Source organism: Flavobacterium sp. GW821-FHT12A05 (assembly GCF_058807735.1).
The window spans coordinates 173,015-230,685 of record NZ_JBXAQY010000003.1 but is presented as its reverse complement, the minus strand read 5'-3'; the positions used below and the strand labels follow the sequence as shown (position 1 = coordinate 230,685).

Sequence of the window (57,671 nt, the reverse complement as noted above, 5' to 3'; positions counted from 1 at the left end):
ACAAAAGAGCCTATTATTGGTGCTTCGATTAACATTAAAGGAACTACGCACGGCGTTATTACAGATTTTGATGGAAAGTTCTTTTTCCAAACCGGACAAAAATTTCCTTATACACTTGTAGTAAGCTTTTTAGGATATAAAAGAACAGAAGTTGTAGCCAATGGAAATTCGGTTGTAATTAGTCTTACCCAGGAACAAAATGCATTATCAGAAGTAGTAGTTACTGCACTTGGTATTACAAAAGAAAAGAAATCTTTAGGATATACCACGCAGTCACTTAAAAACAAGGATATTGCCGATACTAAAGAAACGAACTTTTTAAACAGTCTTTCGGGTAAATTAGCCGGAGTTCGTATTACAAATTCTCAGGGAGATATGGGATCTTCTCGTATTATTATTCGTGGAGAAACTTCGATCGCAGGAAATAACCAGCCGTTATTTGTGGTAGATGGAGTTCCGGTAGATAACTCGCAGTTAGGAAGCGTAGGAGGTGCAACCCGTGATTTTAAAAATGCAATTGCCGATTTAAATCCACAGGATATTGAAACGCTAACCGTATTGAAAGGACCTAATGCGGCCGCTCTTTATGGATCTCGTGCTGCGCATGGTGTTGTTCTTATCACAACTAAATCTGGTAAAAATCAAAAAGGATTAGGAATAACTTTTAATACCGGTATTACTATCTCTCAAGTTGCTACTTTACCTAGATTTCAAAATTCATACGGACAAGGTTCAAACGGAAAGTTCAGCTTTGTAGATGGTAAAGGAGGCGGTGTTAACGATGGTGTTGACGAAAGCTGGGGCCCAAGATTAGACGGTCGTCTTATTCCTCAATTTTATTCTAATGGTCAGGCGGTTCCTTTTGTGGCTCATCCTAATAATGTAAAAGACTTCTTTAATACAGGTCTTACTTATGATAATAGTATTTCTGTAGCTAAATCAGATGAAAAATCAGATTTTCGTTTAGGAGTGAACAATCAAAAACAACAAGGAACAGTTCCTAATAGTGAAGTAAACAAAACAAACTTTACGATTAACACGAACTACCAAATCTCTAAAAACATTAAAGTTGGTGTAAATGCTAACTATATCGTGACTGATGCTCCTGCTTTGCCAGGTGGTCCGTCTGGTAACCGTGCTGCGGGTGTAATGCTTCAGTTTCTTTGGTTCGGACGTCAGGTAGACATCAACGAACTTAGAAATAACAGAAATGTTAACTGGAACAACAGTTACTACAGCAACCCGTATTGGAATGCTTATTACAATACTACAAGCCAGCAGCGTAATCGTATCATTGGTGATATTCACTTAGATGCAAAACTTGCTGAAGGTCTTAACTTTAAATTCCGTACAGGAGTTGATTATTATAACGATCGTAGAAAATACGAAATTAAGTATGGTACCAACGGAACGCCTTTTGGATCTTATGCTGAAGATGCTTACACGGTAAACGAACAAAATACAGAGGGTATTTTTACTTATACTAAAAAATTAAATGATGATTTTAGTGTAGATGCTCTTGCCGGATTCAACATCCGTAACCACAACGATGCAAACAATTATCAAAAAGCGCCTCGTCTTGCTGTACCAGATTTGTATACTTTAACAAATTCACGTGATCCATTAACGTCATCGAATATATTATCTCGATTAAGAGTATATAGTGCTTATGCTTCGGCACAATTTGGATATAAAAACTATGCTTACATCAATGTAACGGCACGTAATGACTGGTCGTCTACATTACCAAGCAACAACCGTTCTTATTTTTACCCATCTTTTAACGGAAGTTTAATTTTATCTGAAGCTTTCAATTTAAAAAGCAATACGCTTGATTTCTTAAAGATTCGTGGTGGATGGTCTGAAGTAGGTAACGATGCAGATCCGTACCAATTGTCTACAATTTACAATTTCCAAACGGCATTCGACGGAAATCCAATCCAGACTTCTTCTCAAAAGAAACTTAACGAGAACCTAAAACCAGAAACTACACGTTCTACTGAGGTGGGTCTTGAGGCTTCTTTCTGGAAAAACAGATTACATTTTGATGCAGCGTATTATAACACAAACAGTTTTGATCAAATTTTAGAGATAAAAACTACAGCTTCAAGCGGTTATAATTCACAATTAATTAATGCAGGAAAAATTAACAACCGTGGTATAGAAATTCAGTTAGACGGAACTCCTATTCAAACAGAAAGTTTTAAATGGAATGTTGGCGTAAACTATTCTAAGAATATAAGTGAAGTAAAAATTCTTGACTACGATAGACAAATTCAGAACTATACAATTGGTTCTTCTGGTGGAGTAGATGTATTAGCATCTGTAGGACAGGCTTATGGCGCACTTTACGGAACAGCCTATCAGCGTGATGCAAACGGAAATATTGTAGTGGGTGCAAACGGATTACCAAAAGCGGATCCTCAAAAGAAAGTTTTAGGACATTATACTCCTGATTATCTAGCGGGTCTTACGAACACTTTGACTTATAAAAACATCGAATTGTCATTCCTTGTTGATGCAAGTGTAGGAGGAGAGCTTTTCTCTGGAACTAACAGAACGGGTAATTATACAGGGGTATTAGATCAAACGCTTCCGGGTCGTGGAGCTGAAAATGGCGGATTAAACTATTACGTAAATGGTAATACAAAAGTTTTACTGCCAAGCGGTGCTGCACCGGGCGGAGCGCAAGTTTTTGACGATGGTATGATCTTTAAAGGAGTATTTGCTGATGGAACTCCAAACAATCAGGTAATCAGTGCACAAGAATATTACAAAGCCTCTTACAACATTAGTGAAGCTTACATTTACAGCTCGACTTTTGTAAAAATGAGAGAGATAAAATTAGCTTATAATTTCAATAAATCATTTGCTAAAAAATTAGGATTAGAAGGAGCCAGCATTACTGCAGTAGGTCGTAACCTGTTCTTTATTTATAAAGATGCACCAAACATCGATCCAGAAACTGCTTTCAATACTGGAAATGCGCAAGGGTTGGAGAGTTTAGCTTTACCAACAACAAGAAATTTCAGTCTTAATTTAAATATTAAATTTTAAAACACAGAATCATGCTAAAAAAACTAGCCTATATAACGCTGTTTGCAGTCTCATTGACTTCATGCAGTGATACCTTGGATGAAATTAACAAAAATCCAAATGCAACTGAAACTCCATTGGCACCTTACCTGTTAACAGGAACATTAAAACAGGGAGCTGACTTGTATTGGGGATCAACAAACAACTTTGATTCATCTTTATTATTTGTGCAGCATTGGGCTAAAATCCAATATACTGAGCCAGACAGATACGATGTTTCGAATACTTCTTTCACTTCTTTGTGGAATACAGGATATGCAACTTTAATTACAGATTTGAATACAATTCTGAATTTCCCAGCAGATCAGGCCAATTCAAACTATAAAGGAATTGCCTTAACATTACGTTCATGGACTTTTTTATTGTTGACAGATGCTTACGGAAGCATTCCTTATAAAGAAGCAGGCCAAAAAATAACTCCAGCTTATAATACTCAAAAAGAAGTTTATACAGGATTATTGGAAGATTTGAAAACAGCTCAGTCTTTATTAGGTACAGCAAACGGAGCTGTAACAGGCGACTTGTCTTATAAAGGAGATATTTTAAAATGGAAGAAACTGGTAAACTCACTTCGTTTGCGTATTGCTTTGAGAATTTCTGATAAAGAACCAGCTTTAGCAAAACAAGCTGCAATTGATGCAACAAGCGATGCAGCGGGTGTATTAAGCAGTAACAACGATACTTTTAAGTTTACCTATACAAGTTCGCCTCAGCAAAACCCTGCTTCGGCTTGGTTTGAAACTCGTGACGATTATCGTATTTCGAAAACATTGGTAGATAAATTAACTGAATTAGGAGATCCGCGTTTACCGGTTTACGCACAGCTTCCATCAGATGCAACTGTTGGTAAATATGTGGGTGGTGCAAACGGATTATCTAACAGTGATGCTAACAGCCAGGGTTTTGCTAAAACATCTAAACCGGGAACTTACTTCCTGACTTCGGCTTCGCCTGCAGTAATTGCTTCCTATTCTGAAACATTGTTTAATCTTGCCGAAGCGGCAGCTCGCGGTTATATCTCTGGAGATGCAGAGCAATTGTATAAAGACGCCATAACGGCATCATTCAATCAATTTGGAATTACCAATACAACTGCTATTTCTAACTATCTGAATCAGGCTTCTGTAAAATATGATGCAGCTAATTATGCTAAATCAATTGGTACGCAAAAATGGATTGCATTTTACGGACAAGGTCTTGATGCTTTTACAGAATGGAGAAGATTGGATTATCCAGTATTAACAGCGGGCCCGGCTACAGTTTTAGACGGAAAGATACCTTCGCGTTTCTTCTACCCGGGTACAGAGCAATCGTTAAACGGAGCTAGTTATCAAGCTGCAATTGCGGTTCAGGGTAAAGACCTTCTTACTACAAAACTTTGGTTTGATGCTAAGTAAGCCTATTTAAAATAGCAGTAAAAACAAAAAAGCTAAATCGGAAGATTTAGCTTTTTTGTAAGCTTCAGAGAAGCGAAATATTTATAGCAAAGGATAAAAAATTATAATATAAAGCTCCATAGGAGCGACATATTTTTTCTACAGTCTTTTTTTATTCTTATCAGCTCAATGTTTCGGTGCTTTTGAGCCTTAAACAATGTTCTGCTCCTAAATAAAGTGGGTTTCCGTGTTTTTCCGACCAAAAACCTTCTAGTACATCTTTGGTTATACATCGGTAAACCGCTACGCCTTTGTAGGTTTTATTTTCTTCTCCTTTATAACTGAAATTAATTACCAGAATATTGTCTTTAAAGAAACCGTGGCCTTTTTGCTGCTGGGTATCGTTAATAAGCCATTGCGCTGTAATTCGGTTATTATGGTCTAAAGACAAATTCAAAATGCCTTTATAAGTTATTTCCTGGCTCTCTTCCTGATTGCTTCCTGAAATAGAAAAGCTGCCCACTAAATCTTGTATAATCATGTATTTGTAATGCAGAAATTAAATACTGTATTTATTCTTTCAGTATTGGGGCGCAAATTTATAAAATTTAAGAACGTTTTTATTTAAAGAGTTTAAATCATTTAATTATTGTGTTCAGATAAAAAGCATGTTTTGTTTGGATTTCAATAAATATATGTCGCTCCTATGGAGCTTTGGCAACTGAAAACCTTAATGTTTCTATAAATATTAAGCTCCTGTCGGAGCCCTGTAAGGGCGCAATATTTATAGAAAATAATCTAATATAGACAAGTACCAAAGCTCCATAGGAGCGATATATATTATGTAGATAATGCTGTTTAGAATTTTATCTATTTAATTGTTGTTATTCTAAATCTGCAATTCATCAATAAAAATAGATCGTTCCTATGGAACTTTATGTAATATGCTAATCTTATTCAACGGATTAATCCCGATAGCTATCGGGAGTTGCTACAGTATTTGTAATTCCTACGGAATTTTTTTCATCGTTATTTATATAAAATATATTGTTGAAGTTATAATTTGTAAAAAAGAGCCATTGGCTCGATAGATTTTGTAGGGCCTCCCGATAGCTATCGGGATTAATCCGGTTAATAAAATATTTCATCATAATTTTGAGAACCGTAGGTTCGGAACATTTTATTTAATTAATAATTCAATGTTTTTTACTTCGTAAAATTTACTATTTGTAAATAAATGGATGGTATCAAATTTTAATTGTTAAGTAAAAAAGCAGACCAAATTTGATGATTTCTCATCTTCGTCAATATGCAATTATTGCGTATTCTATTGTAAATACTGGTTTAAAGTGCTTTTTTACAAAATTTTAAACTAATTTCTTTTACAAATCCTTAACAAAACACCTTGCTTAATTTTCATTTCTTTAACAATTCCATAATTTTAAATTTTTCACTATTTGTAAAAATCATAGTTAATTTGCTTTAATAAATTTAATATTTGTAAACAAACTAACCATGAAAACAATTTACAAGGCAATTTTTATTTTATCTCTTTTGCTTTTTGCGGAAAATATAACAGCCCAAAAAGGAACTATTAGAGGAACGGTTACCGACTCACAATCTCCATTGCCGGGAGCTTCTATCATATTATCCAATAATCAAAAAGCAACGACCGATTTCAGCGGTTATTTTACCATACAAGATATAAGATCAGGAAGTTTCGAATTACAGATCTCTTATATAGGATACGAAGTAAAAACGATTAAAGTTGAAGTAAAAGAAAACCAACAGCTGAATTTAGGAATCATTCGATTAGAAACCAATTCAAAAGAATTAAACGAAGTAGTAGTAAGCGGCATGAGCCAGAGAAACAGCGAGGCAAGAGCGCTGAACATGCAGAAAAAATCAATGAGCATTGTAAACGTAATTGCAGCCGATGGTATTGGAAAATTACCAGACCGTAATGCAGCCGAAACGGTACAGCGTATGCCTGGAGTTTCTATAGAACGCGATCAGGGTGAGGGACGTTTTGTTTCGGTGCGAGGATTACCGCCTTTTTGGTCATCAACAACAATTAACGGAAACAGGATTCCAACTGCCGAAGAAGAAACAACTTCAAGAGCCACAGCATTTGACTTTTTTCCATCAGATTTAATCGCTTATGTAGAAGCTACAAAAGCCATTACGCCAGATATGGACGGAGATGCCATTGGCGGAAGCGTAAATTTTACCACACAGACAGCTCCAGCCAAAAAAACAATTAAAGCGAGTATTTTTAGCGGATACAATCAAAAATCAGATAAAGGAATTTACAGCGGATCGCTTACGATTGGCGATAAAACCAGAAACGGAAAGTTCGGCTATATTATCAATGGAACTTATTGGGACAGAAACTGGGCAACAGATAATTACGAAGCCAGAAGACAAGGCGACCAAGGAGTTTACCGCTTAGAATTAAGAGATTATACCGGAGTTAGAAAAACAACGGGTTTAAATGCGGCGATGGAATTTAATCCGTCATCTAGAGACAAAATTTTCCTGAAAGCTACTTACGGAGGACTTTCTGATGAAGAAACGCATTACAAACACCGTATTAGATTTGATAAATTCAACAGTGCAACAAATGCTTTAACTGTAGAACAGCAGGATATTCATAATGAATTAAAAACGCAGTTTGTCGGCATTGACTTAGGCGGAAAACACCAATTACCAAACGGAAACTTAGACTGGAGTCTGGCTTCGTACAGAAATGAGTTTAAATACGGAAATATTCCAAACGCAGAAGATAACAGTTATTTTTTAATTCAGTTCAACCAAACCGGAGTTGGGGTTAAACCCGAATATTTAAATACGGTTCCATTAGCGAGCGGCGGAGCGGGAGGTCCAAGAGCATATTGGGCAGCAGACGGAGGAATGCTGGATCCTAAAAATCCAAAATCGATATTTGATTTTTATTCTGATCCAAATTTCAAAACAGATCCAGCGAAAATGAAATTCTCTACGCTTGAATTGTATAAAATTAGCATTGTAGAACGTGACAATATTATTGCGGCCGTAAACTACGAGCACAATTTTAATGAAAGCCTGAAATTGAAATTTGGTGCAAAATTGACAGACAAGGATCGTATTGCCACTTTTAGAGACGAATATTACAACTGGACAGGATCGCCAACACCATTTTTATCTAATTATGGTTCTGATTTAATCAATCAGCCAGGCGGAACAGATTATATGCGCAGAGAAACAGGAACCAATATTGGTAACACTTTTGGTCCGGTTTTATCGACTGACGGAATGACGAAGTTATTTAATACTTCACAAGGAAATCTGGTATTAAACCCTGTAGATTCTCAAATTCCGGAATTAGGAAAAGGTTTGGGAAGAAACTTTAATGTAGGCGAAACCACTTCATCGGCTTATGCAATGGCAACGTATTTATTAAATGATAAATGGACGATTTTAGGAGGAGTTAGAGTTACCAATACCATTACACAAGTTACAGGAAAAACAGTAGAAAATGATGTTGTAGTCGATGCCGAAAACACAAAAACATATACTTCAGTACTGCCTATGCTTCATGTAAAATATTCTCCAATCGAGAATTTAAACTTACGTTTTGCTTCAACAAGAACATTTGCAAGACCTAACTTTGGAGATATTTCGCCGGCTGGTTCTTTAAATACAATTGATGGAGAATACGCTGGAGGAAACCCAAATTTGAACCCTACTTACTCTTGGAACTTTGATTTATTAGGTGAATATTTCCTTGATGAAGTAGGATTGATTAATGCGGGAGTATTTTATAAATCGATTACAGATCCAATTTTTGATGACACGTATCAGGGTTCAATTAACGGACTTTCGGATATAGAAATCAGTTCGCCTACAAATGGAGGCAATGCATGGATTGGCGGTGTTGAATTTGGAATCACAAAAAGATTCAGCTTCTTACCTGGATTCCTTAAATATTTCGGAACTCAGATCAATGCTACCCTTATGAATTCTGAAATGACATTAGGAAAAAATGCTAATAATCCTAACGGAAGAAAAGTATCAACACCTTATCAGGCAAAAGAATTATACAACATTCAATTGTTTTACGAAACCGGAAAATTGAACGTAAGAGCCGCATTCAATCATAAAGGAGCATACGCCATAAGTTTTGATGCTAATGCAAAAAATACCGACATGAACGATATTTATTATGGTAAATACAACTCACTAGATTTTTCTGCTTCTTATAAAATAGGCGGTCATTTTACCATTTTTAGTGATGTAAATAACGTTTTAAATGAGCCTTTAATGTATCATTTTGGAGAAACTCCTAATCGACCAAAACAGGTAGAATACTATGGAGCAAAGTTCAATCTTGGTCTTAAATATAATCTATAGACAACTATAAGTTAACCTGTTGGGTGTTGGTCCGTTTTATTTTTACAGTTTATTTTTTTTAACCGACCGCATCCAATAGGTTTTATACTCCTCAAGACTTTACAACCACAACTATCACTCAAACCTTGAAACAAATGACTGCAAAAGCATCTAATTTCAGTTTTATATTAAAAACCTCCATAGCCGCATTTGGAACTTATTTTTGCATGTATGCTTTCAGAAAGCCTTTTACTGTAGCAACATTCGATACTATGTCTTTCTGGGGAATCGACTATAAAATCTTATTGATTCTGGCACAGGTTTTAGGCTACACACTTTCTAAGTTTTTAGGGATCAAAATTATATCCGAATTAAAATCGGCTAAAAGAACCTTGTACTTAATCAGTTTTATAGCCATTTCAGAACTGGCTTTATTAGGTTTTGCTTTAGTTCCCGCACCTTATAACATCCTGTTTTTATTTATAAACGGATTACCGCTGGGAATGATCTGGGGAATCGTTTTTTCGTATATCGAAGGAAGAAAAACTACAGAACTATTAGGCGTTATTTTATGTTCCAGTTTTATTGTTTCCTCAGGAGCAGCAAAATCTGTTGGTGTATTTGTATTGGAAGTTTTGGGCTGTACCGAGTTTTGGATGCCTTTTGTTTCGGGTTTAATTTTTATAATTCCGTTGGTATTATTCTCCTTGTTTCTGGAAAAAATTCCAAATCCCGACAGCGAAGATTTAGCCTTACGATCTAAACGAAAACCGCTTAATAGAAAAGAACGTGCTTTGTTGTTCAGACAGTTTGCTTTTCCGTTAACGATCATCATTGTATTCTATGCAATGTTGACGGCAATGAGGGAGTTCAGAGATAATTTTGCCAGAGAATTATGGGATTCATTAGGCTATAAAGGGAGTATATCCATTTATATGTATTCAGAAATTCCTATAGCAATTTCGGTTTTGGTTATTTTAGGTTTTTTAGGAAGCATGAAAAACAACTACAAAGCGTTTAAAAATTATCACTTGGTATTATTCATAGGTTCAGTACTTATTGGTTTAACGACTTTCTTATTTCAAAAGCATTTATTGTCGCCGCTTTCGTGGATGATGATCTCAGGATTTGGCATGTACATTTGCTATATTCCGTTTAACGGTTTGTTTTTTGACCGAATGATTGCCACTTATAAAATTGACGGAAACACCGGATTTTTAATCTACATAGCCGATGCTTTTGGATATTTGGGAAGTGTTTTGGTCTTATTCTTTAAAAATTTTGGAGATAAGAATATTTCCTTCTTGAGCTTTTTTACCACTTGCATTTATCTGTTATCCTTCGTTGGGATAATAACCACGGTAATGTCCTTTAATTACTTTAAGCGCAAATTCAAAAAACACATAAAAATTAACACAGCTCCTTTATACACTTGAATAAAGGAAAAATTATAATACATCAAAACAATTTACACATGAAAGATAAATATGATTTAATCATAGTTGGATCAGGGGTTTTGGGCACATTTCATGCCTATCATGCCTTATTAAAAGGATTGTCGGTTGCTGTTTTAGAAAAAAACAGTAAACCCGAAGGCGCAACCGTTAGAAATTTCGGTCAGGTTGTACCATCCGGAATGGACAGAAAATGGCAGAATTTCGGAAAAGAAAGTTTAAAGATTTATAAAGATATTCAATTGAAGTTTGATATCAGTATTCGCCAGAACGGAACCGTTTATTTGGCTTCAAATGAAGAAGAAATGCAATTGATAGAAGAATTGCATGAGATTAACATCGCGAACGACTATGAATCTAACTTGCTGACAAAAGAACAATGTCTGGCAAAATACAGCGGACTGAGATCTGATTACTGTACAGGAGGATTGTTTTTTCCGCAGGAAGTAACGGTAGAACCTTCGACTATGATTCACAAACTGCATCACTATATGACGGCTAATTTAGGTCTTGATTTATTTATGAATACAACCGTGTTTCATACCGAAGACAGATCTGATGAAGTAATCGCTATAACGTCGACAGGTTTAGAATACAAAGCTTCGAAAATCATTATCTGCAACGGAAGTGATTTCAAGATTCTATATCCGGAAATTTACAACAACAGCGATTTGATTGTTTCTAAACTTCAGATGCTGCAAACCAAACCACAGCATAATTACAAACTAGATGGTTCTATCTTAACCGGATTAACGATTAGAAGATACGAATCCTTTGAAGAATGTAAATCGTACGCTGCTATCAAAGCAAAAGAAAACCCGGAGAGTTTTGAGAAAAAATACGGTGTTCACATCTTATTCAAACAAGCTTTGGACGGGTCTGTAATTTTAGGAGATTCGCACGAATATGCCAGCGCAAAAGAAATAGATTCTTTGGGATTTGATTTGAATATGGATATCGATCATTTTATGATTGAAGAAGCCAAAAAAATAATCGATCTGCCAACATACGAAATTCAAAGCAGATGGTTTGGGATGTACTCGCAATGCAAAACCAAAGATATTTTTGAGCATACTATTGATGAAAATATTCACATCATAACCGGAATAGGAGGAAAAGGAATGACCGGAAGCGCAGGATTTGCCAAACATAATATCGATAAAATTTTTAATGCATAGTTGTTTCTAAGCCACTCCCGATAGCTATCGGGAGTGGCAAAAACATTTTAACATATAGTAGAATAGACTTTATTCGAAATAAATACACACAAAATGAAAATGAATGAAATTGAAATGGTTGTTTTTGATATGGCAGGAACAACAGTAAACGAACAAAATATAGTATACAAATCGTTACATAAATCCATTAATAAATTCGGGATCGATGTTTCGCTGGAACTGGTTTTGTCATTAGGCGCAGGAAAAGAAAAATACCAGGCTATAAAAGATATCTTAAAATACATCAATATCACCGACACTGAAAAAACAGACCAAATATTTGAATATTTCATCGAAATACTGGATCAGGAATATTTAACCGCAAAGGTTTTACCTATTGAAGGAGTCGAAAACGTAATGGAAAACCTAAAAAAAGACGGTGTAAAAGTAGTGCTAAATACTGGTTACAACAGTCAGGTTGCCAATGCATTATTAGAGAAATTAAATTGGAAAAAAGGCATTCAGTATGATGCTTTAATTACAGCAGACGATGTAGAATTAGGAAGACCTTTTCCTGATATGATCTTTAAAGCCATGCAGCTTTTTGATATTGTTGATGCTTCGAAGGTAATTAAAGCAGGAGATTCGGCTATTGATATAGAAGAAGGCAAAAATGCCAAATGCGGTATTACAATTGGTGTTTTATCAGGAGCCCAAACCAGATTACAGCTTGAAGAAGCCAAACCTGATTATATATTAGATTCTCTTGCGTCGTTATACAGCATTATGAATTAATTATTTGCCACTACCCGAGCGATAGCGAACAGGCGAAGCAATTACACGAATCAACACAAATTAATTAGTGAAAATCTGTGTAATCCGTGGCAAAAAAAAATAAACTAATTAGTTAGAATAAAATCCCTGCAGGAAAAAGTTTTACAAGTAAATTAATAGTAACCCCATAAAACAATTCAACCCAATGAAAAAGATTTTTAGATTAAGTTACGTTACAATTCTTGCAAGTGTGCTTTTAGTCACTTCATGTACCAATGATACAGCGCTTGCGGGCGATGAAAATTCTGGAAATGCAAAAAAGATTTCAAAAACAGGTAAAGCTGCATTAAACAGCGGTACTAAAAAATTACTGATTATAGGTATCGACGGTTGCCGCGGTGATGCTTTAATGGGAGCCAATACACCAAATGTACATGCTTTACTGCCTAATTCTATTTACAGCCTTGATGCTTTAACAGAAGCGCCAACCTGGAGCGGTAACGGCTGGTCTACTATGCTGAGCGGTGTAACACATTTAAAACACGGTGTAACAGACAATTCGTTTTCAAGTCCAAATTTTGGAACTTATCCAAGCTTTTTAAAACGTTTGGAGACTTATAATTCGGCATTAAAAACAATGTCAATTGTACATTGGGCACCAATCAATACTTATATTGTGGACGGAATTGATGTAGAAAAAACACTCACAACCGATTTGGCTGTTAAAAATGAAGTGGTGGCTGCGCTTACAACCGACAACACAGATGCTTTATTCTTGCATTTTGATGATGTCGATCACGCCGGACACAGTTATGGATTTTCGCTTAATGTGTCTCAATACAAAGCTTCAATCGAAACTACAGACGGATATATTGGCGAAATCTTAACGGCTTTAAAAAACAGGCCTAATTATGCCAATGAAGACTGGCTCGTTATCGTTGCACCGGATCATGGCGGTATTGTTACAGGTTCAACCGGATCTCACGGCGGTTCTTCTTACGAAGAAAGAAACATCTTTACCATCTTCAACAATAAAAATTTCACTTCGACTAAAATCGAAAAACCAGTTGATCCAACCACTACTATTACAGGAAAATTTGCCAATTTTAATTCTAATAGTATTTACGCTTCAACCAATAATGCGCTTTATAATTTCGGAACTTCAAGTTTTACGATTGAATGCCGCGTAAAAACTTCCGGTTATTCCAGCGATCCTTCTTTAGTTTCTAATAAAAACTGGGTAAGTGGTAAAAACCGCGGGTTTGTAATATGTGCCAATACCGGAGGAAAATGGAAAGTAAATATTGGAGATACTCAAAATCGTGTCGATATATCAGGAGGAACAATCAATGACGGAAAATGGCATCATTTAACTTTAGTGGTAGATCGTACGGCTAAATTGGTAAAAACATACCAAGACGGCGCTTTTGTTGGTCAGGCCGCTATTGTTGCCAGTTTTGGAAGTCTAACTTCCGGTTTGCCTTTTGCGATTGGACAAGACGGAACTTTGACGTATGGCGCTAATGTAAACGGAAACATTGCTGAAGTTCGTGTATGGAATAAAGCCCTTTCAGAAGCTTCAATTTTGAACTATACCTGTTCAGCTGTTACAAGCTCTCATCCTGATTATGTAAATCTTATAGGATATTGGAAAGGCGATAACGGATCTGGAAACAGCTTTACAGATTCAAGTTCAAAACAAGTAACGCTTTCTTTCCCTAATACACCAACATGGACAACCAGTACAGCAACTTTAAAATGCGGAACTGCGACTGGTGTTGTTCCAAAAATGGTCGATATCGCGTATTCATCCCTGCAATGGTTTGGTGTACCTATTAATTCAGGATGGTCATTAGACGGACGTTCTTGGCTTCCTGCCCAAAATTAGATTGTATTTTTAGAATTGTGTTTTATTTTTTCTAAAAGGCTGCCTCGATTTTTGAGGTGGCCTTTTCTATTATTTAACCACAAAGAGCGCAAAGATTTTTATCTTAGTTTGTGCTAATAAACACAAAGTTCGCAAAGCTTTATCAATAATAGCTTTGCGAACTTTGCATTTTTATAAAAATCTCCTTTAAAAAAAACTTTGCGCTCTCTGTGTAAACCTTTGCGCTCTCTGTGGTAAAATATTTAATTATTACTTTCAGAATAAAAATAAAGCACCAGCATTACGCAATTTTCCTGCGTTCTGTTTTCGGGTACGTGGGGCAGTCTTCCGTTAAAGCATATCGAGTCTCCTTCGTTTACAACTACTTCAGCATCATCAATAATATACGTGACGCTTCCTTTAATGATATATTTAAATTCCCAGGCATCAGTAATCACTTTTTCGCGTTTACTGCCGGGTTCTACTTCCAGAATTACAGCTTCAAAACCAATAGAATTTATGCTTTTACTGAAGATATGAAAGTAGTTAAAACCTTTTGTTTCAGATCTATCTTCCTTTTCTATTTTTTGGTAATCATCCTTTTTTATATGAATGAATTTAGCATTTTTTATGTTTTTTACCCCTTCAAAAAAATAAGTAACATCCGTTTCTAATGAATGTATAAGTTCAATTAAAACAGGAAGGGAAGGAATGGTTCTGCCATTTTCAATTCTTGAAATCAGTCCGTTGCTTACACCGGCTCTATTGGCTACTTCGTGTATTGTTAAGGCATTTTTTTTTCTAATTTCTTTTAATCTTTTTCCAATACCAATTAAAAAATCTTCCATAATGTTACATTCACTTTAAAAAGTAAATATAAGACAATTAGAATCAAAATTTTTTAAAGTAATTGAAAGAAGATTCATTTCTTTTAAGCGTTGTATTTTATTTAGATTTTCCTCTTTTAAAAACTTCTTTTTACTCTTGAAATCAGGTATAACTACTTGATTTTTATTTTGTTATAATAATTACATTTGATTTAGGCTGCGGCCTTAAAGAAAATTTACAAAGAGTACGTTTATTCATCAAATGCAATCGATAAAATAACTGCCAATAAATGTAAACCTGCCAATCTGGATTGAAAGAAGATAAGTTGATGATAGTATAGATCTGTAAATATTGAATACCGATAAAATGCTGGTATGTAAGCAATTTTAAAAATGAGAGTATTTCGATTTTATTATAAACAAAAACTTAAAAAAAATGGCAACAGGAAAACAATTTATTGAATTAGCAGCCCGGCATATTGGAGAAAAGTATGTTTTGGGAGCTACAGTCCCTTTTGAAAACTCTATTTATAAAGGCCCTTGGGATTGCGCAGAATTTGTCAGCTGGGTGGTTTATCAAATTTCCGGAATAAAGGCAGGAATAAGAGGTAATGAATCTTATACAGGATATTGGGCTAATGATGTGGGAAAACTTTGCACGAAAATAAGTATTAGTGAAGCTGCACAAACCTTTGGAGCTATACTTTTTAGATCGCCGGGCTATAAAGGAATTAAAATTGGACATATCGCTTTTAGCGATGGCAACGGAGGAACGATTGAGGCCAAAAGCTCAAAAGATAATGTGTGCAGAAGCCAGATTAAAGGTCGTCAATGGGAATATGGAATATTAGTTAATAATGTTGACTATGAAGTAAATACTTCATTTGTGTTTGATTATAATAATCCGCCTTTTAACTTTTATGTAACTTCTCCCATAATGAAACATACCATTGTAGAGGAAACAAAACGCAAACTGGCAAAAATTAATATATTTCACGGAACCATCGATCAGATTTATGATACAGAAACGGCTAAAGCAGTTTCAAATTACCAAGCCATAAAAGGACTTGTGGTTGATGGAATTTTAGGTAAAGATACTTTAGTCTCACTTAAAGTGAAACAATATACTACTATTGAAAAAAGCTTAATATGGTTTAAGAAGAATTTTGAAGTAAAAATAAATAAAAAGCTATCCGGTACACCTTTTGATTTGCCTCTTATAATGGCGATTGCTTATCAGGAAACGGGTTATGTCTGGAGCAGAATGATAGATAAAACGACTGTAGAAGATTTACTAATGTGCTGTACAGGTGATACTCTCGATGCTCCTAACCGAAGTGCATTTCCTAAAACTAAAGCAGAACTTATTGCTCATCCAAACGGTAAAAGAATGTTTGAGATAGGGAGAGAAGCATTAAAAAATGTTGGCAGATGGGATACCACCTATAATAGTTTATATAATAATAGGCCTGATAAATTTTGTCATGGATATGGGATTTTTCAGTACGATCTTCAATTTTTTAAAACGAACCCTAATTTTTTTCTCAATCGAGAGTGGGGCAATATCGAAAAAATAATCGAAATGGCTGTAAATGAACTCAAAGCCGCACAAAATAGAATTCCGTCATTAAAAGGAAAAACGACACTCACAAATACGGAGAAAATTTACGTTGCAATTGCTTACAATAAAGGAACAGCTGATGTTAGTAAAAATTTTAAGCAAGGGCACAAAAATGATTCAGGGAAATTTTATGGAGAATTAGTTAATGAATATTATACACTAGCATTGCAATTATAAGATGAAATATTCTTAACGGAATGGTTTTTAAGGTGAATCATTAAAATAAAAAAAGCCTTTGTGTTTATGTTTTACAAAGGCTTTTTTTGACTGATATTGTTTTACATTTTCGCAAGCGGAAGGTTAAAACTCACTTTAATTTTTTCTGATATTTTTTTGCTGACCAATTTCGGGATTTGAATATCGAAATCTTCTGGTTTTACTTCAAAATTTCCTGTTACGGTGATCTTATCTCCGGATTTTGAAAGCTTGGCATTTGCCGTTACTTTTTTTGTTTTTCCGTGCAAAGTCAGATCGCCTGAAATTTTATAGTTTTTTGCTGTTGATGAAAGCTGGGAAACATCAAAATCTTCTACTTTTCCTTTAAATGTTGCTTTAGGAAATTTGTCTGATTCTACATAATTTTCATTAAAATGTTCTTCCATCAAAGCGACTTTAAATCTAAATCCTTTCATTAAAGTTAATACGGCAATTTCTCCCGTTGAAGTATCTAATATGGCCGATGTGCTTTTGTTTTCTGCTGCGACTTCTTCAAAAGCATCAGCAGAAGCCTCGAACTTTAAACTCCCCGTTTTTGTTGCATATTTTTGCGCCGAAACCTGAAATAGTCCAGTAAACAAAAACAGCAGTATAATTAGTTTTTTCATTTCAGTATTATTTTTAGTTTTCTAATAATCCGTCCGTATTCCATTGCAGGATGGTATTGATTTTATCCTGCGGCATTCTTCCTGCTTTTGGCATTTGCCCCGGCGTTCCGTTTTGCTGTTGAATTCTTTGTAATAAATCACTGTTCTGCATGGCGTTTTTAACGTCGGTATAAGTTTCTAAAGATCTTAGTCTTGAGCCCGAAGCATGGCAGGCAATGCAATTGGCATCGATAATTGATTTAACATTGGCGGTATAAGTAACTTTGCCTACTATAACCTCAGGTTCTTCAAGACTTTCATAAGTTGTAGATTCACAACTGTATAATGATAATAATATGCCGGATAAGTAAATGTATTTTTTCATATTTAGTACTTTAAAAAACTCTGTATAAATTAAACCCAAAGAAAAAATCTCCTTTTCCCCAATCGCCCGAAGCATTTGTTAGATAACCGCTCTCGGTCATGGATTGTGAATTTGTAAAAATCAATTGAAAAATATGTCCTCCTGTGTCAATGTCCAATCCAACAGATAATGGATTATTATAGAAATTAGGTTTATTGAAATTCTCACCATATTCTAAATTTAGAGCCAGTCTTTTGGTTAGTTTTAATCTTCCACCGGCACTTAAAGTAAACTGATTATCGTTTTCGGTATCAGGATTGTACAGGTTTTTATGAATGTAAGAAGGAGCCAGTTCCAGAGAAAATCTTTCAGAGAATTTTCTGGATATAAGTAATTGATTTACATAAGTTAATCGGTCAGAGAATCCTATTTTTGGATAATCTTCTTTTTTCAATCCGCTGTTAATGTCTATCGTATTGTAACCCACAATTTCAACCGGAAAATCATCACTTTGTCTTATAAGCCTGTATTTAGCTGATGTTTCATATATTTTAAGTAATGTATGGCGTGACGCACTTACAGAAAGCCAGTCGGTTACGCCATAGATTCCTCCAATTTTTGTAGTGGCATCATCAAAACCAAAAAACTCTGATATACCGCCTTTTACAGAACCAAAACGGTGAGAAATTACAATATAAAGCTCTTTTTTGGCGGGTAATTTTGTCGATTGCAATGTTATAATCTGCAAACCTTTAAACGCTGCTGTCGCGTTTTTATCTACTACTTGTGTCGAGTCCAGACTGGAGAGTAAATCTTCCTGGGCATTACCATACAGGCACATTAAAAAGCCCGCTATCAAAAATATTTTTTTCATATTTAATGTTGTTGTATACTGCATTGATCCAATTTTACTACTTCGAATAAATCATCAAATCCTATACATCGTCCCTTGATATTGATTTGTTTGTTTTTGAAATTTATTTTTGTTTTTTCATTCATTTTGCAAAAAGCTTTCCCGTCGATAACCATTGTAGAATCAGTAACTTCAGAGACTTTTCCCGTAATTTCAATTGTTTTGTTTAAGTATTTAGAGTCGGATTTAGCGGGATTTACGGCATATTCTTTTTCCAGATTTTCAGCTGTAATGGTAAACAGCGATTTTTCATCGGCAATATCTCTGGCATCTTTATATAAAACATTTTGATAGATGTAGTAGGGGCCAAAACTGATCACCAATAAAAAAAGCAGTATCATAATTCGTCTTTTATTCATGCTTATTTTATGATTTTAGATTTTACGTTAGTATGCGGGAAGTTTTTAGTTAAATTTTATTACCACAGATTAAAGGATTATCAAGATTCGAAAAATCATTTTAATCCTATAATCTGTGGCTTTTTTTTCTACTTAATTATATAAACTGATTACCTCAATTTTATGAAATGCATAGATTAGATAGCCAGCGGAATATCTTTTACCGGTACTGGCCAAACTCCAGGGCTTGGGAAACTAATTCCTTTATTAGCACCTCTTACGTTTGCGTCTTGTCCAAAGTAGTATAAAGGCCAGCCATTGTAAACCAATTGCGATTTACCAAATACTGTGATTACAGAAAACTTAGTTTTATCCAGGATAGAAGGAACTACAATCTTGTCTGTTTCATATATTGGCCAAACAGCATTGTTTGAAAAATCAGCTTTTGTGTAGTTGTTTTTCTTGAAGTTATCGTTTTTAAAAGTATAAAGTGTAAGAACTTTAGCATCTGTAAAATAAGTCGTTAAGCCATCACCCACAGTATAATCTGATTTGTAGTTTTTAGTATCGTGCCCTTTAAGCTGACTTCTTACAATCATGATAGAATAATCTGGTTTTGCGATAAACCAAACTCCGCCAACACCATCTCCTGTTGTTTGTCCTTTAGTTTCCGGCGTATTTGTTCCGTTAACACTTGGTGCGTAGTAATATAACGGCCATCCTTTGTAAGTAAGCTGTTTTTTGTTTGATGGAGTAGTGATAGTTGCAAAATCAGAAAAAGTTAATCCTGTACCTAATTTTTCAGCAGTTAAATTATCTACATAAAATGGAGGCCATACAGCTTCACATCCTCCTGTACAAGAAGCTTGTCCGTTTGCATCTGTTGCAAAAAAGTATAAAGATCTTCCGTCTTTATCACTTAAATAAGAACCTAATGTAGTACTTGTAGAAAGAGAAACTTCTTTTTTTACTTCTGGAGCTGGCCCATTATTGTCATTATTATTGTCGCTGCTGCAGCTTACGAAAAATGCTGCAACTGCAGCTAAAGCGAATTTAAAGTGGTTTAATTTCATTTTTTTTAATTTTAGTTTGTATCGAATAAGGAAAAATATACTTTACAAGGAGTGTAAAGTGGTTTGTTTAATAGTTGCATATCAATAAGCCGTGCTTTTTTTGATACTCGTTTCGTTTTACAATTGGCTACGAACTGTCGTATACAAAGCAGCTCAATTGAGATGCTGACCATTTTTTTAGGGGAGTCATGTTTTAATCTTTTAATAGGTTCAATAGTAAAACAGCTTTAGTGCAGATTACCCTACCAAAGAATTGAAGTTTTTATAAAAAAAAATGAAAAGGAGTACAAGATTCTCTAAAAATCCTGAATAAATAAAATTAAAATGAAACCCTAAAGCTCAGATTAGGAGTTCTTTGCAAGGAGTATGTTTCGACTTCTTCTATAGAATTTGTTAAGGAACTTATTCTATAATATTCGCTGATTTCATTTCTTCTGTTGAGGATATTCAAAATAGAAACGCCTAATTTGTATTGAATACCCTTTTCAGTTTCCCATTTGTATGTAGAAGAAAGATTAACCTGCGAAAAAATATGCACGTTGGCGCTGTTAGGTTTTTTATAAACCAATACAGGATTTGAATTGTCGATTTGAGAATTGTCCGGCGGTGTTTTGGGTCTTCCGGTTGACCATTTTGTACCTAAGGCAATTTTGAAATTGTTTTTTTCATAAATTCCTGCCCACGAAACGGTGTGCATTAACTCAAAGTTATTGGGGAAAATTGGGTATTCGTATTTAGAAAAATGATAATTATTGTGGTTATAAGTATAACTCAGCCAGGTTAAAAAATGATTCATTCTTTTTTGAATGAGCATTTCTGTTCCCCAAATTTCATAATCGCCTGTTGTGCGTACAAACTCTAGCTGATTCTGAAAACCCTGGCTGGAAGTTGTAATTCCAGATACTTTTTTATAGAAATTCTCTACATCAAGAAGCCAGTCTCCATTTTTGTAGAATAAATTTAAAGACAATTGTCTGCTTTTTTGAATAGGAATAGTGGTATTGTTTGAGATAATCCAGCGTCTTTTTTCAATTCCGAAATAATCCTTCTGCAGTTCAATAATCTGCTGGGAATTTTGACTTTTCATTTCGCCCAGTAATTCTAAACTTAAATTTTTATTGATGCCGTAACCGAATTGGATTCGGGGTTCTGCCATGAATTTTTTAAATTTTTCGATATAATTGAGGCGCATTCCGGCCTTAAGATAAACTCTGGAAAGCGTGTCGTTGTATTTTCCTTCTGCAATTAAAGCGTGAGTTCGCAGCACGTCTTTAATTTTGCGATAGAAATCAGGATTCGTTACTTGTTCCAAATTTGTAATTCCTACTTCATTAAACTGATATCCGTCGTTGAAACTGAATTTAGAATTAATAATATGATTGTTTTCTAAATTTATTCCGTTATTGTTAACCGTGTTTTCCTGAATAACAATCTGGTTTCCAATAGAAGTTTTCTGATTCCCTAACAATTCATAAGCAGAATTATAAACATTCAATTTAGTGGTATTAAAGCTGTTCCAGTTTCTTTTCCATGACAAATTTCCACCGTAATTCTGCTGGCGTAAAACATTGTTTTCAGATTTGTACATGTCGTATACAGTCGCACTTTGAAAAACCTCCAGATTGTCTTTTATGGTTATTAAGTCCAGTATAATCTGGTCTTTGTTTCCAATTTTTTGAGCATATTTTAGGGTTGCATCATGAAAACCAAATTTTTTGTCACTTCGATAATCGACATTTTGTTTGTCTGAAAAATCAGTAATAGTGGTGTTTTGGAATACTTTATTGAAATATTCTTTATAGGTAGGCGTTTCTATAAAATCTGTAATAGATTTTCGTGCCGAAATTTCGATATAACTCTTTTTAGAAACATTGTATTTGGCATAAATATCAGCATTGATCATGTTTATTCCTGCGCTGAATGAGTTTTTTTCTGTTGTTTCGGGAGTTGAAGAAATAGAAACAACACTCGATACACTTTCTCCGTAAAAGGCAGAACTTCCGTTTTTATAGATAGAAATGGTATGCGCCAGATTGGGATTGAAAACCGATATTAAACCAAAAAAATGTCCCGTTTGGTACATTCTAATTCCGTTCCATAAAAATAAATTCTGATCGTGCGTACCGCCTCGAACATTGATGCTCGAAACACTTTCGTCGATACTGTTTACACCCGGAATTTGCTGCATGGTCTGCAGGGCATCGGGCTCGATAAGTCCAGGAAGAATACCAAATTTTTTGGGCTTAATTTCAAGAGATCCGTCTTTGTTTTTTGAAATCCCCGAAGCCAGAATAGAATTGGCTTTAATTTCGTGAAGTTCTGTAATTTCGGGTTCTAAAGTTATTTGAAGACAATTTTCAGCATCTGAATTTCCCGCCGCAATTCGTTTGGTGCTATATCCAACGTGGCTGATAAAAAGAATGTTTTTATCGCCTTTTGTTAATTCAAAATAACCTTTTGAGTTTGTAGCAATCTGAGTTTGATTTAAACTGATATTAGCGTTTTCAATAGGTTTTTTGTCGGCACTCGAAAAAACGTAACCACAGATTACAGGCAATTCGATCTCTTTTTTATAGATATTGATGAATTGATTTCCGATGTTTTCAAAAGACAAGTTGGTATTCTTACTAAGATATTCCAGTTTTTGTTCTAATGAAAATGATTTTTTGGGAGGAATTATTTCTAATCCGGAAATATTGTCCTCGGTATAATTAAAGCTGACATGATGCTGCTGTTCAATATCAAATATGATTTTTTTAATAGACACGGTTCTTCCTTTGTTCTGAGCCGAAAGATTCAGGACAAGAAAAAAGGTGCAAAACAAAAAATGAAATGATTTGGGGAGCAGCATTTATTTTTCGTCAAAAATTATTTTATTATCAGAGACTTTTTTAGCCTCTAAATGATAGGTTGTACTAATAATCTGCAAAGCTGTATTTAAATCTTTAGCGGGCAATTTTCCTGTAAATAAAGAAATTGTATCTTTTGAATTTAATTCGATTGTAATGTTGTATTGTCTTTCAACTTCATCCAGAAGACTTCTAATATTTTCCTGATTAAAGGATATTTGATTGTCTATCCATTCTGGTTTTGATACGTTTACGTTTCTGTTAACTTGTTTTCCGTTTTCGAAACGAACACTTTGTCCGTGTGTTAAAAGAATTTGGGTATTGGCATAATTTACCTGTACACGTCCTTCGTAACATACGACATCAAACCTGTTTTTTCGGGCTTTTACATTAAACTGAGTTCCTAAAACCGTTACTTTTCCTAAAGTGGTTTCAACCTCAAATCGTTTGCCTTTTGAAACTCTGAAATAAGCTTCTCCTTTAAGGTTAAGATGTCTGTTGCTGTTCCAACTCCATTTTTTATAATTTATTTCAGAACCTGAATTCAGTACTACTTCAGAATTATCAGGTAATGAAAAAGTGGTTTTCTTTCCAAAATCGGCAGTTTCTGTTTGAGACACAGAAAATTTAAGTGCAATACCAATTCCAAGAGCCAGCACCAATATAGCTGCGGCCTGAAATACCCATTTTTTGTACAAAGGGATGGTTTTTGGTGCGGTTTTTTTCTGCTTCAAAATATTGGACAACATGGCATTTTCATCGAGATTTTCCAATTCCAAATGATCTGTATAATTTTTAATCTTTTGGTATTTTTCAAAATCAGGACTTGCTTCAAATGCGGCTAATTCATCCGGAGATAAATCATTGTTGAGCCATTTTGCTAATAAGCGATCTTTTTTCATTGTACAGTACTGTTATTATTAAAACAATTAGGATTTAATTTACCCTACTTTTATATATCAATTTCTTTACGTAAGCTTAATAAAGCTAAGTGAATGCGTTTTTCTACTGCCTTTACGCTGATGTTTAGCTCTATGGCAATTTCGCTGTATTTCCTGCCGTCAATGCGATGCATTAAAAAGGCCGTACGCTGTTTTTCGTTTAAGTTTTCGATGGCTCTTAAAAGTTTAGCCTGAAATTGTTTTTCTTCGAGGATATATTCGGGGCTTTCGTTGGTTTTATCTAAACCTGTGAAGTTTTTTTCATATCTCAAAACTACTTTTTGATGCGCAATTTCGTTGAGACTGCTGTTGTTAGCAATGGTATAGATATAGGATTTTGCTTTTTCCAGCGGTACCGAAGCACAATTCTGCCAAAGTTTCGTAAAAGCTTCCTGAGTCAGATCTTCGGCCTGATTCATATTACCAAATTTGTAATAAAGAAAATTTCGAAGTGCTTTTACGTGACTTTTAAAGAAAGATGAAAAAATTATTTCATCGCAAGTATCTGATTGGTTTTTAAGTGGCATTTAGATTTTCGATTTGTACGACGCAAAAGTATTTGTTTTTGATATAAGTAGGGTAAAAGTAAGTGTGATTGTTTTATAGAGGCAGGAAATGTATTTTCTGAATGATAATTTAAAATTAAAAACATGAAACTAAAGCCTTTGATACTGAATTTAGAAAAAAACAGTTTCTTAAATTTTATTACCTTTGTAAAAATATAAATATGTTCCCGTTTAAAAAATATTTATCAATAGCAGTTTTCTTTCTCTTATTGTCCTGTCAAAGTGAAATAAATGAGCAGGATACTAATGTGCAGGGAACAATTACAAATGCTTCGCCTCTTACGACTTATCTGCAGAGGGTTGCAATGGTTAAAACAGTACAGGATAATTTTATAGACAAGTCCAGCTATTGTACTGTGAAACTTCCTTATACGGTTACGGTAAACAACGAACAAATTGCAGTTAATACTACAGCCGATTATCAAAAAGTATTGGATAATATCAACGCAAGTCCTTATGATGATGATATTGTAAAAATAGATTTTCCTGTCACAATGGTGTTCTATAATTACGTTGAAAAGGTGATTCCAAATGAAAGCGATTTTGATTCTTTGCTGGATTACTGGAATAATCAGCCGGATCTTTTATCGAAAATTAACGGGCTGAATATTAATTATCCTATTTCGGTTAATATCTACAACAGCGCCAATCAGGTTGGAAGTTCTGTTTCTATTATCAGCGATCAGGCCTTTTTCAATTTTATTAAAAATCTGAATGCCAGTCAGTATATCTCATTAAATTATCCAATTTCAATTGCAGATTATAATTATTCGACAAAATCAATTACGAACAATTTGGAGTTCGAAAATGCGATTAAATATGCTATAGATTACTGTCCAGAAAATAATCTGGCACTTGATTTTGAAACTACAATAACAAAAGGTTCCTGGGGAATTCCTTATTTCTTTGATGAATTGGATAAAACTTCTTCCTACAGCGGCTATTCATTTGTTTTTAAAAATGACAATTCAGTAATAGCCACAAAAGGCACGACTTCAGAAATTGGCCAATGGGAAACTACCATGCAGAGCGGCGAAAGGGAATTAAAAGTAAACTTTGGCACAGACCCGCTAAACAAACTAAATAACAGCTGGAAACTGTTTGAATTTAATAATTCGCAAATCAGACTACGCAATGTAACGAGCAGTACTAAATATCTTTATTTTGAGAAAAGGTAATTTTTAGTACTATTTGTAAATCAATAAAATAAGACAGACCTGCTTATTTCATAAATGAAACTATAAACACTTTCTATTTAAAGGATATATACGCACTCAATAATGATGCGTATATTTGAGATAGTAAATTATAATAATTGCTATCTATGAAAAAAATAGGATTTTTATCGTTTGGACATTGGGCCAATCATCCTTCCTATAAGGCTCGTACGGCTAGCGATACACTGCTTCAGTCTATTGATTTGGCCGTTGCTGCAGAAGAAATTGGTTTGGATGGCGCTTATTTTAGAGTTCATCATTTTGCCCGACAACTGGCATCTCCTTTTCCTTTACTTTCAGCCATTGGCGCTAAAACCAGTAAAATAGAAATTGGAACGGGCGTTATCGATATGCGGTATGAAAATCCGCTTTATATGGTTGAAGATGCTGGTGCTGCCGACTTAATTTCAGAAGGACGTTTACAATTAGGAATCAGCAGGGGATCGCCGGAACAAGTTATCGACGGCTGGCGCGCTTTTGGTTATGAACCTAAGGAAGGTGAAACGGATGCCGATATGGGACGTCAGAAAGCTTTGGAGTTTTTGGATAAATTGAGCGGTGAGGGTTTTGCTGAGCCAAATCCATATCCTATGTTTCCAAATCCACCTGGTTTATTACGCCTAGAACCTCATTCTGAAGGATTAAGAGAACGAATCTGGTGGGGAGCCGCATCGAATGCTACTGCTGTCTGGGCAGCCGAAAACGGAATGCACCTGCAGAGTTCTACCCTAAAATATGATGAAAACGGAAAACCGTTCCATATTCAGCAGGCGGAACAAATCAGGATATATAAAGAAGCCTGGAAAAAAGCCGGACACGATCGCGAACCAAGGGTTTCAGTAAGCCGTTCGATTTTTGCATTGGTTACAGATCAGGACAAATATTACTTTGGAGATCAGGGCAGAGGTTCTGATAGTTTTGGTAATATTGAAACTGATAAACGAGCCATTTTTGGAAAAAGCTACGCTGCAGAACCGGATAAACTTATTGAAGAGTTAAAACAGGATGAAGCCATTCAGGAAGCCGATACGTTATTGCTGACAATACCTAACACTTTAGGCGTTGACTATAATGTGCATATATTATCGTCTATACTAAAATACGTTGCACCGGAATTAGGCTGGCGTTAAGATTTTTTCTAAATAAGTAATATAAAAGCTCTCTTGAAAAAGAGAGCTTTTATATTACTATTCAAATATTAAATCGTTGGAACTGTTCCGCCATCAATTATATATTCTGTCCCTGTTAAATAACCTGCTCTTGGCGACACAAGAAATCCAACAAATTCCGCCACTTCTTCCGGTTGTGCAGCTCTTCCGTAAGGTATGCCACCTAAGGCCTGCATGACGCTTTTTTCGGCTTCTTCAAGAGATGTATTACTGCTTTCAGAAATACGCTCCATCATTCTTTTAGAGGCTTCGGTCATAATCCAGCCTGGAGAAACGGTCAATATACGAACACCTTTAGAAGAAACTTCTTTAGATAAACCTTTGCTGTAATTAATCAGTCCGGCTTTTGCGGCAGCGTAGGGCAGAGTAGAATCGTACAAAGGTAATTTCCCCTGAATGGAAGCAATATGGATAATAACACCATTTTTGCTTTCAAGCATTTGAGGCAGAAAAGCTTTATCCAGTCTTACAGGTGCCAGCAAATTAGTTTGTATTGTTTCTTCCCAATCGTTATTGGTTAATGCAGCAAAACCTCCGCCTGGAGTTTCAGAGCCTCCAAGATTGTTTACGAGAATGTCTAATTTGCCGAATTTCTCCACTATTTCAGCAGCAATTTTATCGGCACCTTCTGGTTTGCTTAAATCTGCTGGGATAAAATACAAATATTCATCAGGTATTTCGGGTTGATTTCTTGCAGTAATAATGACTTTTGCACCTGCACTTTTTAAACGTTCTGCAATGGCTTTTCCAGCTCCTTTTGTTCCGCCTGTTACCAGTGCAATTTTGCCTGATAATTCATTCTGATAATCAAATTTTTGTTCCATGTTAATTTCTTTTGTACAAATTTCAGAAGTATGCAAGTTTCTCACAAGTACGGAATTACGATTCAGATAGGGATAAATTTTTCCCCTATTGTACAAATCAGAACATAGGTTTACTTTTGTTATATGTATGAAAGAAAAACAATACCAAACTTAAATTGCGGCCTTGATTTGATAGGGGAAGTGCTGTACGGCAAATGGAAAATACGTTTGCTTTGGTTTATTAATGAAGGACATAAAAGGCCTAGTGAATTACAGCGTAAAATTCCCGATGCTTCCCGCAGGGTTTTAAATATCCAGTTGAACGAATTGGAGGAACATGAACTTGTTGTCAGGAAAATATATCCCGTTGTACCGCCAAAAGTAGAATACAGTCTTACTGAATTTGGAAAAACCCTGATTCCCGTAATAGGAGTTTTGGGAGGCTGGGGAGATGAGCATCAGGAACGTTTAAAGACCTTAATTATTAAAAAATTTTCGGGATTAGCCGATACTGAAAACAAATAAGATCGCTTTTAGAAATATAAAAACTTTTCATTTTTTAAGGTGTTTCTGCCATGCGCTGTGCTGTTATCGCTGCGGTTCTTTCGCTTTCATCATTAAAAGAAACTTTCTTTAAAGGATGTCCGGCATACAATTCATATTTAGGAGAAGAGCTTCCGTTAAACTGTATTTTTTCGACACTAATAATCTGATCCGGAATATTGGCGCCGTACCAAAGCGAATCTGCTTTTTGTTTCCACGTAACTTCATATAAAACAGCTCCTTGAGGATAAGAACTATCTGCTTTTGTTAAGGCATGCTCAAAGGCAGTTTTATTGCCGTATAAAGTTGACATAACAGCTTTTTTGGGATTAATAGAAAATGTAATAGGCGACAATAATAAGGGGTTTTCCGGCAGTTCATCTAAGGCAGATACTGAAGCTTTTACGTTAACATTTTCTGTGTTATTTCTGCTGCATCCGGAAAGTACAACCATAAGTGCGATTATGATAGAGTGAAGTGGTTTCATATTTATTTGTTTTTGTTGTAAATATTGAATTTGTTAATGTCGAGATGTAATGGAGTGGTAAACACATAATCATTATTTTTTACAGGATTATGGCAGGAGATACATTCCTGATCGAAGCTGGCACTGTCTCCGTATGGTTTTAAATCATTTCCTTTCCATCTTGCCCATCCCCATCCTTTAGTTGACTCGTATTTTTTGGAATCTTTTATCATGAATTCAACCTGAATAAAGTCACCGGCAGAAATCGTTCCGTCAGCTTTTGTTTTTTGTTTCCAGGCTGTTTTAGCGAAAATAGCACCATCTGGCCAAGGATTAGTCTTGTGTTCTGCAATAGCTTTTACGGCAATGCTGTTTCCGTAAATGATACGCATCGTTCCATTGTCAAAACGATCTGTGGTACTAACGGCTTTCCAGCTTCTAAAATCGGGTATGTATGAAATTTTATTTGGTGAAGGTTTTACTTTAGAATAATCCGTTGTTTTTTTATTTGGAAGTACTTTTTTATCAGCTTCGGGTTTAGAAATTGGAGATACCTCGGGATTTGTTTTTCTGGATGCGATTGTATTTAAATAATTTTTTAAAACCGTTATAGAACTATCGTCCAGTTTTGCCGATGGATGAAGGGCAGTATAACTTTTTAGCGGCATTTCGCCCGATAAGATTTTGTTGAAAGCATAGAAAAGTGTTCCGCTTTGCTTTTGCTTGTCTAATTTATCCCAATTAGAAAAATTAAGCACTTTTCGTCCATCTGCAATATGAGAAGCGACTATAAAATTTGCCGGTGTGATTTTGTCAAACCAGGCAAGATTGGCTGTGTTAGAATGACAGTCAAAACAGGAACTTCTTAAAATAGTATTTACTTCTGCAGGAACATTCGCGAGGTTCTTGGTTGGAGTTGTATATTCAATTTCTGCGGGTCTCCAAAATTGTAAAGCAATAAATGCAAGCAGTAAAATTGCGAAGATTTTAAGTCCTTTTTTCATTTGTTTTATTTTTTAGTTGGAATAAATAATCAAGTCAAAATTAGGCTTAATCCCAGTGTTTAAAAGATTTAATTGGCTCAAAGGGAATTTTTGGACCTTAAAGCCGAAATATTGAAAGCTAAATAAATTGCTTATTTTAGCCTAAGCAAAATTTTCTAAACGGATTTCATTTTAAGGATACATAAATATACATGAAAAAAGCACGCCTTTATACTTTAACACTTACAGGCATTAGTATTGTTGTTCTAATTATTAGTTTAATATCCTCCAACTATCTTTATACTTCGGCCAAAGAAAAGTTGTGCAATAGTAAATTAGAATCTGGTGAAAGGGAAGTCAGGGAGATTTCGCGTCTTTTAGAACAACAGCTTCGAAGCGGATTATCTAAAGATCAGGTAATTCATAACCTGCAGTTAAGTATTGAAAATACCGATATAAAAAGTGATTTTATCTGTATGTACAATCAAAAAGGCATTGAGCTTTGTCATCCTAATCCGGCATTGATTGGTGGAAAAATTCAACTCAATAATTCTCAGGTAAATGGAATAGGAGATAAAGAATTTAAGCCATTACGTACCCTTTTAGAAGAAGGAGAAAAAACGGCGGGAGTGCGCACATTTCCTAATAATCCCGAAAAAAAATCGGAAATAATAAATATAAATCCCGTTGCAGGAACAGACTGGATGGTCGCTTCGCATGCTAACTTAGCTGTTTTAGAACAAGAATTATCAGATCTATACCTGCAATTTGTAGTAAGCTTATTTTTAAGTACGATATTCATAAGCGTGTGCTGCTACTTAATGATACGCCTTATTTATAGAAAATATGAAAGAGTTTTAAATGTTGAAAAAGACGATTTGAATCATAAAGTAAATGAACTTCAAATTCTGAATCAGCAATTAAATTCGAATCAGCAGAAATTGCAAAATTTATCAGAAGACACTCCTCTAAACGATCCATCAAAAGAATCGGAAATTCCGAAGAAAAGAATACTGACTTATCATAAAGATGAACTCATAAAATTGGATATAGAGGAAATTGCCTATATTTTACTGGATACCGGAATTACGTATATCTATACGATTGATAATCGTCAGTTTAACAGCAATAACAGCCTCGATGAAGTAATGAAATGGCTTGATCCGGCAATCTTCTACAGAGCAAACAGGCAGTTTATTGTCAACATTAATTCGATCAGCAGTATTTTGCTTTATGGAAAAAATCAGTTGAAACTAATTATAAAACCAGATCCTAAAATAGATATTATTATCAGTAAAAATAAAGTATCAGAGTTTAAGATCTGGCTGGATCAGTAAAGTTCTCTGCCAAAGGTTTATTTTGATAAGTAGAATATTTCTGCTTCGTAACAGAATATTTCTGCTTTGCAGCATTAAAATCTCGATTTGAAACATCTTTTTTATTTTACCTGAAATCAGACACTAGTTTTACAGAAAACAACTCGAATAAATTGTTTAACAAGGGACTTTTCCAAAACTAAAAAAGATAAAATCATGGATACTATAAAACTGAACTTTATTAACAGATCGCAGGATGCGAACAACAGCAGCGTTGTCATTTTTCAGAAAAATACTGCCGAAAGTTTTGAAGAAAATGCAATTGCATGGAAAGTCATTCAAAATTGCGGTCAGCTTGATAATCATCCTTTTGTTTTTCCATTAAATTTTAGTGTATCGGCAAGTGATGCTTACGGAAATTACACCCCTCGAATAAATGCTTGGGACGGCCAGGCTTTTGATATGGTATTAGCTCCTTCTGGAGATATTCTGCAATTATCTACCACAGCTTCAGATGTTCCTACCCAAGTTGAAGTAAGAAACAACCTTTCGAGAGGCGCGATCAATGCGATGTGTTTTAAGGATAAGAAAGTTGTAGCAGCCAAAACAAATTTAGCTCCCGGTCAAAAAGCCCTTTTTGAGTTTTCTCCTCGTATTTATATAGGCGTTGTTTCTCAGGTGGTTGAGGAAGGATCTGTACTGAATTCGGCTATTATTTCAGAAATCAATACAGAAATTAATTTAATGGGTATCAGAAGCGCTGATATCGTGATGACAGGAGGCGGGCCAGGTAAAGGTTCTACTGCATTCAACTTTACTTTAGAGAATATTAATGAGTAATACTTTTTTTTGAAAAGAGAAATGCAGTACTAATTTTTACTGCGTTTCTCTTTTTCAATTTTAATTCTTATTCTTTCCAAGGAGAATGTAAAATACAATCGCAGAAGTTTTTGCGGTGAAAGTTTGGGATCATATAGGCGCAGACATCGGCTTTTATGTTTCCAAAAGTAGTTTCCGTTTTATGTTCGAAGCCGCTGAAAAAAGTAGGGATAATTTTTTTCTTAAAATCATCACGCGGAAAAGCATTAAGAATCTCTATTCTGTTTTCTTCACTCAAATGCTCGTATCCTTCTCCCATAACATCAAGACCAACGCCCGAATACATAAGCGCAACTTCCGGTTCTTTATGCTCGGCAATTCCAATTGTGGTATGAAGCGCAATGGTATCCCAAACCAATTGAAGAGATTCTTTTGGCAGATTATGGCTTTTAAGGAAATCTCTCGCTGCATTGGCACCATCTACTTCAAAACGCAAATCGGTACTGCTGTACTGTTTGGTTAAACCCAAATCGTGGAAAACAGAAGCGACATACAATAATTCTTCATCGTATTTAAGCTGTTTTCTTTTTCCGTTTAAAGAAGAAAATAAAAAGACACGCAGAGAATGATTGTAGATAAATTCTGTTCCGTGTTCTAATAAAAGTTCTGTAGCCTGAAGCGCAATAGAACTGTCTGGAATGGTTATTCCTGCAATAGTTTTAAACTTGTTTACTGACATAATAATTTGTTTTTTTCAAAGGTATCGCAGTAAACTTTTTTGCGAAATGCCAAATTACGTCAAGCACATGTCAAAAACTACATTCAGTTTTAAGTGATTAATTTCCAATGTTTAAAAATAATAATCGGTATTCGTGAGGCGAAACCTGAGCATTTTTTTTAAAGAAATGACTAAACTGTTCCGGTGTCGCAAAATTGAGTTCAAAAGCAATTTCTTTTACCGGATTTGAAGTAAACTGCAAAGACCTTTTAGCCTCGGCAATAAGCTGTCCGTTTATTAATTCTTTTGCTCCTCTGTTACTGCAGCGCTTCGATAAATCGGTGAGTTTGCGTGCTGAAATTCCTAAACGCGATGCATAATCAGCGACTTCTCTCGTAGTTTTATAATTTTCGCTTATTAATTCTAAAAACTGCGCATAAATTTGATTTTCGTAGCTGTCAAAACCTTTTGAAAGAGAATGGTTTATATTGGCAATTTTGATCATTATAATTTTTAGATAAGCTGCCATTGCATCTAATTGATTGTTGTATTCCTCTTTATTAAATTCAAACAGCAAAGATTTAAAAACAGCAACCAGTTCGTTATTATCCTGATTATTCAGATCAAAAGTTTGATTGGCGGAAGCATTATTAAACAAAACCGCTTTACAATTATTTGCGCTTGACGGTGTTCTTTCCCAAAAACAATCACCAAAACTAAGTTCGTATCCGCTAAAAATAGTATCAGAACTAAAACTTACAAACTGTCCTTTTGCAATTAAAAATAACTGAGAAGAAGTTATTTTAAAAGTCTGGTCGTCAATTGTTATTTCTCCAATGCCAGATTCTATGAGTAATATTCGGTTGTAAATAAGCCTGAAACTGGCTTTTTCTGCAAACTTCTTGTCGGCAAAAAAATGTATAGAAAACGAATTTTTGATTTCTTCTTCTACAACCAAATTGGATAGGGGAAGCATATTGAAGTACGTTTTTAGAAAGTTGGTAACAAAGATAGAAATTGTTTGGGGCAAACCAATGCAGCATCTTCGCCGCATTTCAATAAAAAATTGATTTATGTATTTACAGTTCGTACTTTTGCCCGTATGAATGATAACTTTGTAAATGAATATTTTGGTATAGGAATCCAAAATGGTAAAACACCTGAAAACTTGGGCGTTTTGTGGCGGTCAGCTCAAAACTTAGGCGCCACTTTTATATTTACCATTGGTAATCGATATGCCAAACAAGCCTGTGATACTCACGATGCAGTAAAAGCAATTCCGTATTTTCATTATGAAACTTTTGAAGATTTTTACGAAAACTTACCTAAAGGAGCGCGTTTAGTTGGTGTTGAATTAGATGAAAGAGCAGCAGATTTAGAAACTTTTGAACATCCAAGACGCTGTGTTTACTTATTAGGGGCCGAAGATCACGGTTTACCTAAAAGAGTGATGTCTAAATGCCATCATTTGGTAAAGTTTAAATCGGTAAAAAGCTTAAATGTAGCGGTGGCGGGGACTATTATTATGTACGACAGAAACCTGCCTAAGCCAAGATCTTAAAAATAAAAAATACGGTGATTAAATTCTTTATCACCGCATTTTTTATAAATCGATCTTTCAATTACACTATACTCGTTTTCTTTTCATTCTCTTTTTGAAGATAGGTTATAAAGGTTAAAGGTGAAAAACCCGTTACTTTTTTAAATGTTACAGTAAATCGGCTGTGCGAAGAAAAACCAGATTCATCGGCAAGAAAACTAATTTTGTATTTTAAATAACTAGGATCGTTTTTTAAACGTTCAACGATATAATTTACTCTTAATTCATTCATATAACCTGCAAAATCTTTGGATTTATGTTTGTTGATTACATAAGATAGATAACGGTGATTTACCCCCAGTTCTGCCGCAACAGAATTCATAGAAATATCCTTTTTTAAATACGATTGTGAATTTTCAAATTCTTCGAGACTTTTCAAGATATTGTTTTCGGCAGCTTCAGACATGTATTCTTTTGCCAGCTCTTTTTTGGGCGCTGCTTTGACGTCTCTTAGCGTAATTAATTCCTCCTTATTGATATAATTTTTAAATTTTTTATAATCTGATTTTCGCTTGTAAATATAAAGTGCTGCTGTAAGCAAAACGATTAAAAGAGAACCTCCTATAAGTAGGTAAGTGCTTTTTTGATAATTTGTCTCATTATCGTATTGTTTTTTGCGAAGCGTTTTAATTAGCTCGTCTGCAATAACTTTTCTGCTGTTTTCTTCGTTTTGAGTTAATTGTTGATTCTTTTCATTATACGCAATGTACATTTTGGCATCGCTGTTTTTGTAGAACTCCAGTAAAGAAGTATAGACTTCTTGTTTTAAGATGAAGAAATTGGAATCGTCTGCAATTTTCTCGGCAGCCTTATAGTTTACAAGGGCTTTTTCCGGCATGTTTTTTTTGTTATAAACATTGGCTAGTCCGTTTAAAATAAACCCTTTTAACGGGCTGTTTGCAGATCCGGATATCGAAAGTTCTTTCTGGGCTTTATTGAAGTAAAACAAAGCAGAATCAACTTCGCTCAGTGATAGATAATTCTTGGCAATCATTTCATCATTTACTGCTGTTTGAAAATTTTTGTCTACATCTGGTCCGGTTTTTAAAAACAGCTTGTTACCGCTTTTCAAATGATTAATCGCTTTTTGATAATTGGAAGAGTACATTCGGTAATAGGCCGTTTCTTGAGAGAGGTTCCCTAAAAATTTGTTCATTTCACTTTTGTCAATGATTTTTTTGCTTGCTGCAACGGCTCTTTGCAAATGAATGCTTCCTAAGCTGTTAATGTTATTTTCTCTATAAAGTGTAGATAAGAAACCATTTATTCTGGCCTGCATCGTGTAATTGTTATCTATAATCGCAAAACTATCTGCTCGTTTTAATGAAGAAACAGCCTCTTTTCTCAGACCGTATTGGCGGAGCAAAGTAGCTTTGAGCATACAGGATTTAATTTTTTGGGCGTTGTCAGCAGCAATAGTAAAGAGATAATCGGTGTTTTCTAATGCTTTCGTGGGATTTGAGCTTAGAAGATCTTGAGCAGTTTCAGCAAAAATACGATCAAATCTAGAGTCCTGGGCATGTAGTAAATGACTAAAAATTATTATTACAAAAAATAATGGGTAGTTTTTAAGGTGCATATATAAAATAATTAGCTCTAAAAAGCAGTGAAAAATTGGTTTGTATGGAAATTGTAATTTTTATACAGTTTAAGTAAAAACTGATAAAATTAAGAGTTGACTAGTAAATGATAATCAGGCCGCTAAAGTAATAAAATCAATTTTATAATGGCCGCTTTTTGCGACTCATAACAAAATTAATTCTTATGCGATATTCAGAATACATTATTTAAAATTTAAAGCTTTTTAGGATTGATTATATCCCTGAAAACTTTCGATACACAGCTTAATTTATAGGTAGAATCACTCGATTCATTGATAAGAATCCAAAAATGCAGTGATTTTGTCAACCGTCAGATAATGAGGTTTTTGTGATTTTTTTCGGGTTAGAATATTTTCTCTTTTACGTAATTGGTAAAGACTATTGTTTAAGAAGAGACCTTCAAAACGGTACATTCGCGGTCAAAATTCTGAAAACTATAATTATGATCGAGAACGTTTACAGGCGGTATAAAAATATTGCCAAATGCTGTGGGTTGAACTTATTATTGCTGCTATTTGTCAATTATGAGTCAACAGCTCAAAATGCTAAAAATATTGATTTCTACAAAGTGATTTCGTTTGGTGAAAAAATTGATTTTGGAAACATTGATCCAAATACAACCTGGACGCTTACCAATTCTAATAAGAATATCTATAGTACGCTGCACGGCAATGAAATCAATAATTATTCATTTCAGGAACCTGGTGAATATGATGTTACTTTTCACGAAACTAAAAAGCATGACGGCGAATGTGATCATGCTTCATTTCCGGATCGGTTTCGTATCAAAGTAGAACCGGTTAGAATCTCTTTTGATTTTTCAAAAATTACCTTTTCTGAAAAAATAGTCAGAGGAAGGAATTATTCGGATCTAATAATTACGGTTCCTGCCAAAATTACTACAAAGGAGAATTCTAATCTAAAATTACCTGCACCAGCTATGTCGGTTACGGGAATTGGCGTGTCTATAAAGAGCGAAACTCTGGATAAGGAGATCAGTTTAGGTAATAAAACGCAATTATTAAAATACAAATTATCAGGGTCAGTGAATAAAGAAACGTATCTGATGTTTGATTTTTATGATTTTAACAATCAGGTACAGACTTATAATCTTCCTCAGATAATTAAATAACCCATACAGTATGATAAAAAATTACTATAATTTAAAAACCGTATTGAATTTACAAAAAACAATCGCTTTGTTTTTTGTGTTTTTTATATTTAATCAGGCTGCAAATGCGCAATGTGCAACTCCTGTTGCGGGTTGTTCCAATACTGATTTATCAAACTTTGGGGCTGCATCAAACAATAATGCTGCCACTATCGAGTATGATAACTTTGTTTCGAGCTGGCATACTACAATTGTGAGAACATCAGATGGTTCTTTCCAGACTTGGGGAGAAAAAATTTCCAATACAGGTGCAAATCTATTGTCGCCTGTAACCATAAACAAAACAAACTTTCCTGCTTTGTCGACTGGAGCAGTTCCGTTAAAGGCAGGTTTAGGAAGCAGTTCTTCGGATAATGTTCAGGGGATACTTTTAGCAACCGACGGTTTATATGCCTGGTCATACAGAGGAGTAGTTTTAGATGCTTCGCTTACTACTAACGCGACTTTTCAAAAGGTAACTATAAACGGTAATTCAAAAGGTCTGCCAAGCGGCGTTGAACCGGGAGATGTTAAAATGATGTTTGTTACCTATAAAACACTTGCTATCACTACTTGTAGCGGCGATGTATGGGTGATTTCACAAACGGCGGCCGTGCGAGGTAATGGGGCGGTAGGAAATGCAACAACTTGGTATAAAGTAAAGACTTCAGATTCTGGAAACCCATTTTTAACAGATGTGGTTGCGTGCAGAGGAAATAATGATGGTCTTATGGCTTTAAAAGCTGATGGTACGGTCTATGTTTGGGGTACTGGTGTTTTCTTAGGAAATAACACTGCTGCAACTGACCAAAACTATGCTTCTCAAATGACAATCCCAACCGGAATTACACCAAAAATGATTGGTTCTTCGGGGAATAATGGTTCAACCCGATCTCATTATATTTTAGCAACAGATGGCAATTTATATGCTTTAGGTAAAAACGGCAGCAGACAATTGGGAGATTGGACTAATTCAGAAAGATTATCCTGGGTTCAGCCTAGATATACTTCTACATCAGGTCCTGTTATGGATAATATAAAATGGATTAGTACTCAGGAGCATGATGCGCAGTATGCCGCGGTAAATGTGCTTACGAACACCAATAAAATTTACGCATTTGGAAACAGCTCTGGATCACTGCTGGGAATTGGCAGCGGAACAGCGAATAATCCGACATCCCCAGGCGGATTAACTGGTTCAGATAATATTCTGGCAGTTGAAACAGGCGGACATACTTCTATGTTAGTAAAGAGCTGTGAAACTAAATTTGGTTATGTAGGGCATAGAATCAGCGGTAGTATGGGAGACGGCACTAATGACACTACAAATGAAACTAATTATACTTTTAGTACAGCCAATGTACAGATTTGCGGTGCAGAATCAAATCCGGTTATTCAGCCTATTTCAACTGGAGGCGGACCAGATTCTAAATACTGTGTTGATGATCCGGTATTATTAAATCCAACTCCGGCGGGTGGTGTTTTAAGCATCTTAAGCGGGCCTGGAACTCTATCAGGAAATACGTTGAGTTTTACCGGAGAAGGAACAGTTTCGGTTCAGTATTCCGTAACTACTTCATGCGGCGGAACATCGGTAACAACCAGAAATTTTGATGCGGCGCTTTGTCCGGCAGATCTTGAGATTACGAAAGTGGCAGATAATTCTTCACCAAGCGTGGGAGGTAATGTTGTATTTACGATTACAGCCAAAAATAAAGGTCCGTATAAAGCGACAGGTGTTTCGGTAAGTGATGCGCTTCCATCAGGGTATACTTTTGTCAGCGCAGTGCCTTCAGTTGGTACTTGGTCAGCACCAAATTGGAGTGTTGGATCTCTTGCAAACGGTGCAAGTGCAACTTTAGCAGTTACAGCCTCAGTAAATGCCACGGGATCGTATGCTAATACAGCGAGTATTACTGGAAATAATCCTGATAGTACTCCGGGAAATAATTCGGCCACAGCCACACCTTTGGTTCAGACTAATCTTTCGGTAACAAAATCAGTAAGTAATACTACGCCAAATGTTGGAGATCAGGTTACTTTTACCATTACGGCTTCTAATGGAGGTCCTAGTGCCGCAACAGGAGTAAAGGTTACAGATAATCTTCCTTCGGGATATACTTTTGTAAGCGCAACTGCTTCAACAGGTACTTGGTCAGCACCAGATTGGACTATTGGTAATCTTGCTAATGGTGCAAGTGCGACTCTTACCATGACAGTAACAGTAAATGCTTCAGGTTCTTATGCTAATACTGCTGCTATTTCAGGCTCACAAAACGACCCGACTCCAGGAAATAATTCCGGTTCGGTTACGCCAACTGTGAATCATCATCCAACAGCAGTTTTAGATACTTATTCTGTTCCTAAAAACAATACAGTTACATTAACACCGCTTATCAACGATACCGATGTTGACGGTAATACCTTAACCATTACTTCAATCAACGGAACAACTTTAACAGGTTCAGCACAAGTTATTACAGTTCCAAACGGAACAGTTAACATCTCAGCTTTGGGAGTAATTACTTTTACGCCTGCAACGGACTTTAATTCAACAACGCCAATCAGTTTCCCTTATGAAATCAGTGATGGACACGGCGGAACTGCATCAGCAAATATCGAAATCACGGTTACTGCAGTAAACGATAATCCGGTTGCGGTGAAAGATGTATATACCGTTGCCGAGGATAACACAGTTACATTAACGCCGCTTACTAACGACACAGATGTTGACGGTGATACCTTAACTATTACGTCAATTAACGGAACAGCTTTAACAGGTTTAGCACAGGTTATTACAGTTCCAAACGGAACGGTTAATATCTCGGCTTCGGGAGTAATTACTTTTACGCCTTCGGCAGATTTTAATTCAACAACGCCAATCAGTTTTCCTTATGAAATCAGCGATGGTCATACAGGAACTGCATCAGCGAATATTGAAATTACGGTTACGGCAGTAAACGATAATCCGGTTGCTGTAAAAGATGTATATACCGTTGCCGAAGACAATACGGTTACATTAACGCCGCTTATCAACGATACAGATGTTGACGGTGATACCTTAACTATTACTTCAATCAACGGAACAGCTTTAACAGGTTCAGCACAAGTTATTACAGTTCCAAACGGAACGGTTAACATCTCAGCTTTGGGAGTAATTACTTTTACGCCTGCAGCGAATTTCAGCTCAACAACGCCAATCAGCTTCCCTTATGAAATCAGCGATGGACATACAGGAACTGCAACAGCCAATATTGAAATTACGGTTACGGCAGTAAACGATAATCCGGTTGCTGTAAAAGATGTGTACACAGTTGCCGAGGATAACACAGTTACTTTAACACCGCTTACTAACGATACAGATGTTGACGGTGATACTTTAACCATTACTTCAATCAACGGAACAGCTTTAACGGGTTCAGCACAAGTTATTACAGTTCCAAACGGAACGGTTAATATCTCAGCTTCGGGAGTAATTACTTTTACGCCTTCGGCAGATTTTAACTCAACAACGCCAATCAGCTTCCCTTATGAAATCAGCGATGGACACGGCGGCACAGCATCAACAAATATCGAAATCACAGTTACAGCAGTAAATGATAATCCGGTTGCTGTAAAAGATGTATATACGGTTGCCGAGGATAACACAGTTACATTAACACCGCTTATCAACGATACAGATGTTGACGGTGATACTTTAACCATTACTTCTATAAACGGAACAGCTTTAACAGGTTTAGCACAGGTTATTACAGTTCCAAACGGAACGGTTAACATCTCGGCTTCGGGAGTAATTACTTTTACGCCTTCGGCAGATTTTAACTCAACAACGCCAATCAGTTTTCCTTATGAAATCAGCGATGGGCACGGCGGAACAGCATCAGCAAATATCGAAATTACGGTTACACCAGTAAACGACGCACCAATTGCAAACAACGATACCAATAACATAATTTCGTCTGCAGCTGGAGCTACAACTATCAACGCTCTAACCGCATCAGATATTGACGGTACAATTGCTAATTATACCATTTTAAGTTTACCAGCAGATGGAGTTTTAAGCTTGATGGGCAATCCAGTTACAGTAAATCAAATATTGACGCCAGCAGAAGCTGCGATGATTACATACACGCCAAGCGGTACTTTCACCGGAAATGTTTCGTTTACTTTTACTGCGACAGACGATTTAGGATTGACTGCTGTAACACCTGCAACTATAACAATCCCTGTAGGTAATAATGCACCAGTGGCACATGACGATACAAATTCAGATATTCCTTCCAGAGCAGGAGCAACAGCAATTAAAGCATTAACAGCGACAGATAATGACGGAACAATTGCTAACTATGTAGTACTTACTTTGCCAGCTCACGGAGTATTAGCTTTATCTGGAGTACCCGTTACGGTAAATCAGGTTTTAACACCTGCACAAGCTGCAATGTTAACGTATGATCCAAGTGGTGCATTTTCTGGAAATGATACTTTCACTTTTACCGCAACAGATAATAATGGAACAGTAGATGCGACTCCGGCAACGATTACAATTCCGGTTGATAAAACGGTAATAACAGCCACACCTGATCCAGTTGGCACTGTAGTGGGGATTAATGAAGTGGTTGAATTAGTAAACGTTTTAAAGAACGATACTTTAAACAACGATCCATTATTACTTACAGATGTTAATTTAAATGTTTTGGTTAAAGATCCAAATAATGTATTGACACTAAAACCAGACGGAACAGCGGAGTTAGCTCCAAATGCTCCGGCAGGAAATTACACTTTAACTTACGAGATCTGTGAGAAAGCAAATCCGTCTAATTGTACTTCGGCAGTAGTTTCGGTTACGGTTGAGGCTCCTAAAATGACAATAAAGGCAAGCAGTTATTGTGCTGACAATACACCTTATGTTTCGTATAACGTAACGGCTGATAATTTTACGCCAAAAGGTTTATTAACTATCAATTGGATCGACAGCGCCAATAATATTGTTGCCACTCAAACCAACTTGCCTTTAAGCGGTAATTTATTATGGCCGGGAGCAGTTGTTGACAGCAGCAATAAACCAATTGACTGGCCGGGATGGGTATTGGTAAACGGACAATGGATAGAAGGTAATGATGGTTTTGAGTTAACAAGGCCAGCTGTTACAATTCAGTTTACTTTAAACCCTACAGAATCTGTAACCGTAAATTATCCTGCAGCATCTTCAGGTTGTAATGCAAGACCTCTTTTTGGTATTAAAGCAGAAAACGATGATAATAATATAGTTGCAAACGGAACAAATGGTTCAACTAAAATAGTTAATGTTTTAGAGAATGATAAATTAAACGGTGCTCCGGTAAATCCTGCCGATGTTGTTTTAACCCCTAATAATTTCCCTTCAGGAATTACTTTAAACAGCGACGGAACTATTGATGTAGCTCCGGGAACTAAAGGAGGAAGCCATACGCTGACTTATCAAATTTGTGAAAAAGCCAATCCTAATAATTGCAGTTCGGCATCCGTTCAAATTTTTGTAGAAACACCATCAATCTCACTTGTTATGAAAGCATCATTGAATGATGAGAACGGAAATGGTAATGTTGAAGCAGGAGAGACGGTTACGTATACTTTCACAATTAAAAATACAGGAAATGTGCCTTTAAGTAATATCCTGATTGCGGATCTTCTTCCAGGAGTTGTAATCACTGGAGGCCCTATAAGTTTGGGTGTTGGAGAAAGTGATTCTACAACTTTTACCGGAACTTATATTCTGACTCAGGAGGATATTAACAAAGGTTCTCTAACCAATCAGGCAACGGTTTCAGGAGTTTCGCAAAGCGGTACAGCTGCAACTGACAAATCTGATGCTGAAAATGTAAGCGAAGACAATCCAACAGTGCTGGAACTTAATGGCTGTAATATAAAAATCTACAATGCAGTTTCTTTAAACGGCGACAGCTTAAACGAGAGATTTTATATTAAAGGTATAGAATGTTATCCAGACAATACAGTTCAGATTTTTAACCGCTGGGGAGTTTTAGTTTTCGACAGAGACCATTACAATAATAACGATGTTGTATTTAAAGGCTTCTCAGATGCAAGAGCTACTGTTAAAGAGTCAAACGGACTGCCGGAAGGAACGTATTATTATATCGTAAGATACAGTAATAATAGCACTAAGCCTAAACAGGAAGCAGGATACTTATATCTAACTAAATAATATTCCATATTAATAAAAATGGCTTAGCCATAGGTTAAGCCATTATTTTAAAAATATACAAATGAAAAAAATAACTTTAGTTTTATTGTTTTGTTCTGCCGTTAGTTTCGCACAGCAGGATGCTCAGTATACACAATATATGTACAATACCATAAACATAAATCCTGCCTATGCTGGTTCAAGGGGAGTTATGAGTATTTTTGGTTTGTATAGAACACAATGGGTAGGTCTTGACGGCGCGCCGGAAACAAGTACCTTGTCATTAAACACACCTATAAATAACAGCAATGTAGGATTAGGATTTTCATTGGTAAATGATAAAATCGGACCCACAACCGAAACGGATTTTTCGGTAGATCTCTCTTATTCCATTCAAACATCTGCTACAGCAAAACTTTCTTTTGGTATTAAAGGATCGGCTAATATTTTTAACCTTGATCCAAATAAATTAACACCGGAACATCAGGGAGATCCGCAGTTTTCGGACTTTAGAAATAAGTTTTCACCCAATGTTGGGGCAGGGGTTTTCTGGCATTCAGATAAAGGATATATCGGATTATCTGTGCCTAACTTCATTCAGGCTAATCGTTATAATGATAATGATATGGCAATTTTTAAAGAACAGATCAATTACTATTTAATTGCAGGTTATGTGTTCAATTTAGATCGTTACGAAACAATCAAATTCAAACCGGCAGTTTTGGCAAAAATGATCGACGGAGCACCGCTTCAGTTAGATGCTTCGGCCAACTTTATGTTTAACGACAAATTTGTTGTGGGACTTTCGTACCGTTGGAGCGCCGCTTTAAGTGCATTGGCAGGATTTCAAATCAACAAAAGCATGTACATAGGATATGCTTATGACCGCGAAACAACGAAGCTGAACAACTACAATTCAGGTTCACATGAAATCTTCCTGCGCTTTGAATTTATGAAAGGGTATAATCGAATTACATCACCAAGATTTTTCTAATTATGAAGCTTAATAAAATATTATATTTCGTCCTTTTATCTTTTTGTATTTTCAATGCAAAGGCACAAAACGCTCTTTTGGCAGAAGCCGAAAAAGAATACAATAATTATGCTTACGCAGATGCCATAAAAATTTATGAAAAGCTCGCAGAAAAAGGACTTGAAGACGAGAAAATGTTCCAGAGATTAGGAAACGCTTATTATTTTAATGCCGATTTGCCGCAAGCTGCTGTTTGGTATGACAAACTTTTCGCCGTTAATCCTAAACAAGAACCGGAATATTTTTATAGATATTCTCAATCTCTTAAATCAGTTGGAGATTATGCTAAAGCAGATAAAATGCTGGCTGAATTCAACAAGAATACGAATACGGACAGCCGTGGCATTTTATTCAAAAACAATCGAAATTATCTGGATCAGATTAAATTGAATTCGGGAAGATTTGAAATTTCTCCCATCAATATAAACTCAGAAAGTTCAGATTTTGGAAGCACCGTTTTAAATAACAGCTTAGTTTTCAGCTCTGCTCGAAAAATAGGAAAGAAGGAGGGGAAAACGTTTAAATGGACCAATAAAAATTTTACCAATTTATATACTGCTTCAATTAAATCTGATGGAAGTATAGGCGATCCTGTACTTTTAAACAAAGAGATTAATTCCAAATTTAACGAATCGACTCCTGTTTTTACAAAAGATGGTAAAACAATGTATTTTACCCGAAACAACTTTTTAGATGGAAAACGAGGACGAGACGATAAAAAGATTACGTTATTAAAATTATACAAAGCAACTTTAATAGACGGCAGATGGTCTAATATTACAGAGCTTCCATTCAACAGTGATAAATACAGCACCGCTCATCCTGCATTAAGCCTTGATGAAAAAAGATTATATTTTGCCTCAGATATGCCGGGAACATTCGGCCAGTCAGATTTATTCAGCGTACTGATCAACGCTGACGGATCATACGGCAGGCCGGAAAATCTCGGTTCTTCAATTAATACAGAAGGCAGAGAAACTTTCCCTTTTATTGCTGGAGATAACGAATTGTACTTTGCAACCGATGGGCGTCCGGGACTTGGCGGACTTGATATTGTAGTTGCTAAAATTCTGGAAAACGGAACATTTGATGAGGTACAGAATATTGGCGAGCCTGTAAATACAAAATTTGATGATTTTGCTTTTTATATTGACAGTAATACGCGCAAAGGATATTTTTCTTCAAACAAAAAAGGCGGCGCAGGAAACGATGATATTTACAAGTTTACCGAAACTAAAAAACTGGTTTGCGAAAGAACTTTAACCGGAACTATTTTCGACAGTAAAGCCAATGAAAAAATAGAAGGAGCAAAAGTTATTTTGTTTGATGAAAACCATCAGCAAATTGCAGAAGCAATCACTTTACAAGATGGAACGTATTCGTTTAAAGTAAACTGCAGCAAGAAATATTTTGTCAGGGTAGAAAGAAAACAATATCCAGCGAAAGAAAGCAGTTTTGCAGTTACAACTAATATTGACAATAAGCTTGATTTTACTTTAGAAAAAGAGAAAATTGCAGCTATAGAAATTCCGGAAATAAAAGCCATCAAAGTAGGAACAGATTTAGGTAAAACCCTGAATATATCCATGATTTATTTTGATTTGGCAAAATGGAATATTACAGATGCGGCGGCGGTTGAATTAGGAAAAATTCTGGCAGTAATGCAGGAATATCCAAATATGAAAATCGACATTCGTTCGCATACCGACAGCAGATCATCGGCTAAATCAAATATGATTTTATCAGATAAAAGAGCAAAATCAATTATATCGTGGCTGGTAAGCAAAGGAATAGACAGCAGTCGTTTAAGAGGAAAAGGATATGGTGAAAGCCAGTTATTGAACAGATGTAAAGACGGCGTTAAATGTTCTGAAGCGGAACATTTAAAGAATAGAAGAAGCGAGTTTTTAATCTTATCCTTATAATTTAAAAACCAAACCAAATCAAATGAAAAAGCCTGAGGAATTTTCCTCAGGCTTTCTTTTTTCTAAAATAAAATCGATCTATAGATTATCTTAATTTTCCAACGAATATTACACTACCGCCAATAGCTTCAGAAAGTGCTTCGAATTCAGCAGCTCCTTTTTGTTTTAGAAGTCTGTATTTGAAATTATTACTATCAGTAGGGATATTTCCATAATATTCAACACCATCAATTGTTCCTACTGAGTATACTGTCCCGTATTGTTCAAAAGAAGTAAATGGTTCCACTTTTAAAGTTTTTAAGTCTACAAGCGCATATTTAGTTGTAGCATTGTACCAATCAGCAGGTTTTGCAGGCGGTGTAAATGTATTGTCAAGATATTGAGCAAGTGCTTTACCTCCGTTAACATAAGGTACTACATTTACTGAATGTGCATTTATAGCTGCTCTTAGGTCTACAAAGAAGTTAGGATCAAATGTTCCGTCAGGATTTACTTTTAATAAGCCGCCTGTTGGTGGATTACCTGTTACTGTACTATAATCTAATGAAAGAGCTGTTTCACGAGAAGATCTGTAATACAAAGCTCCGTCGTTACCTTTAGCAAAAGTAAAATACCCCATTGACATACGGGTATCCTTAACATAAGTAACTGCTTTTGAGGCAATATCAAAAACTGCAATTTGAGCATATTGTGGAAATTTATTATAATCTGTTGGTGTTGCTCCCACAGGCAGAATAATTTTTTTTGCAGAAGTAACATAGCTGCTGTAAGTAGATGTTTTAACAGCTGCGTCATTACTTAAAGGCAATGGAGTAACAGCAATAGTTTCTACTATAGCCATGGTTGTTGGATTGAACTTAATGATTTTTCCATCATTTAAGGCGAAAAAATAAGCTTCTGTTTCAGATACGAAAGCTGGAGGTCCAAAAGTACCGCTTACACCTGTACCTGCAAGGCTTAAGGCATCAGCACGTGAAATTTTCATATCGTTGCTTACGTTGTATTTTGTTAACGTTGAAGCAGTACCGTTCCAAACATAAGGATGTTCTCCATAAGAATAGATAGTAGCGCCAGGGCCAATCTCTGTCATTGTTTTATAATCAAGGGTGGAAGGGAATTTATCATAAGCTCCTAAATAAAAAACTCTTCCTCCAGGAGTATTTACACGAACTGATGCAATAACCGCAGGATTGCTTCCTTGCTGGCCTTCATCTGTTTTAGGATCATCAGAGCTGCATGATGTTAATGCAAATACAGAACACATTATAGCTAATGCGGCATGTTTTATAAAAAATCGATTTGTTTTCATACTGATTGGTTATATATAATTAATTAAAATTGCGTTACTAGTTTGATATTAAATGATCTTCCCGGTTTTTGCACCCCAAAGAAGTCATAATTTTTTTCATTGGTTAAGTTTTGAATCTCTGCAGTTAAGGCATATTTAAGCTTATTAAAGCTGCTATGATAGGTAGTCCCAAAATCAAAAGTCTGCTGGCTTGGTATAACAAATGGATTTACAGAAGCACTTTCCCAGCTTCTAAAAAACTCATATACATATCTGGCATCCAGAAAAAGAGATAATTTATCTGATTCGCCAATTAGGTTATGAAAGGAATAATTAACCCCTCCGTTAGCAAAAAAATAAGGCTGATTGGGTACTCTGTCTCCTTTGTAAGCAGCAAATATTCCTTCACTTGAATCATTATAAAAATGCTGGTACGTGCTGTTTGCGTGAAATGAAAGTTTATCATTTTTAGAAGTCCAGCTTCCGGAAACTTCAATTCCTTTAGAAGTGGCCGCAAATACATTCTGATAGCTGTTATTACGGTCTAAACTTGGCACAAATAAGATTTGATTGTCTATCTTTCTTAAAAATAGATTAGTTTGAACCTGCCAGCTGCCAGCATCATATCTTGCTTTGGATTTGAAAAAAAGTTCAAAGTTAACGTTATGACTGCGTTCTGGTTTTAAATTCAAATTACCTTGTATAAATTGTCCGTCTCCAAACAATTCGTCTGTTTGAGGCAGACGGGTAGCGTATTCATACGTTAATCTTGTAGAAAATTGTTCGTTGAATTTAAAACGAAATCCGTTTCCAAGACCAAAATAATTCCCGCTTATGTTTTCTTTTATTACAGAGTTGTTAGAAGGGATTTTCTCCTCAGAATTGATTTTCTGTAAATAATTTTTAACAAAAAACAGATTCTCTAATTTGTCATTAAATGCATTTATTTTAAAATCTGCACCATTAATCCATGTAAACAATTCTTTTACAGCTGTGGCAGGATCATAACCATCTATAAGTCGGTCATCTCCTGTTTGTTTGGAGTAGGTTGGTGCCGAAGTAAAACTCACAGCATAGTGATCATTGATTTTCCATGAAGCTTTTAAACGTGAAAAAACATCATTATTCCAGGTGTAGGTATCACTTGGACCAGTAGATTCTGAAATTTCTCCCTTTACATTTCCTGCAGAACCTTCAATACGCTGGCCATACCAATTGTAGACATAATCAGATACATCTTTAAATTGACGTTCTCTGTAATTGTATCCCGAAATAAAATCTACTTTAAAATTTTCGCCAAAATCATTGCGATAGGTTAGGACAGTTCCAGCCGATTTTCGGTACGTCATCACTTCGCCGTAAGGAACTCCAACCATCAATTGATTGTGCTGAATTTCTTTTGTATAATCAGTGTAAAATCCTTCGATACTCAATTCCTTTGCCCAAATTCTGTCTCTTATACCCGTAACTAACTGCGCTCCGTAGCCTTTGTAGGCATCATGAAATCGAGGTACTGTTACTTTTTTAATCTTACCGGCAGCATCCGGAATATCTACATCTACTTTATAGTTGTTTTGAGAGGTGTCGTAAAAGCCGCTTCCTTTTATAAAAAAACCAGTCTTTTGATCGTAATTACTAAGAACCAAAGATGTTCTGTACGTTCCAAAAGATCCCGCCTGAGCCGAAAACGAACCGCTGAAATTAGGTTTTATTTTTGGAGTAATTAAATTGACAGCTCCGCCAAGAGCATCTGCACCAAATTCGATAGGAACTACTCCTTTATATACCTCAACACGATCAATTAAATTAACAGGAACTGTTGAAATTCCAAAAGTATAACCGTGATAATCCAAAGGAATGCCGTCTAAGAAAAACCGAATTTGATTTCCTGTCAATCCATTCATCGAAAAATTAGTGCGGGAACCTAAGCCTCCTGTACGTCTAACACTAATACCCTGCGTTTGAGCAAGTACTTCGCCTAAATCAGTAGTTTTGAACTTAGCTTCCCGCATTTCTATTACAGAAACGGCTTGTGCTGTTTCTTCTTTTTTTCTTTTTTCAGATAAACCCTTTACCACTACATCATTTAGTGTTTCTGCTTCTTTAGATGTTTTATCAACTTTTTCTAAAGTTATTGTAACCGATGTATTTTGGGAATTTTCTAAAACAATTGTTTGCTTTTTTGAAATATATCCATCTGCGCTCACTTCGATTGTATAGCTTCCTTTTGCCAGATTTTCAATTTGATAAAAGCCGCTGGTATTGGTTTTCGCATTTATTGCTGTACCTAAAAGCTGAATATTAACTCCTGCCAGTGGGTTTCCGTGTTCACCACTTATTTTACCAGAGATTGTGTTTTGTGCGATTAAAAATGTCGACGAGAAAATAAAGAGCAATACTATCTTGAGCTTCATGAAATATACTTAGAATTAATACACTATTCTTATTTAGAATGAATAAAAATTCAAAAGTAGGAAATTCTATTGACAATATCCAAATGTTAAATAAAATATATTAAATTTTATTCAAGGACTTCTATAACTTTTGGTCTTTGGCTCTTTTTTCTAAAAAAATCTAATAGTATCTGAACCGAAAAAGTTAACACAATATAAAGTCCTATAAGTGCCAGTACTGTTGTTATTTTGTTCTCTCTAAAACCGAAGATGCCTTTTCCCCACGAAATCAATATCCATTGTATCATGTACATAGAAGTTAGGTTTTTGCTGCAATATTTTAAAAGCTTAAAAAATTTATTCTCCTTAATATTTTCGGATATCTTAAAAATAATCCATAGAAAAATTAATGTCCAGCCTGCAAAATAAAGTACGCCGCCCGGTCCCATGTGATAAAAACCATTGTAATTGTAATCTCCGTAAATAAAAACAAGAGGTGCGCCCAGAGCAGTAAACAAAAAGCCTGTGTACAACATAACTTTAAACAATTGCGGTCTGTCATAATCAAGTTCCTGATACCATTTGCCAAAAAACATTCCTATGATAATAAATGACATCCACGGAAAAACAGGAAAATAAACGTATGCCGGAAAATCATTATTGAAAATAAGATCTAACACATAATTAATTACCGGATAATTCAAATTGATGCCGCTGACTTCTCTGGAAACTAATGCTATTATTAAGCCTATAGTTAAGATTCCATATTTATTGGTAACATATTTTCTAATAAAACCAATAAACAGCAAAGACATTCCTGCTAGTTGAAGTATGTCGCCTAATAACATCAAATACATATACTGCTGTTCTATTGGCCCGTGCCATCCGTATCTTTGTATAAAATTATCCGGCGCAAAACCAAAAATAACAGGAAAAATGAACTTCAAGAAATTCATAAAAAGGGCTGCAGCTAAAAGCAGTCCGCCGCGGCTTAGAGCGCTTTTAAGGCTTTGATGACGGGAGGTCATAAAGGTTATTCCCATACAGATTAGAAATATAGAAGTTCCTCTGCCCAGAAAAACAATAAAACTCCCAATAAAGGTTTCCGACTGCGATTTGACATCTGCAAATGTCAGCAGTGTATGTATAATTATCATGCCTAGAACACTCATTCCTTTTATGAGGTCCAGTGCTGCAATTCTTTTACTTTGCTGTTCCATAGTTTTGTATTTTTATAAAACCTAATTATTTATTAAATATTGAAATTATCCAACAACCGTTTTTGTGGCTGCAAATGAATTTTCGTTTTCGTTAATATGCTTATTTATAGCTGGATAATCGACTTTACCGTTAACAGTAAGAGGGACTTGATCGAAATAATAGTTTTTTACAGAACTGGCATGTAATCCTAATTTTTCCTTTATTACCTGTGTTATGGTTTCACGCAGTAAAGCGGCATCCTGATGTATAACTCCCAGGTATTTATCCTGAACACTTATACAGATAAAGGTTTGTCCTCCTAATTCATTTTTGAGTAAAAGTTCAACCTCATCAAGGTTTAAACGAACTCCGAATAATTTTATAATACGTTTAATGCGTCCCTTAATATGATAATAACCAAACTCATCTTTTTCTGCCAAATCACCGGTATAGAGTTTATCAGTGTGTTCATAATGCTGCAGATCAAAAATGTTGTTAGCATAACCTCCGGAAACATTTGGGCCGTAATAAATAAGTTCTTTGGTGTCTTCGTCGATTTCAAACCTGCCGTTTTTTACAGGAAAACCTATAGATGTTCCTTTAGTTTGGAAATCTTTTGGCGGTAAAAAAGCCATTCTGCCGCTGGCTTCGGTTTGTCCGTATTGGGCAAAAAACTGCTTATCGTAGATTTGAGTATAATCGGAAATGATACTTGCCAATTCTTTGTTCATCATTCCTCCTGTGTGGGTAAAGTAACGTACAGAAGGGGTGTCTTTTTTAAAGAAACCAAAACGATGCAGTAATTCATAAAAATAAGGAACACCGCTCAATGTAGAAAAACCATATTCGGTAAGATCTGACCAAAATTCTTTTTGAAGTACATCTCTGTCCGTACATACAATTGTATTTGCTTTTATGCAATTTGTTGTAAAAATCGAAAAACCATACACAAAATTGATAGGTACATTTAACGGAACAACATCGTGTTCCGTTATTGGCATGTACTCCATGATAGATAAGGCATTCTGAACCAGATTTTGATCTGAAATCTTAACAAATTTAGGTGACCCGGTAGTTCCTGAAGTGCTCATTAAAAGCTTAATATCACCATGAATAGGAGACAGGCGAATTTCTTTTCTTTTAAAGACTGAAATAGCTGCAGACACCTGTTTTAACTCATAATCTTCAACCACTGTTCTTGACGGATCGAAGATATAAGCAGGTCTGTATTCCTTTTCAAGATTTTGCTTAAACGCAGGATGTAATCCCGCGTTAAGCAATGCTACTGTGTACTTTTTTTGATAAAAATTCAAAAACGTTTCAATTGTCGGCAGCTGATTGTCATTATAAATAAAAACAACGGCACGCAAATCTTCAATGTCTAAAGATTCATGTAAATCGGCAAACGTTTTAACAACTTTGGTTTTTGCATCTATAAAATTTAATTTTTTATTTTTTTGAATTAAATCATAAAGTCCCATAGTTTCTTCTTTTGAATTATTGGATTTCAACACCGTTTTTCTTCAATATTGCTTTTATTTTATCAACGCTTCCCATTTCCAGAATATCTTCCATCGGAATTGAAACATTATAAAATTTCTCCAGCTCATCAACCAAAAGCAAATGACTCATAGAATCCCATTCTACAATACCCTGATATTCTAAATCGGCTGTAATGGATTCTACCGGTATTTCAAATGCAGTTGCAAATACTTGATGTAATTCTTGTGTTGTGCTCATAATAATCTTGTTTTAATTTGTTTATACTTTGTTATTTTTAAACTTTAGTTAATTTCCATTTTCCTGTTCTAAATATGGTAATACAGCCAAAAGCCAATACCAGCTCTGAAATTAAAATGGCAGCAAAAATGCCTTTTGGACCAAAACCTAATGCTACTCCAAATACATAGGAAAGCGGTATTTGTATCACGTAAAACATAAGGATGTACAGCATGGTTACAATCATTACTTTTCCGGCTGCATTAAGCGCTCTGGAAATGACCATGGTGTAACCTAATAATACATAGGCAATAGAAATAATGTGAATGTAAGTTGTGCTGTTGTCGACTACTTCGGGTACATCAGAAAAGATTCTGACAACGGGATCTGCTATAAAAATCCATACTATTGCCACCGAAATCAAAAAGCACATATTGATCATGCCTGCCCGCCAAACTGATTTTTCGGCTCTATCGGGCTGCTGTGCGCCCAAATTTTGTCCCGTTAAAATTCCTGCGGCATTGCCAATACCCCAAGCCGGAGTAGTGGCTATCGAAGCAACTCGCTGTGCTATTATATATCCTGCCAGTGCATTGCCTCCAAAATGAGAAACAATTTTGATCATAAACAGCCAGCTCGATGCAGGAATCAAATACTGCAGCATGCCTCCAAAAGCAAGTCTCAATACTTTATTGAATATTTCGCGATGAATTGCCAGCTGTTGTTTTCCAATTTGAATAATGGTTGTTCCTTTAATTAAATGGAATGCCTGATAACTCAGTCCTATAAAACGGGCTAGAGCGGTAGCAATACCAACTCCTAAAAGTCCGTACGCAGGAACAGGACCCCATCCGAAAATAAGAAGCGGACAGAGCAGTATGTTTAATATATTAGACAGCCAAAGTGTGCGCATTGCCATAGAAGCATAACCGGCACCTCGAAAAATACCATTTAGCGCAATACGGATTATAATGAAGCCGCAACTGGCAAACATTACTTTTGCATACAAACTGCCTTGTTTTATCATTTCTGAAGAAAGTCCTACGAGACTCAATATTTCATCACTCCATATAAAACAGATTAAGCTTATTACAATACCGCAAATAACGCTTATGTTTACTACCTGTCCGGCCGTAACACTTGCTTCCTTAAAGTTCTGCTCGCCAACGCGTCGTGCAATTAAGGTCGACGCCGCTATGCTTAAACCTATAGAAACGGAATAAGAAAAGCTAATAACAGACTCTGTAGAACCAACTATTGAAACTGCTGATGCCCCAAGTTTACTCACAAAAAATAAACTGGCACAAACAAAAACAGATTCCATTACGAGTTCTAAAACCATAGGAACGGCAAGCAGGACAATGGCTCTATTAATACTGCCTGATGTGAATTTTTTCTCTCGGCCTAATACTGCAGTAAGAAACAAATCAGTATAGGATTGAAGCCTTAATACAACTACTTTCATAATTGGTGTTGTATTGTTTCGCCGCTTATCTCTGTAAACTCGTTCATCTCGTATTGCTTAATTACATAAAGTGGATTAGGAAGTTTACTTCCTTTTTTCGGCACGGCAAAACCAGTCTGCTCAGCATATCCATTATTAAGCAGTTTTAAACTGTTGATATAAAATCGTTTAAATTCCGGCTCAAAAAGATTGTACTTTTCAAATCGATCTATGAGATGTGGGTTACTCTGCTGATACTCTTCAATTGAACTTATTACGGTTTTCCAAAAGAGGTGTTCATCGTAATCCATGTGAGTATGTAAAATATCCGACAGGTATCTAAAAAATGCATCAAAAACACCTATTAGAATAAACAAAGGGGTATTTTCTTTATTAGATGATTGTATAAGACCGTCTTTAAGTTCAGCTGGTAATTTTGCTTTGGCTTCTTCAGTTAAAACAATATCATCAACAAAATCTTTAATAATAATACGCTGTGGTATTCCGTTTTTCATGACTAAAATAATATTCTCGCCATGAGGTGTTACACATAAAGAATGCTGATAATAAATATGCAGCAAAGGCTTTAAGTAGGCTTCCAGATATTGTTCCAGCCAGCGTTGAGTGCTAAGTCCGGAAACGTTTATCAGTTCCTGCAGAAAAGGACGATCGTTATCATCGATGTATAACAAAGACGCCATCGTCATGAGGTTTTCGTCAGGTTTACGATATTTTTCGGCACTTTCTCTCCATAATGCACCCAGCATTTCACGATAATGATATGGACTGTCGGTTATGGAATTGTACTGCGGATGACGATAAGAAACCGTAGCCACTTCGCCTAATAACACGACTTCTTTCTCCTCAAAATAAGGATCTTTATCGAGCATTTCTTTAACCCATTTTGTTACCCTTGGCGCAATATCCATTTGTTTTGGAGATAAGCCGCGGATGTTTCCTGTGCTCAAAATAGAGATCGCCGTTTTTACATAATGTTTGGAAGGATAACTTAAATTAAAGAAAGTTCTAATGCTTTGCTGAGGCGAATATACATCGTCGCTTTTGCCCAAAATAACTAAATATTGGTTAGCCAGATCCTGATGAAATTGAAGCAAAATTTTATTGTTCAACTGCCAGGGATGCACGGGAATAAAAACGTAATCTTCAACGATAAGTTTCATATTGCGAAGCTTTTCCTGAAATTTGGTATAAACTTCGGCGCCTAATTCTTCGGTATAAAAATCATTAAAATTGATCGTTTCCAAGGCATTAAATGCAGCTCTTTTTTTATGGGCCGCCAGCCAGTATAAATCCGTATTCTTATTGGCTTCGGGAGCATAATTGTGATACTCACTATTGTTGAAACCAACGCGTCCTTTATTTGCAATTACCCACGGATGTCCCTCCATTTGGTGCTCAATAGTCTGATAATCGGCTTTTGTAAGTTCAGAAGCAGTCAGTTTTTCCCTGTTATGTAAATGTGCATCAGCATATAAAGTGTTGAGAAGTTCTTCGGTATATTTTGCCAATGTGAAAGAATCTATTCCAAAGGTTTTTTGTAATTCCATAAAAAAACAAAGAACATCTTTAGCAGGTGAGGCTGTGCCGTTTTCCCATCTTTGGATACTTTCTTTTTCAATATGCCAGTATTCTAAAAGTCTTGGATAAGCCGAAAAAGTATAGTAAACCTCCGGAAGATCAGTTGTCAGTTTAAAATGGGTGACACCCTCTTTTTTACTTCCTGTAATGGCTGGTTTAGCAACATCTTCGTGCATTAATTCGGCTAAACTCTTGGCTAACAAATTGATATTTACTTTTTCCCAAACCTGAGCGGTAAAAACTTCTATGTGTGGTATTGTTTCTATATTCATTTTAAGTTTGGTATTAAATACTAATTTCTTCCGCTTTTTCTGCGACAATACCCGAAAGGTCAAAATCCTGAAAAGCAATCCTCTTTTCTAACTTATAGACTTCGCGTTTTGCTACTTCATTAATGATATAGGAATTTCGATACGCACCCATGCCCAAATCAGATGAAATGTAGCTGTGCGTATGAATTTCTGCATTCTGCACAAAAATTTCGCTGCCGTTATGATCTATACTGTAGTTTCTTTTTACATCATAACTGCCAGTTGAAGTTCTGCTGATGCGATGCTGAATATCTTTAAGAAATTGAGGTTCCTGATAATGATATCCGGTGCCTAGAATTACATAGTCGGCTTGGTCTGTAAACTTTTTTTGCTGTTCTATCTGCTCCAGATGCAATTCATAATTATGATGAATTCCCGGAGTTATATCATCCAATTGTATATTTGGTCTGATCTTTACACCAATATCCTCGTTATCTACGCTAAGGGTATACAGATGATCGTAAATCTGGTTGAGCAAATCAAAGTTGACTCCTTTAAATTGAGATTTCTGGCGATCCAGCATGACACTTCGAGTCGAGGACGGCATTTGATGGAAATAATCAATGTAATCCGGCGATGTATGCTCTAAAACAAGTTTAGAATATTCCATAGCAAAAAAACGATCAGGACGGGAATACCAATTCAGCTTTAGGTTTTTAGGTCTGTTTTGAAGCAGATCAAAGAACACTTCGGCAGCACTTTGCCCAGAACCAATTACAGTAACCGTATCCTGTTCTAATATTTCTTCTTTTCTGAATAAATAGCTAGAGGTATGGGAAACGTTTTTCATTTCTTTTAGATCGACAAACTCAGGAAGCACAGGTACTGTACCCGTTCCTAATACTAATTTTTCGCAATAGTAAATTTTGGTTTGATTTTCCTCTTTATGAAATACGTGCAATTCATAAAGACCATCTTTATAATAAATTTCTTTTACACAAGAGGAGAAGCGGCAGTTTTTGAGCTGCTTGATTACCCATTGACAATATAAATTATACTCTTTTCGCAGTACAAAGAAATTTTCGCGGATAAAAAATTTATACAATCGATCTGTCTTTTTAAGAAAATTTAGAAAACTAAATTTACTTGTAGGATCGGCCATTGAAACACAGTCGCATAAAAATGGAGTCTGCAAGGTAACATGGTCAATAAGCAAACCCGGATGCCAGTTGAATTGCTCTTTTTGATCAAAAAAAAGTGATGAAACGTCATCGACCGGTTCTAACAAAGCCGCTAAGCCTAAATTGAAAGGTCCAATTCCGATTCCTATTAGTGAATATACTTTACGATCTTCCATTTTATTGGTTTATAAGATTAGGTTCTGCTTCAGCGTTTATTACAATGTCTTGGTTTTGAGGGAATTTAGCCCAGTACCATTCGCGATAGCAAAAATTAAGATTTGAGGTTTTATGCGGCATTTCGATTACCTTATCGATTTTAAAGCCATGAAAAGCTTTATTCATCATCGAAGCTCTGGAATCGACAGCGCCTTCACCAACCATTTTACCCACTTCGGGTTGAGCAAATACATAATCGATCATGCATTGTGTAGAGGGTGAAACAAATTTCAGTTTAGGATCTGTCGGCGCAATAAATTGATGCGTTCCGTAATCAGTAGGCAGCACATCATAATAATCTCCCAATACATCGCGGGTAGGCCAGTATACTTCAATATTAAAAGTTGGTTCTCCGTTAGCCATTCCTATATAACTGTACAAACCATCTCCCGGAAGCAGGGTTCTGTAATAGGTTTCAAGTTCGCGCAAAGGCCAGTCCATTTTCCAAGCTGCTTTTGCATGATCA

General features: G+C 35.6%; 43 protein-coding genes (2 of these 43 running past the window's edge). 18 read left to right on the top strand and 25 right to left on the bottom strand.

Translation table 11 applies throughout. From position 1 onward, the window contains the following. Both AC1RRQ_RS07660 and AC1RRQ_RS07655 read left to right on the top strand, forming a co-directional pair. Positions 1-3,057, top strand: the 3' portion of a protein-coding gene (locus AC1RRQ_RS07660) for a SusC/RagA family TonB-linked outer membrane protein (RefSeq protein ID WP_493022421.1). The gene continues 123 nt to the left of window position 1, outside the view; only the last 3,057 of its 3,180 coding nucleotides appear in the window; its start codon lies off the left edge, out of view; the stop codon is at positions 3,055-3,057. 11 nt (positions 3,058-3,068) lie between these two features. Then, positions 3,069-4,493 carry a SusD/RagB family nutrient-binding outer membrane lipoprotein gene (locus AC1RRQ_RS07655; RefSeq protein WP_493022420.1) on the top strand — a complete coding sequence of 475 codons (1,425 nt, stop codon included), beginning with the start codon at positions 3,069-3,071 and terminating at the stop codon, positions 4,491-4,493. Between the two features lie 160 nt (positions 4,494-4,653). Here the strand turns inward: AC1RRQ_RS07655 and AC1RRQ_RS07650 are convergent, their stop codons facing one another. Continuing rightward, positions 4,654-5,013 (bottom strand): hypothetical protein, encoded by a 360-nt coding sequence (locus tag AC1RRQ_RS07650; RefSeq protein ID WP_493022419.1) that lies wholly within the window; start codon positions 5,011-5,013, stop codon positions 4,654-4,656. Between the two features lie 974 nt (positions 5,014-5,987). Between AC1RRQ_RS07650 and AC1RRQ_RS07645 the strand changes: the two genes are divergently transcribed. The 5 genes from AC1RRQ_RS07645 to AC1RRQ_RS07625 all read left to right on the top strand — a co-directional run bounded on the left by AC1RRQ_RS07645 (position 5,988) and on the right by AC1RRQ_RS07625 (position 14,116). Beyond that, the gene (locus AC1RRQ_RS07645; protein ID WP_493022418.1) at positions 5,988-8,864 is read left to right on the top strand and encodes a TonB-dependent receptor; all 2,877 of its coding nucleotides are present in this window, start codon (positions 5,988-5,990) and stop codon (positions 8,862-8,864) included. 134 nt (positions 8,865-8,998) lie between these two features. Further along, complete coding sequence (locus AC1RRQ_RS07640; protein WP_493022417.1) at positions 8,999-10,279, top strand: DUF5690 family protein; 1,281 nt, start codon at positions 8,999-9,001, stop codon at positions 10,277-10,279. Positions 10,280-10,317: 38 nt separating this feature from the next. Then, positions 10,318-11,475 carry a TIGR03364 family FAD-dependent oxidoreductase gene (locus tag AC1RRQ_RS07635; protein ID WP_493022416.1) on the top strand — a complete coding sequence of 386 codons (1,158 nt, stop codon included), beginning with the start codon at positions 10,318-10,320 and terminating at the stop codon, positions 11,473-11,475. A 93-nt stretch (positions 11,476-11,568) separates the two neighbouring features. Then, positions 11,569-12,249, top strand: coding sequence for a phosphonatase-like hydrolase (locus tag AC1RRQ_RS07630; RefSeq protein ID WP_493022415.1), 681 nt, complete (start codon positions 11,569-11,571; stop codon positions 12,247-12,249). A gap of 184 nt (positions 12,250-12,433) precedes the next feature. Beyond that, entirely contained in the window at positions 12,434-14,116 is a 1,683-nt protein-coding gene (locus AC1RRQ_RS07625) for a DUF4983 domain-containing protein (RefSeq protein WP_493022414.1), read from the top strand. Between the two features lie 242 nt (positions 14,117-14,358). On the opposite strand, the gene AC1RRQ_RS07620 is transcribed toward AC1RRQ_RS07625, so the two are convergent. Then, positions 14,359-14,943: a helix-turn-helix domain-containing protein gene (locus tag AC1RRQ_RS07620; RefSeq protein ID WP_493022413.1), complete on the bottom strand. Its 585-nt coding sequence runs from the start codon at positions 14,941-14,943 to the stop codon at positions 14,359-14,361. 415 nt (positions 14,944-15,358) lie between these two features. On the opposite strand from AC1RRQ_RS07620, the gene AC1RRQ_RS07615 reads away from it, so the two are divergent. Then, a complete protein-coding gene (locus tag AC1RRQ_RS07615; protein WP_493022412.1) occupies positions 15,359-16,720 on the top strand; it encodes a C40 family peptidase in 1,362 nt (453 codons plus the stop codon). 101 nt (positions 16,721-16,821) lie between these two features. Here the strand turns inward: AC1RRQ_RS07615 and AC1RRQ_RS07610 are convergent, their stop codons facing one another. The 8 genes from AC1RRQ_RS07610 to AC1RRQ_RS07575 all read right to left on the bottom strand — a co-directional run bounded on the left by AC1RRQ_RS07610 (position 16,822) and on the right by AC1RRQ_RS07575 (position 24,351). After that, entirely contained in the window at positions 16,822-17,367 is a 546-nt protein-coding gene (locus AC1RRQ_RS07610; protein ID WP_493022411.1) for a YceI family protein, read from the bottom strand. 13 nt (positions 17,368-17,380) lie between these two features. Continuing rightward, positions 17,381-17,731 carry a cytochrome c gene (locus tag AC1RRQ_RS07605; protein WP_493022410.1) on the bottom strand — a complete coding sequence of 117 codons (351 nt, stop codon included), beginning with the start codon at positions 17,729-17,731 and terminating at the stop codon, positions 17,381-17,383. 10 nt (positions 17,732-17,741) lie between these two features. Continuing rightward, a complete protein-coding gene (locus AC1RRQ_RS07600; RefSeq protein WP_493022409.1) occupies positions 17,742-18,584 on the bottom strand; it encodes a DUF5777 family beta-barrel protein in 843 nt (280 codons plus the stop codon). A gap of 2 nt (positions 18,585-18,586) precedes the next feature. After that, a complete protein-coding gene (locus AC1RRQ_RS07595) occupies positions 18,587-18,982 on the bottom strand; it encodes an OB-fold protein (protein ID WP_493022408.1) in 396 nt (131 codons plus the stop codon). 176 nt (positions 18,983-19,158) lie between these two features. Then, entirely contained in the window at positions 19,159-20,034 is an 876-nt protein-coding gene (locus AC1RRQ_RS07590; RefSeq protein ID WP_493022407.1) for a COG4315 family predicted lipoprotein, read from the bottom strand. A 319-nt stretch (positions 20,035-20,353) separates the two neighbouring features. After that, positions 20,354-22,801: a TonB-dependent receptor gene (locus AC1RRQ_RS07585; protein ID WP_493022406.1), complete on the bottom strand. Its 2,448-nt coding sequence runs from the start codon at positions 22,799-22,801 to the stop codon at positions 20,354-20,356. Positions 22,802-22,885: 84 nt separating this feature from the next. Next, complete coding sequence (locus AC1RRQ_RS07580) at positions 22,886-23,785, bottom strand: FecR family protein (RefSeq protein WP_493022405.1); 900 nt, start codon at positions 23,783-23,785, stop codon at positions 22,886-22,888. A 50-nt stretch (positions 23,786-23,835) separates the two neighbouring features. Then, positions 23,836-24,351 (bottom strand): RNA polymerase sigma factor, encoded by a 516-nt coding sequence (locus AC1RRQ_RS07575; protein WP_493022404.1) that lies wholly within the window; start codon positions 24,349-24,351, stop codon positions 23,836-23,838. 200 nt (positions 24,352-24,551) lie between these two features. Between AC1RRQ_RS07575 and AC1RRQ_RS07570 the strand changes: the two genes are divergently transcribed. Together AC1RRQ_RS07570 and AC1RRQ_RS07565 are read left to right on the top strand one after the other, a co-directional pair. After that, positions 24,552-25,568 (top strand): hypothetical protein, encoded by a 1,017-nt coding sequence (locus AC1RRQ_RS07570; protein WP_493022403.1) that lies wholly within the window; start codon positions 24,552-24,554, stop codon positions 25,566-25,568. 146 nt (positions 25,569-25,714) lie between these two features. Then, positions 25,715-26,737, top strand: coding sequence for an LLM class flavin-dependent oxidoreductase (locus tag AC1RRQ_RS07565; protein ID WP_493022402.1), 1,023 nt, complete (start codon positions 25,715-25,717; stop codon positions 26,735-26,737). A 68-nt stretch (positions 26,738-26,805) separates the two neighbouring features. On the opposite strand, the gene AC1RRQ_RS07560 is transcribed toward AC1RRQ_RS07565, so the two are convergent. Then, positions 26,806-27,600 carry an SDR family oxidoreductase gene (locus AC1RRQ_RS07560; protein ID WP_493022401.1) on the bottom strand — a complete coding sequence of 265 codons (795 nt, stop codon included), beginning with the start codon at positions 27,598-27,600 and terminating at the stop codon, positions 26,806-26,808. Between the two features lie 123 nt (positions 27,601-27,723). Here AC1RRQ_RS07560 and AC1RRQ_RS07555 point away from each other — a divergent pair, with 123 nt between their 5' ends. Further along, positions 27,724-28,104 (top strand): winged helix-turn-helix transcriptional regulator, encoded by a 381-nt coding sequence (locus AC1RRQ_RS07555; RefSeq protein WP_493022400.1) that lies wholly within the window; start codon positions 27,724-27,726, stop codon positions 28,102-28,104. A 34-nt stretch (positions 28,105-28,138) separates the two neighbouring features. Here AC1RRQ_RS07555 and AC1RRQ_RS07550 read toward each other — a convergent pair whose 3' ends face one another. Together AC1RRQ_RS07550 and AC1RRQ_RS07545 are read right to left on the bottom strand one after the other, a co-directional pair. Next, on the bottom strand, positions 28,139-28,609 hold the full coding sequence (locus AC1RRQ_RS07550) for a hypothetical protein (RefSeq protein WP_493022399.1): 471 nt from the start codon (positions 28,607-28,609) through the stop codon (positions 28,139-28,141). Between the two features lie 2 nt (positions 28,610-28,611). Further along, entirely contained in the window at positions 28,612-29,592 is a 981-nt protein-coding gene (locus tag AC1RRQ_RS07545; protein ID WP_493022398.1) for a cytochrome P460 family protein, read from the bottom strand. A gap of 191 nt (positions 29,593-29,783) precedes the next feature. Here AC1RRQ_RS07545 and AC1RRQ_RS07540 point away from each other — a divergent pair, with 191 nt between their 5' ends. Continuing rightward, on the top strand, positions 29,784-30,908 hold the full coding sequence (locus AC1RRQ_RS07540) for a LytR/AlgR family response regulator transcription factor (RefSeq protein ID WP_493022397.1): 1,125 nt from the start codon (positions 29,784-29,786) through the stop codon (positions 30,906-30,908). A 195-nt stretch (positions 30,909-31,103) separates the two neighbouring features. Beyond that, on the top strand, positions 31,104-31,727 hold the full coding sequence (locus AC1RRQ_RS07535) for a hypothetical protein (RefSeq protein ID WP_493022396.1): 624 nt from the start codon (positions 31,104-31,106) through the stop codon (positions 31,725-31,727). Positions 31,728-31,794: 67 nt separating this feature from the next. Here the strand turns inward: AC1RRQ_RS07535 and AC1RRQ_RS07530 are convergent, their stop codons facing one another. Together AC1RRQ_RS07530 and AC1RRQ_RS07525 are read right to left on the bottom strand one after the other, a co-directional pair. Beyond that, on the bottom strand, positions 31,795-32,445 hold the full coding sequence (locus AC1RRQ_RS07530) for an HD domain-containing protein (protein WP_493022395.1): 651 nt from the start codon (positions 32,443-32,445) through the stop codon (positions 31,795-31,797). Between the two features lie 97 nt (positions 32,446-32,542). Continuing rightward, on the bottom strand, positions 32,543-33,400 hold the full coding sequence (locus AC1RRQ_RS07525) for a helix-turn-helix domain-containing protein (RefSeq protein WP_493022394.1): 858 nt from the start codon (positions 33,398-33,400) through the stop codon (positions 32,543-32,545). Between the two features lie 126 nt (positions 33,401-33,526). Between AC1RRQ_RS07525 and AC1RRQ_RS07520 the strand changes: the two genes are divergently transcribed. After that, positions 33,527-33,985: an RNA methyltransferase gene (locus AC1RRQ_RS07520; RefSeq protein WP_493022808.1), complete on the top strand. Its 459-nt coding sequence runs from the start codon at positions 33,527-33,529 to the stop codon at positions 33,983-33,985. 61 nt (positions 33,986-34,046) lie between these two features. Here AC1RRQ_RS07520 and AC1RRQ_RS07515 read toward each other — a convergent pair whose 3' ends face one another. After that, on the bottom strand, positions 34,047-35,405 hold the full coding sequence (locus AC1RRQ_RS07515; protein ID WP_493022393.1) for a helix-turn-helix domain-containing protein: 1,359 nt from the start codon (positions 35,403-35,405) through the stop codon (positions 34,047-34,049). A 662-nt stretch (positions 35,406-36,067) separates the two neighbouring features. Between AC1RRQ_RS07515 and AC1RRQ_RS07510 the strand changes: the two genes are divergently transcribed. The 4 genes from AC1RRQ_RS07510 (at position 36,068) to AC1RRQ_RS07495 (ending at position 45,914) form a co-directional block, all read left to right on the top strand. Then, entirely contained in the window at positions 36,068-36,757 is a 690-nt protein-coding gene (locus tag AC1RRQ_RS07510; RefSeq protein ID WP_493022392.1) for a hypothetical protein, read from the top strand. A gap of 10 nt (positions 36,758-36,767) precedes the next feature. Next, positions 36,768-42,977, top strand: a complete 6,210-nt coding sequence (locus AC1RRQ_RS07505) for an Ig-like domain-containing protein (protein WP_493022391.1) — start codon at positions 36,768-36,770, stop codon at positions 42,975-42,977. 61 nt (positions 42,978-43,038) lie between these two features. After that, complete coding sequence (locus AC1RRQ_RS07500) at positions 43,039-43,950, top strand: PorP/SprF family type IX secretion system membrane protein (protein ID WP_493022390.1); 912 nt, start codon at positions 43,039-43,041, stop codon at positions 43,948-43,950. Positions 43,951-43,952: 2 nt separating this feature from the next. Further along, positions 43,953-45,914, top strand: a complete 1,962-nt coding sequence (locus AC1RRQ_RS07495) for an OmpA family protein (RefSeq protein WP_493022389.1) — start codon at positions 43,953-43,955, stop codon at positions 45,912-45,914. 85 nt (positions 45,915-45,999) lie between these two features. Here the strand turns inward: AC1RRQ_RS07495 and AC1RRQ_RS07490 are convergent, their stop codons facing one another. The 9 genes from AC1RRQ_RS07490 to AC1RRQ_RS07450 form a co-directional block, all read right to left on the bottom strand. After that, positions 46,000-47,223 (bottom strand): DUF4374 domain-containing protein, encoded by a 1,224-nt coding sequence (locus AC1RRQ_RS07490; protein ID WP_493022388.1) that lies wholly within the window; start codon positions 47,221-47,223, stop codon positions 46,000-46,002. Between the two features lie 23 nt (positions 47,224-47,246). Then, positions 47,247-49,616: a TonB-dependent receptor gene (locus AC1RRQ_RS07485; RefSeq protein WP_493022387.1), complete on the bottom strand. Its 2,370-nt coding sequence runs from the start codon at positions 49,614-49,616 to the stop codon at positions 47,247-47,249. A gap of 107 nt (positions 49,617-49,723) precedes the next feature. Then, positions 49,724-50,815, bottom strand: coding sequence for a heparan-alpha-glucosaminide N-acetyltransferase domain-containing protein (locus AC1RRQ_RS07480; RefSeq protein ID WP_493022386.1), 1,092 nt, complete (start codon positions 50,813-50,815; stop codon positions 49,724-49,726). Between the two features lie 45 nt (positions 50,816-50,860). Then, the gene (locus AC1RRQ_RS07475; RefSeq protein WP_493022385.1) at positions 50,861-52,276 is read right to left on the bottom strand and encodes an AMP-binding protein; all 1,416 of its coding nucleotides are present in this window, start codon (positions 52,274-52,276) and stop codon (positions 50,861-50,863) included. Between the two features lie 16 nt (positions 52,277-52,292). After that, a complete protein-coding gene (locus AC1RRQ_RS07470; protein WP_264550649.1) occupies positions 52,293-52,535 on the bottom strand; it encodes an acyl carrier protein in 243 nt (80 codons plus the stop codon). Between the two features lie 37 nt (positions 52,536-52,572). After that, on the bottom strand, positions 52,573-53,979 hold the full coding sequence (locus AC1RRQ_RS07465; protein WP_493022384.1) for an MATE family efflux transporter: 1,407 nt from the start codon (positions 53,977-53,979) through the stop codon (positions 52,573-52,575). After that, entirely contained in the window at positions 53,976-55,829 is a 1,854-nt protein-coding gene (locus AC1RRQ_RS07460; RefSeq protein WP_493022383.1) for an IucA/IucC family protein, read from the bottom strand. Before AC1RRQ_RS07460 ends, AC1RRQ_RS07465 begins: the two co-directional genes overlap by 4 nt. Before the next feature lie 13 nt (positions 55,830-55,842). After that, positions 55,843-57,165, bottom strand: coding sequence for a lysine N(6)-hydroxylase/L-ornithine N(5)-oxygenase family protein (locus AC1RRQ_RS07455; protein ID WP_493022382.1), 1,323 nt, complete (start codon positions 57,163-57,165; stop codon positions 55,843-55,845). Between the two features lies 1 nt (position 57,166). After that, positions 57,167-57,671, bottom strand: partial view of a GNAT family N-acetyltransferase gene (locus AC1RRQ_RS07450; RefSeq protein WP_493022381.1) — the final stretch only. The gene runs 1,952 nt beyond the window's last position; 505 of the gene's 2,457 nt are visible here — the last part of the coding sequence; its start codon lies off the right edge, out of view; its stop codon occupies positions 57,167-57,169.

Bases quoted from the DNA above. Each gene is read 5' to 3' on its own strand.
- AC1RRQ_RS07655 (WP_493022420.1), top strand. From the start codon at position 3,069: ATGCTAAAAAAACTAGCCTATATAACGCTGTTTGCAGTCTCATTGACT.
- AC1RRQ_RS07650 (WP_493022419.1), bottom strand. From the start codon at position 5,013: ATGATTATACAAGATTTAGTGGGCAGCTTTTCTATTTCAGGAAGCAAT.
- AC1RRQ_RS07645 (WP_493022418.1), top strand. From the start codon at position 5,988: ATGAAAACAATTTACAAGGCAATTTTTATTTTATCTCTTTTGCTTTTT.
- AC1RRQ_RS07640 (WP_493022417.1), top strand. From the start codon at position 8,999: ATGACTGCAAAAGCATCTAATTTCAGTTTTATATTAAAAACCTCCATA.
- AC1RRQ_RS07635 (WP_493022416.1), top strand. From the start codon at position 10,318: ATGAAAGATAAATATGATTTAATCATAGTTGGATCAGGGGTTTTGGGC.
- AC1RRQ_RS07630 (WP_493022415.1), top strand. From the start codon at position 11,569: ATGAAAATGAATGAAATTGAAATGGTTGTTTTTGATATGGCAGGAACA.
- AC1RRQ_RS07625 (WP_493022414.1), top strand. From the start codon at position 12,434: ATGAAAAAGATTTTTAGATTAAGTTACGTTACAATTCTTGCAAGTGTG.
- AC1RRQ_RS07620 (WP_493022413.1), bottom strand. From the start codon at position 14,943: ATGGAAGATTTTTTAATTGGTATTGGAAAAAGATTAAAAGAAATTAGA.
- AC1RRQ_RS07615 (WP_493022412.1), top strand. From the start codon at position 15,359: ATGGCAACAGGAAAACAATTTATTGAATTAGCAGCCCGGCATATTGGA.
- AC1RRQ_RS07610 (WP_493022411.1), bottom strand. From the start codon at position 17,367: ATGAAAAAACTAATTATACTGCTGTTTTTGTTTACTGGACTATTTCAG.
- AC1RRQ_RS07605 (WP_493022410.1), bottom strand. From the start codon at position 17,731: ATGAAAAAATACATTTACTTATCCGGCATATTATTATCATTATACAGT.
- AC1RRQ_RS07600 (WP_493022409.1), bottom strand. From the start codon at position 18,584: ATGAAAAAAATATTTTTGATAGCGGGCTTTTTAATGTGCCTGTATGGT.
- AC1RRQ_RS07595 (WP_493022408.1), bottom strand. From the start codon at position 18,982: ATGAATAAAAGACGAATTATGATACTGCTTTTTTTATTGGTGATCAGT.
- AC1RRQ_RS07590 (WP_493022407.1), bottom strand. From the start codon at position 20,034: ATGAAATTAAACCACTTTAAATTCGCTTTAGCTGCAGTTGCAGCATTT.
- AC1RRQ_RS07580 (WP_493022405.1), bottom strand. From the start codon at position 23,785: ATGAAAAAAGATCGCTTATTAGCAAAATGGCTCAACAATGATTTATCT.
- AC1RRQ_RS07575 (WP_493022404.1), bottom strand. From the start codon at position 24,351: ATGCCACTTAAAAACCAATCAGATACTTGCGATGAAATAATTTTTTCA.
- AC1RRQ_RS07570 (WP_493022403.1), top strand. From the start codon at position 24,552: ATGTTCCCGTTTAAAAAATATTTATCAATAGCAGTTTTCTTTCTCTTA.
- AC1RRQ_RS07565 (WP_493022402.1), top strand. From the start codon at position 25,715: ATGAAAAAAATAGGATTTTTATCGTTTGGACATTGGGCCAATCATCCT.
- AC1RRQ_RS07560 (WP_493022401.1), bottom strand. From the start codon at position 27,600: ATGGAACAAAAATTTGATTATCAGAATGAATTATCAGGCAAAATTGCA.
- AC1RRQ_RS07555 (WP_493022400.1), top strand. From the start codon at position 27,724: ATGTATGAAAGAAAAACAATACCAAACTTAAATTGCGGCCTTGATTTG.
- AC1RRQ_RS07550 (WP_493022399.1), bottom strand. From the start codon at position 28,609: ATGAAACCACTTCACTCTATCATAATCGCACTTATGGTTGTACTTTCC.
- AC1RRQ_RS07545 (WP_493022398.1), bottom strand. From the start codon at position 29,592: ATGAAAAAAGGACTTAAAATCTTCGCAATTTTACTGCTTGCATTTATT.
- AC1RRQ_RS07540 (WP_493022397.1), top strand. From the start codon at position 29,784: ATGAAAAAAGCACGCCTTTATACTTTAACACTTACAGGCATTAGTATT.
- AC1RRQ_RS07535 (WP_493022396.1), top strand. From the start codon at position 31,104: ATGGATACTATAAAACTGAACTTTATTAACAGATCGCAGGATGCGAAC.
- AC1RRQ_RS07530 (WP_493022395.1), bottom strand. From the start codon at position 32,445: ATGTCAGTAAACAAGTTTAAAACTATTGCAGGAATAACCATTCCAGAC.
- AC1RRQ_RS07525 (WP_493022394.1), bottom strand. From the start codon at position 33,400: ATGCTTCCCCTATCCAATTTGGTTGTAGAAGAAGAAATCAAAAATTCG.
- AC1RRQ_RS07520 (WP_493022808.1), top strand. From the start codon at position 33,527: ATGAATGATAACTTTGTAAATGAATATTTTGGTATAGGAATCCAAAAT.
- AC1RRQ_RS07515 (WP_493022393.1), bottom strand. From the start codon at position 35,405: ATGCTCAAAGCTACTTTGCTCCGCCAATACGGTCTGAGAAAAGAGGCT.
- AC1RRQ_RS07510 (WP_493022392.1), top strand. From the start codon at position 36,068: ATGATCGAGAACGTTTACAGGCGGTATAAAAATATTGCCAAATGCTGT.
- AC1RRQ_RS07505 (WP_493022391.1), top strand. From the start codon at position 36,768: ATGATAAAAAATTACTATAATTTAAAAACCGTATTGAATTTACAAAAA.
- AC1RRQ_RS07500 (WP_493022390.1), top strand. From the start codon at position 43,039: ATGAAAAAAATAACTTTAGTTTTATTGTTTTGTTCTGCCGTTAGTTTC.
- AC1RRQ_RS07495 (WP_493022389.1), top strand. From the start codon at position 43,953: ATGAAGCTTAATAAAATATTATATTTCGTCCTTTTATCTTTTTGTATT.
- AC1RRQ_RS07490 (WP_493022388.1), bottom strand. From the start codon at position 47,223: ATGAAAACAAATCGATTTTTTATAAAACATGCCGCATTAGCTATAATG.
- AC1RRQ_RS07485 (WP_493022387.1), bottom strand. From the start codon at position 49,616: ATGAAGCTCAAGATAGTATTGCTCTTTATTTTCTCGTCGACATTTTTA.
- AC1RRQ_RS07480 (WP_493022386.1), bottom strand. From the start codon at position 50,815: ATGGAACAGCAAAGTAAAAGAATTGCAGCACTGGACCTCATAAAAGGA.
- AC1RRQ_RS07475 (WP_493022385.1), bottom strand. From the start codon at position 52,276: ATGGGACTTTATGATTTAATTCAAAAAAATAAAAAATTAAATTTTATA.
- AC1RRQ_RS07470 (WP_264550649.1), bottom strand. From the start codon at position 52,535: ATGAGCACAACACAAGAATTACATCAAGTATTTGCAACTGCATTTGAA.
- AC1RRQ_RS07465 (WP_493022384.1), bottom strand. From the start codon at position 53,979: ATGAAAGTAGTTGTATTAAGGCTTCAATCCTATACTGATTTGTTTCTT.
- AC1RRQ_RS07460 (WP_493022383.1), bottom strand. From the start codon at position 55,829: ATGAATATAGAAACAATACCACACATAGAAGTTTTTACCGCTCAGGTT.
- AC1RRQ_RS07455 (WP_493022382.1), bottom strand. From the start codon at position 57,165: ATGGAAGATCGTAAAGTATATTCACTAATAGGAATCGGAATTGGACCT.